Here is a 52,929-nt window from a genome sequence, read left to right as displayed (position 1 = left end):
ACGTCTGCCGCAGCGCCGACGGGAATTCGAGCATGGAAGCCCGGCTGATCGCGGAGTCGCTGGAGATGACGCTGCGCTCGGGCGAGCCTTTCGTATGCGAGTATCCCTGCGACAGTCCTACCGTGAAACGCTGGTTCGAGCTGACCGCGACGCGGGTTGTGTTCGAAGGCCAGCCCTTTCTGACCATCCAGCACCGCAACGTGACGCAACGCCACCAGGAACGCGACGCGCTGAAGCGTACGGCGGTGGACAGCAACGCGCTGGCCGCACTGGTGGCGGGGACGTCGGACGCGATCCTGACCTATGATCTGGAGGGCAAGATCACGTCATGGAACCCGGCGGCCGAGCGGCTGTATGGATATTCCGGCGACGAGATCATCGGGCAATCGCTGGAAACGCTCTATCCCTCGGACGAGACGAAACGGGTTGCATGGTTTCGTGACGAGATCATCGCCGGCCGGCTGGAGCGGTTCGAGGCCGTGCGCGTGGGTCGCGACGGCACGCCGCGGGAGGTCTGGATCAGTTGTGCGCCGATCCGGGGCTCGGATGGCGAGGTGGTGGCGATTTCCAACATCCACCGCGACATCACCGAGTTGCGCAAGTCGGAAAAAGCGCGCGAGCTGATGTCGCGCGAGGTCATCCACCGGGCCAAGAACATGCTCACCATCGTGTCGGCGGTACAGCGCCAGACCGCGCGCAGCGCCGCGACGGTCGAGGATTTCCACGCGAGGTTCGGCGACCGGATTTCGGCCCTGTCGAAATCGACCGATCTGCTGGTCGGCGGGCACTGGCAAGATGCGGACCTGCGCGACTTGGTGATGGGTCATCTGCGTCCGTTCACCGTGGAAAACGATGCGCGTGTCCGCCTGTCCGGGCCGGAGGTGCGGCTGATGCCGCAGGCGGTGCAGACGCTGGGGATCGCGCTGCACGAACTGGCCACGAACGCGATGAAATACGGTGCATTGGCGCATGACGACGGCGAGGTGCAACTGGGCTGGAAGCTGGACCATGGTCCCGAGGGGCGCGTGCTGGACCTGAGTTGGCAGGAACGCAACCTGGCGCATCCCCCCGAGGAAAAGGCGCCGGGATTTGGCAGCACCGTGCTGACCTCGCTGGCGCCGTCGATGCTGGGCACGCAGGCGCGGTATCTCGTCGCGCCGGAAGGCGTTCACTGGACGATCTCCATCGACCCCACGCATTTTTCCCCGGTAGGATAGGCCCGCGGGCGCGGCATTGATCTTGCACCCGCCGCCTTGCATGGCCTACAACGCGAGCAATCAGGTAGGGAGGCAACATGCGTCGCGTCGTCGTCACCGGGCTGGGGATAGTCTCCAGTATCGGCAACAATGCCGAGGAGGTGCTGACCTCCTTGAAAGAGGGGCGTTCGGGTATCTCGGCGAACGAGGAAATGGCCGAGCACGGATTCCGCAGCCAGATCGCCGGGGACGTCAAGCTGGACGTGACCGAGCACGTGGACAAGCGCACCCTGCGATTCATGGGGCCGGGCGCGGCCTATGCGCATATCGCCATGCAACAGGCCATTGCCGATGCCGGTCTGGAGGAGGGCGAGATCGTCAATCCGCGCACCGGGCTGGTGGCGGGGTCGGGCGGGCCGTCCACCTCGGCCATGCTGGCGGCGCATCAGACGGTGCTGGAAAAGGGCAGCCCCAAGCGGATCGGGCCCTTTGCCGTTCCGAAATGCATGTCCTCGACGATCAGCGCCAACCTGTCGACCGCCTTCAAGATCAAGGGCATCAACTATTCCATCACCTCGGCCTGCTCCACCAGCCTGCATTGCATCGGCAACGCCGCGGAGCAGATCATGATGGGCAAGCAGGACGTAATGTTCGCGGGGGGCGGCGAAGAGCTGGACTGGACGTTGTCGTGCCTGTTCGATGCGATGGGCGCGATGTCGTCGAAGTATAACGACACCCCCGAGAAGGCGAGCCGGGCCTTTGACGCGGACCGCGACGGATTCGTGATTTCCGGTGGCGGCGGGATCGTCGTGCTGGAGGATCTGGAACACGCCCGCGCACGGGGGGCGAAGATCTATGCCGAGGTGACAGGCTATGCCGCCACCAGCGACGGGCATGACATGGTGGCCCCCAGCGGCGAAGGCGGCGAGCGGGCGATGCGCCTGGCGTTGCAGACGCTGCCCGAGGATCGCAAGGTCGGCTATATCAACGCGCATGGCACCAGTACGCCGGTCGGTGACGCGGGCGAGGTGGAGGCCGTGCGGCGGATTTTCGGCGAGGGCAACGTGCCGCCCATAAGTTCCACAAAGTCGATGACCGGCCATAGCCAGGGGGCGACAGGGGCGCAGGAGGCGATTTACTGCCTCTTGGCGCTGCATCACGATTTCATCATCCCGTCCATCAATGTAGAGACGCTGGACCCCGCGATCCACGAGGGCGAGATCGCCACGGCGCGCGTGGACGATGCCGGGCTGGATACGGTGATGACCAACTCTTTCGGTTTCGGTGGCACGAACGGCTCGATGCTGCTGAGCCGGTTCGACGGATAGGACGGCCGATGACGAATTCGATGCAAGGACTGCGCGGCCTGATCATGGGCGTGGCGAACGACCGCTCGATCGCGTGGGGGATCGCAAAGGCGATGCACGCGGCCGGGGCGGAGCTGGCGTTCTCCTATCAGGGCGAGGCCTTTGCCAGGCGGGTGGAACCGCTGGCCAATTCGCTGGGATCGAACCTGTTGATGGACGTGGACGTCACCAAGGACGAGTCGCTGGACGCCGCCTTTGCAACGCTGGCCGAGACATGGCCGACGATCGACTTCGTGGTGCATGCCATCGCCTATTCCGACAAGTCCGAGCTGTCGGGCCGGTTCCTCAACACCAGCCGGACGAATTTCAAGCATTCGATGGATATCTCGGTCTATTCCTTCATCGAGGTGGCCCGCCGGGCCTATCCGATGATGAAGGAGAAGGGCGGCACGATGCTGACCCTGACCTACCAGGGATCGAACCGTGTGGTGCCGAACTATAACGTGATGGGCGTGGCCAAGGCGGCGCTGGAGGCCACGACGCGGTATCTGGCCAATGACCTTGGCCCCGACAAGATCCGCGTGAACGCGATCAGCCCCGGGCCGATGAAGACGCTGGCCGGCGCGGCCATCGGCGGGGCGCGGCGGACGTTCCGGCACACGGAAGAGAACGCGCCGATGCGGGCCAATGCCACGCTGGAGGCGATCGGCGGCACGGCGGTGTATCTGGCGAGCCCGGCCGGGGCCTGCACCACCGGCGAGGTGATCAAGGTCGATGGCGGCTATCACGTGCTGGGGATGCCGCAGCCCGAAAACCTCTGACCCGCGGCCAGCGGCCCCTGCCGGAGCAGGGGGGCGCCTAGCCACGCGGTGGATCAGAGTATGAAGTCGTCCGAATCCAGTTGTGAGACGGAGATGCCGACAAGGGTCAGCTGATGTGCCCCGAAGTCGAGCCGGATATCGTCGCCGACGGTTTGGGCCGCGGCGAGGACGTCCTGAAAGCGATGCACGCCGTCGATGGCCGTGAGGTCGATCTGGTCGTCGCCCGGCTCGAAGTCAGTGATGACATCATGGGCGTGGGTGAAGACGAAAGTGTCCGCGCCGACCCCGCCTGTCATCACGTCCTTGCCGGTGCCACCATTCAGCAGGTCGTTGCCTTCGCCACCGCGCAGAATGTCATGCCCCCCGCCGCCAAGCATGATGTCATCCCCTTCGCCGCCGATGAGCGTGTCGTGCCCGCCGCCGGCCTTGATCGTGTCGTTGCCCTCGTCGGCGTGGATATAGTCGTTTCCATGCCCGGCCTTGATGTCGTCGTTGCCCGATCCGGCATACATCCGGTCATTACCGCTTCCGCCACGCATTGTGTCGTTGCCTTCGCCGGCGCGCATCAGGTCATTCCCCGAGCCACCGTTCAGGCGGTCATTGCCTTCGCCTGCGTCGAGGGTGTCATCGCCATCGCCACCGTTCAACGTATCGTCGCCGCTTTCATCCCGGAGGATATCGTCGCCGTCGTTTCCGAAGAGCACGTCTTCGCCCTTGCCGCCCTCCACGGTGTCGTTGCCGCGGTTCCCGACGAGCCGGTCGCTGTCGTCACCACCGAAGATCGCATCGTCGCCGTCGCGCCCGATGAGGGTGTCGTCGCCGTCGAATCCCTTGATGATGTCGTCGAAAAGCGTGCCTGACAGCCAGTCAGCGCTGCCCGTTCCGTTGATCTGCGCCATGTCGTTCTCTCCTGTCGGTTCTGGGGGGGCGGGTGCCGCCCGTCGGGTGAGTGCCCCGGGTCTGACCCGGGAACAGGAGGACAACGGTCATGAGGTCGGATTTATTCCGATATCCCGGTTTCGACCGGTTATCGCCACATTATCGCCATGGGAGGCGGCGACGGTTCACCCATGACCTTCATGCGCTCTCCCCACGAGCTACGCCTCGAAAAACGCCAGGCCAGGAGCCGGGCCGCCCGCAAATGGGCGCGGGGGGTTCAGCTTGGCCTGATGGGCCTGTGCCTGACGGCGGTATGGCAGGAACGGGCGATCCATCCGGGGATGCATGACCGGATGCAGGACGCCTATGCCTATGGCGTCGACTGGCTGGAAAGCACGGAGACCGGCAGCAGCTATCTGACCGCGATGGGCGGGCTGAGCGGCGGCGGCGACAGCGGCGAGCATGACGCGATCACGCGGGCGTTGCTGAACCTGCGGCAGTAACCGCGAACGGGCCGGCGGTGCCTTTTCGGCCACATCTTCCACAATCCGGGAGGGGCAGCTTGAAAGCAGCGCCGTGAAGCAGCACCTGATGCGGCAGAGGACGACCTCCCCAATCGGGCAGTTTGCATCCGGGACGGCCCGGCTCAAGTGGGAGGGTTCCATGAGATCCCCGTTCGACCGTCTGCGCCACGCGCTGAGCTTCGAAATCATCGCCCTGATCCTGATCGTGCCGCTGGGGGCTGTGGCCTTCGGGGTGCCGATGCACGATATCGGGGTGGTCGGCCTGGTCAGCGCGACCATCGCCACGCTGTGGAACATGATTTTCAATTTCGGTTTCGACCTGGTGCTGCGGCGACAGACCGGCTCGACACGCAAGACCGCCTTTATGCGGATCGGCCATGCGGGCCTGTTCGAGGCGGGACTGCTGGTGGTGCTCATGCCGTTCATCGCGTGGTATCTGCAGGTGTCGCTGTGGCAGGCGCTGGTGATGGACCTGTCATTCGCGTTGTTCTACATGGTCTACGCTTTGGGCTTTAACTGGCTTTATGACATGGTGTTTCCGCTGCCGGAATGGACCGGGCAGGAGGCTCGGAACTGAGCTGCAGTACAGCGCCATCGGCCGCGATTGCGCCAAACCCTGCCGATCGGGACGAAATCGCGCGGTCACGGTGGCGTGAGGGCGGTTTGCCTGCGCCGGATCGGCGTTATCTTCAGGGATGAATGACGGCGCAGGTCATGCCGATGCTGGCGGCCTGCGCCCCCGACCCGACAGGAGACACCGATATGACTAGCCGACTGATCAACCGACGCAGCCTGATCGCCACCGGCGGCGCGGCCGCCGCCGTGACACTGGGATCGGGCCTGATCGTGCCCGCCCGTGCCGCAGGCGTGCAGCCGACGCCGACGATGCCGGGCGGCGCCAACAACTATCGCCCCGGCGCGCAGATCGTGCAGCGAATCGGCAACGGCGGATTCACCATGACCGGCACCGTGCGCCGTGCGGGCGATGGCGCCCCGCTGGAAGGCCGCCGCATACAGATCTGGGCGCACACGACCGAAGGGCACGAACGTGACCCGCAAAGCCACGGTGCGACGCTGACCGACCGAAACGGGCAGTTCGTGATGGACATGCCGCAGATCGTGCCCGCCTTCGGTCAGCCGCACGGGCACCTGGCCTATGATGCAGAGTATGACGATGGCGGGTTCGAGACCGTGTTCCTGCGCCCGGTGATGTCGAGCGCGTCGGAGACCTCGCTTGACGTGGAGTTCGTGCTGGTTCCGGCGTAGCGTCCTGATGTTGCGAAAGGTTTTGATATGGGCGGCGGTTTGCGCCGCCCTTCTTGTGCCCGTAGTGGCGGCGGGGTTCAGCCCGCTGCTGCAATGGCGCCAACCCATCTATATCGTGGCCGGGTTTGCCGGGATCGTGGGCTTTTCCCTGATGCTTTTGCAGCCGCTTCTGGCCGGGGGCTACCTGCCCGGCTTGCCGGCGCTGAAAGGGCGGCGGGTGCATCGTTGGGTCGGCGCGGGGATCGTGGCGCTGGTGGTGCTGCACGTGGGCGGGTTGTGGCTGACCAGCCCGCCGGACGTGGTGGATGCGCTGCTGCTGCGCTCGCCGACGCCGTTCTCGGTATGGGGTGTTCTGGTCATGTGGCTGATCTTTGCCACCGCCGCGCTGGCGCTTACGCGCAAGCGGCTGGGGGTGCGGCCCATGACATGGCGGCGGGTGCATACCGCGTTGGCGGTGCTGATCGTGGCGGGCACGGGCCTGCACGCGATCCTTATTCAGGGCACGATGGAAACGGTGAGCAAGTTCGCCCTGTGCGCGCTGGCGCTGGGCGCGACGATAAAGGTGATATGGGACCTGCGGATCTGGGCCGGCAAGACAAGGTGAAGCGGGCGGCATCCCGGACTTGATCCGGGATCTCATTGTCTCGGAGGTCCCGGGTCAGGCCCGGGACGGCGGTCTCAGAACCACTGGCCGGGTTCCATCAGGCCCAAGTCCAGCAATTGACGCGAATGCCATTCGAACGGCGCGGAATTGTGCCACTTGAAGGTGTGGATGTCGAAGGTCGAGCCCGGGTTGCGTTTCAGCGCCTTGGCCGTGCGGAACGAGGCCACCGCCGCCGTCAGGTTGTGGTGCCAGGGGCAGGCATAGGTGTTGTATTCCTCGTCGTTGAAGGTGTGATCGGGACGCAATTCCAGCCCCGGCCTGGCGCGGAACAGCGAGATACGGTCGATCTTGCGCCGCTCGGCGGGGATGTGTTCCTCGTATCGCCAACGCAGGCCGCCGAAGAAATCGAGCTGCCGTTCGCGCGGGTGGTTGTGGTTGTCGGGATCGTTGCGCGCCAGCGCGTAATAGCCGGAACGGTCGAGATGCGCATCCTCCAGCGAGACGGCGTCGCGGTGCAGGTCGAGGTCGCCGGCGTAGAGATCGACCACGTAGGTCAGCATGGCGTCGCGCCGTTCCTCGGCGTGGAAGGCCAGCATCTCGCCCACGGTGCGGGTCTCGCAGAAGGGGAAGAACAGGTACTCGGCGTTGAAGCAGTAATAGAGCCACAGACCCGGCGCGGCCTCGATCACGCGGTTCACCGCCTCGACGAAACTGTCGCCGGCCGCGATGTCATAGCCGATCCGCTCGACCCGGTCGGCCACGTCGGGCGCGAGGGAGAACGCGGGGGGCATGAGCACCAGCACCGAGGCGAACCCGGTGTCGAGATGGTGCCGGATGGCGCTGTCGACCTCGACCTGATCCTCGACGAAGATCATGGCGACGGGGCCCTTGGCCAGCGCCGCGGCGGAACTGTCGAGAAAGGCGGAGAGGCTGTGATATTGCATCGTCATCCTTCGGGGCTGCGCCGGTAAAATTCCGCAATTCGCGGCGCATTGCAAGTCGGGCCGCAGGTGGTGTAGGCAGGCGCCTTGAAACCGCTTGAGACGCAGGGTGTGGCCATGTCCGAGACGAAAAAGCTATACATCAAGACCTACGGGTGCCAGATGAACGTCTATGACAGCGAGCGCATGGCCGAGGCCATGGGCGGCGCGGGCTATGTCGAGACGGACACACCCGACGACGCGGACATGATTCTGCTCAATACCTGTCACATACGCGAAAAGGCCGCGGAAAAGGTTTATTCCGAGCTGGGCCGGTTCAAGGGGCTGAAGGACGCCAAGCCGGACCTGAAGATCGGCGTCGCGGGCTGTGTCGCGCAGGCCGAGGGCGAGGAGATCATGCGCCGCCAGCCGATGGTGGACCTCGTGGTGGGGCCGCAAAGCTATCACAACCTGCCGGCGCTGGAGGCCAAGGCGCGGGACGGGGCCAAGGCGCTGGACACGGATTTTCCGGTCGACGACAAGTTCGACACGCTGCGCAAGCGCGGTGGCAAGGCCAGGCGCGGCCCGACCGCGTTCCTGACCGTGCAGGAAGGCTGCGACAAGTTCTGTGCCTTCTGCGTGGTGCCCTATACCCGTGGCGCGGAGGTAAGCCGCCCGGTGGCGCGCATCGTGGACGAGGCGAAAGAACTGGTGGAGCGCGGCGTGCGCGAGATCACCCTGCTGGGCCAGAACGTGAATGCCTATCACGGGCAGGGGCCGGACGGGAACGACTGGTCGCTGGCGCGGCTGATCTGGGAGTTGGACAAGGTCGACGGGCTGGAGCGCATCCGTTTTACCACCAGCCATCCCAATGACATGAGCGACGACCTGATCGCGGCGCATGGGGAATGTGCCAAGCTGATGCCCTACCTGCACTTGCCGGTGCAATCGGGCAGCGACCGCATCCTGAAGCGGATGAACCGCAGTCATACCGCCGAAAGCTATCTCCGGCTGATCGAGCGCATCCGCGCGGCGCGGCCCGATATCCTGCTGTCGGGGGATTTCATCGTGGGCTTCCCGGAGGAGACCGAGGCGGATTTCGCCGACACGATGGCGCTGATCGAGGAGGTCCGCTATGGCTATGCCTATTCGTTCAAGTATTCCACACGGCCCGGCACGCCCGCGGCGGAGCGTGCGCAGTTGGGCGAGGACGTGAAAACCGAGCGGCTGCACCGCCTTCAGGCGCTGATCACCGAACAGCAGCGCGCCATCCAGGATGCCATGGTCGGCCGCGAGGTGGGTGTGCTGTTCGAGAAGGCCGGACGCCGCGAGGGGCAGATGGTGGGCAAGTCGGATTACCTGCACGCGGTGCATGTGAGCGATCCCGACGTGCGGCCCGGCGACCTGCGCCGGGTGGAAATCATCGAAAGCGGCGCCAATTCGCTGGGCGGTCGGGTGCTGCCCGCCTGAAATTCCGGCAGGCTGGCGGTCACGCTCTGGGATGGCGGCATAATTCGCTATTTCGGGTATGTACAGCCCAGGGGTGGGGATTGTTTCCCGGGGCGCCACAATATCTGGCCATTTATGCTTCACAACCCGCCTGAACTTGCTATTCTCAAAGAATAATTCGTGTTTTACCTCGGAATCGCTGCCTGGTACCGGGGTAAATGGGGGAAATAATAAAAAGGACAGTGGCTGTGACGAATCCGATTTCGAAAACAGTGCGCACCCTTCTGAGCGGATTGGCTGCCGTCGCTCTGGGTGTGGTGGCGATGACTGAGGCCGGTCAGGCGCAAAGTGGCCAGCGGGTCGTGAAGGGCGAGCGTTACGTGCCCACGATCTGGGTCGATCCGGACGGGTGCGAGCACTGGGTGATGGATGACGGCTGGGAAGGCTACATGACCCCCCACGTGAACCGCCAGGGCATCCCGGTCTGCCGCCGGGGCAACGTGTGCGGCGTGGTCAACACCGACCAGCTGTTCGCCACCGACAGCGCCAATATCAGCGCCGCGGGCCGGGCACGCCTGCAGGAATTCTTTCGCAGCACCGGGGCGATCTCCTACATCATCACCGGGCACACCGACAGCCGCGCCTCGGACCAGTATAACATCGACCTGTCCTATCGCCGGGCGAACTCGGTGGCGCGAATCGCCGCGGCCACGGGCGCCCGGATCGCGGATGTGCGCGGCTACGGCGAACGTCTGCCCAAGGCATCCAACAACACGGCCGCGGGCATGCAGCAGAACCGCCGCGTCGAAATCATCTGCATCCGCTAAGGGGACCCGAACCAATGCAAGCATATAAACTTCTGGCCGTGATCCCCCTTGTCGGTGCGCTGGCGGCCTGTGACGACAAGCGCAACAAGACCGTCGACCGCGGCTTTGACTCCAAGCACCTGAGCCAGCTTCAGGCAGGCATCTGGGTCGATCCCAACGGCTGTGATCACTGGATCATCGATGACGGAACCGAAGGTTACCTGTCGCAGCGCCTGGACAAATACGGCAAGCCGGTGTGTTCCGGCACCGCGCCGCCGACCGTGGCGACGGGCAACTACAAGGGCGGTACGCCCGTGGCCGACTCGATTTGACGCGCGTCAAATGCCCGTTTCCGTGCCGTGGGCCCAAGGGTCCGCGGCATTTTTCGTTTCAAACGCGTGACAATTGCGAACCGGGCCTTGCCCTTGGGGCCGCATCTTGGCAGCATCGTAACAGGCCTTTGACAGGGAGATTTGATTGGTCACGAACGTGCTGACGTCGCAATCCGAAAGCAGCGACATTCTGGAAACGGTTGTCGAGTTCCCCGACAATTTCCTGTTGATCGACCTGTGCGGCGAGTATGACCGCAACCTTGCCGAAATCGAGAAGAAGCTGGGCGTGCAGATCCTGCGCCGGGGCAACCAGCTTGCCGTGATCGGCGAGCCGGAACAGGCCAAGGAGGCGCGCGACGTGCTGCTGTCACTGTACCAGCGGCTGGAAGAGGGCCGCACGGTGGAGCATGGCGACGTCGACCGAGAGCTGCGCATGGGCGCGGGCGGCAGCGCACACCGCGATGAGGGCGAGGACGCGGATGGCGGCGATCAGCTCGAGATGTTCAAGGGCGGGCGCGTCGAGATCAAGACCCGCAAGAAGCCGGTAGAGCCACGCACCGACGCGCAGAAAGCCTATGTCCAGGCGCTGTTCGCCAACGAGCTGGCCTTCGGCATTGGCCCCGCAGGCACCGGCAAGACCTATCTGGCCGTCGCTGTGGGCGTCAGCATGTTCATCGAGGGGCATGTGGACCGCATCATCCTCAGCCGTCCGGCGGTCGAGGCGGGCGAGAAGCTGGGCTATCTGCCGGGCGACATGAAGGACAAGGTCGACCCCTACATGCAGCCGCTTTATGACGCGCTGAACGACTTTTTCCCGGCCAAGCAGGTGGCCAAGCTGATCGAGGAAAAGCGGATCGAGATAGCACCCCTGGCCTTCATGCGGGGGCGCACGCTGGCCAATGCGTTCGTCGTGCTGGACGAGGCGCAGAACGCCACCTCGATGCAGATGAAGATGTTCCTGACGCGACTGGGCGAGGGCAGCCGGATGGTGATCACCGGCGACCGCAGCCAGATCGACCTGCCGCGCGGGGTGACCAGCGGGCTGCACGACGCCGAGCGGCTGCTGAAGGATATTCCCAAGATCGCCTTCAACTACTTCACCTCGAAGGACGTGGTGCGCCACCCGCTGGTGGCGGCGATCATCGAGGCCTATGACGCGGATGTCTGAGTCCGGGGGCAATTTTCTTTGGAAGAAAATTGCCCGGAAAATTGCAATTTTCCGATCCGGAATTTTGCAAAATTCCGGCCCGCGCCCGGTGTGAGCGTTTCGGTCGATACGGTGATCGAGGACCACCGCTGGCAGGAGGCGGGGCTGGAGCGGCTGGCCGCGCGGGCGGCTGAGGCCACGTTGGCGCATCTGGGGCTGGACCCCGCGGCGTGGGAGATCGCGGTGCTGGGCTGCGACGATGCGCGGATTGCCGCCTTGAACGAAGATTTCCGGGACAAGGCGGCGCCGACCAATGTATTAAGCTGGCCGAGCGCGGAACGCGGCGCAGAGACCGACGGCGCGGTGCCGGACCTGCCAGAGGCGGGTCCCGACACCGAGCTGGGCGATATCGCGATTGCGTTCGAGACCTGCGCGAAAGAGGCCGAGGCGGCGGGCAAGCCGATGCAGGACCACGTGACGCACCTGATCGTTCACGGAATCTTGCATTTGCTGGGCTACGATCACGTTCGTGACAAGGATGCCACCCTGATGGAAAGAACCGAGGTGGAGATACTTGGCAAACTGGGTCTGCCTGACCCATATTGACACCCGGCCCCCGTGGATGCGGGCGCGATTTGGAAAGGTACGATGAACGGCAGCAACGACGCCTCTTCTATGGCAGCGCATGGCGCGCGGCCCGAGGCAAGCAAGGGCGACGATCCGGCAGAGGATCAGAACGACACGCAGGGCGGGTTCTTCCGCAACTTCTTTCGTGCGCTTGGCGCGGACGAGACACTGGACGGCTCGGAGGGGGACCCCGACGGAGGCAGTCCCGCCGCGACCGGCGGGGGCTTTGCGCCCAACCTGGGGCTGGGCAATTTGCGGCGACTGTCGGTCGAGGACGTGATGATCCCCAAGGCGGACATCGTTTCGGTTCCCGCCTCAATCACCATGGATGAACTTGTTCACACGTTCCGCGACAGCGGGCTGACGCGCCTGCCGGTTTACGAGGGGACGCTGGACACGCCCGTGGGGTTTGCCCACCTGAAGGATTTCGCGCTGAAGCACGGGTTCAACGGGCATGGCTCGGAGTATTCGCTGGAAGAGCTGTTGCGCCCGCTGATGTACGTGCCTCCGTCGATGACCATCGGCGTGCTGTTGCAGAAGATGCAGGCCGAACGGCGTCACATGGCGCTGGTGATCGACGAATATGGCGGGGTCGACGGGCTCGTGACGATCGAGGACCTGATCGAACAGGTCGTGGGCGAGATCGCCGACGAGCACGACCAGGACGAGGGCGCGTACTGGGCCGAGGAAAAGCCCGGCTCCTACGTGGTGCAGGCCAAGGCGCCGCTGGAAGAGTTCGAGGCCGAGATCGGCCTGTCGCTGACCGAATCGGAGGAGATCGACGAGGAGGAGATCGACACGCTGGGCGGGCTGGTCTTCATGCTGCTGGGCCGGGTGCCCGCACGGGGCGAGCTGGTCGAGCATCCCACGGGTATCGAGATTCAGGTGCTGGATTCCGATCCGCGGCGGATCAAGCGGCTGCGGGGTGCGGCTGCCCGAGGCGATCGAGGGGTAGGGCATGGTCCGTCTTGACGCGCTGGCGCGGCAGATCGGTGAGGGCCGCGTGTGGACGCGCTATGCGCTTGCCGGCGGTCTTGGGGCCGTGGCGGCGCTGGGGCAGGCGCCGTGGGGGCTGTGGCCGCTGACGATCATGGCGCTTGCGTTGGTCTATGGACTGTGGCGTGAGACGCGCGGGTGGCTGTCTGCCACGATCCTGGGCCTGGTGGCGGGCACGGGGCATTTCGTCGTGGCGCTCAGCTGGATATTCGAGCCGTTCCTGGTGGACGCCGCGCGGCATGGCTGGATGGCGCCCTTCGCGGTGCTGGGGCTGTCGGTCTTCATGGCGTCCTACTGGGCCGTGGCCTTTGGCGCGGCCCGCGCGCTGGCCCCGCGCAGCGGCGTGGCGCTGGTGGGGGCGTTCGTCATCGGCGAGGCGCTGCGCGGATGGCTTTTCACCGGGTTTGCCTGGGCGCAGGTCGGCCATGTGTTGATCGACACGCCGCTGCTGCACTGGGCGTCCATCGGCGGGGGCCTGGGCCTCTGTGCGCTGATCATGGGGGCCGCGGTGGCGTTGTGGCATCTGGGTGCGGGGCGGCGCATGGCCGGGGCCACGGGGCTGGCGGGCCTTGCGTTGCTGTATGGCGTGGGCCTGGCCCTGACGCCGACCGAAGCCGCCGCCCCGGGGCCGGAGGCGCAGACCGTGAGGCTGGTACAGCCCAACGCGGCGCAGCGGGCGAAATGGCTGCCCGAGAACCTTCAGATGTTCTATGACCGGCAGCGCCAGTTCACCGCCGCCCCGGGCGAGACCGGCCGGCCCGACCTGGTGGTCTGGCCCGAAACGGCGATCCCGACCTTCCTGCACCAGTCGGGCGACCTTTTGGGCGGTATCGCGGCCTCGGCGCAGGGCGCGCCGGTGGTGCTGGGCCTGCGGCGGCTGGACGGGCAGCGGTTCTACAACTCGCTGCTCTACATGGACGGGGACGGAACCGTCGCGCAGGTCTATGACAAGCATCACCTTGTGCCGTTCGGGGAATTCATGCCGCTGGGCGACCTGATGGCGCGGTTCGGCATCCACGGCCTTGCCGCCGAGGAGGGCGGGGGTATTCCGCCGGGCCGGGGGCCGAGATCGTGGACATGGGCCCTCTTGGCACGGCGGTTCCGCTGATCTGCTACGAAGGCGTGTTCGCGCGCAACATCACCTCGGCGCCGGCGCGGCCCGACATGATCCTGATGATCACCAACGACGCGTGGTTCGGCAAGGTCTCGGGGCCATACCAGCATTTGGCGCAGGGACGGCTGCGCAGCGCCGAGCAGGGCCTGCCGATGGTGCGCGTGGCCAATACCGGCGTGTCGGCCATGGTCGACGGCACGGGCCGGGTTCTGGCGCATATCCCGCTGGGAGAGGCGGGCTGGATCGACACGCCCCTGCCGCCGCCGTTGCCGGCGACGCTCTACAGCCGGACGGGGAACGCGCCGATGCTGGTTCTGGCCGCGCTGCTGATGCTGGCGGGGGCGCTGATCCACAGGCGCGCCACGGGTCGCAGACTTAGCGATTGACCTTCCCGTGAGGCCCGCATAAGCAAGCTGGAAACCCGTCACAACGGCTTCCTGGCGTGGCGGGACTTACCCCAATGGAGCATTTCATGTCCCGAGACAACTACGTTTTCACCTCCGAGTCCGTTTCGGAGGGGCACCCCGACAAGGTGTGCGACCGCATTTCCGACGCCGTGCTTGATGCCTTTCTCGCCGAGGAACCCGACGCCCGCGTGGCCTGCGAAACCTTCGCCACCTCCGGCATGGTGGTGATCGGCGGCGAGGTGGGCCTGTCGGACCAGGAACGCCTGAAGAACTACATGGGCCGGATCGGCCAGATCGCCCGCGACTGTATCCGCGACATCGGCTACGAGCAGGAAAAGTTCCACTGGAACACCTGCCATGTGCTGAACTTTCTGCACGAGCAGTCCGCGCATATCGCGCAAGGTGTCGACAAGGACGGGGCAGGCGACCAGGGCATCATGTTCGGCCACGCCACGAACGAGACCGACGCGCTGATGCCCGCGCCGATCCAGTTCAGCCACGCGATCCTGCGGCGGCTGGCCGAGGCGCGCAAATCCGGGCAGGAGCCGACGCTGCGCCCGGACGCCAAGAGCCAGATTTCGCTGCGTTACGAGAACGGCAAGCCGGTCGAGGTGACCTCGATCGTGCTGTCGACGCAGCATGAGAGCGAGCACCAGAAAAGCGACGACATCCGCGCCATCGTGGAGCCTTACATCCGCGAGGTGCTGCCCGCCGAGTGGATCAGCGACAAGACCGAATGGTGGGTGAACCCCACCGGGACTTTCGTGATCGGCGGACCTGACGGGGACGCGGGCCTGACGGGCCGAAAGATCATCGTGGACACTTACGGCGGCGCGGCCCCGCATGGCGGCGGCGCGTTTTCCGGCAAGGACCCGACCAAGGTGGACCGCTCGGCCGCCTATGCCGCGCGGTACCTGGCCAAGAACGTGGTCGCCGCGGGCATGGCCGAGAAATGCACCATCCAGCTCAGCTATGCGATCGGGGTGGCCAAGCCGCTGTCGATCTACGCCGAGACCTATGGCACGGGCGAGGTCGAGGCGGCAGCGATCGAGAACGCGGTGCGCAAGGTCATGGACCTGACGCCGCGCGGCATCCGCGAGACGCTGGACCTCAACAAGCCGATCTACGAACGCACGGCGGCCTATGGCCATTTCGGACGCGAGCCCGAGGCCGATGGCGGCTTCAGCTGGGAACGCACGGACCTGGTGGATGCTTTGAAGAAAGCGGTCTGAGCCAGGCGGCACGGCATCGAAACGCGGGGGATTTCCTCCGCGTTTTTCATGCGCGACAGGGCCCGCTGCGGCCCGTAGACTGCGCCAAAAGGGAGGGACCGGGATGATCCTTGATATCGGCCTGCCGCTGGCGCTGGCCTTCATCATGTTTTCCTTGGGGCTGGGCCTGCATTTCGCCGATTTCGGCCGGGTGCTGCGCCTGCCGAAACCCGCGCTGACGGGGATCGTGGCGCAGCTCGTGCTGTTGCCGCTGGTGGCCTATGCGCTGATCGCGGCCTGGGGCTTTGCGGGCGGCATGGCGTTCGGGATCATGCTGCTGGCGTTCAGCCCCGGTGGCGTCACCTCGAACATGCTGACCAAGCTGGCGGGGGGCACGGTGGCGCTGTCGATCACGCTGACGGCGGTGGTGAGCCTGCTGTCGGTGCTGACCCTGCCGCTGCTGGTGGCCTGGGCGGCGGTGCATTTCATGGGAGAGGCCGCGCCCGAGATCAGCGTGGTGAAGGTCGGGGTGGCGATGTTCCTGATCACGGCGCTGCCGGTATTCATCGGGCTGCTGATCCGCCGATATGCCGAGCGTTTCGCGCAAGCGATCGAACGCGGCTGCGAAATCGTGGCGCTGATCCTGTTCATTCTGATCGTGGCAGCGGCGATTGCCAGCAACTGGGCGCTCTTGACCGAAAGCTTTGCGCGGCTGGGGCCGTTCCTGATCGTGCTGAACCTGGTGCTGCTGGCGGTGGGGATCGGCCTTGCCCGGCTGATGGGGATCGCCGGGCGCGACGGGCTTGCCATCGCGGTGGAGATGGGGGTGCAGAACGCCACGGTGGGCATCACCATCGCCAATATCGTCGCGGCCAGCACGGGGCTGTCGGAATTCGCGGTGCCTTCGGCGGTCTACGGCATCTGCATGTATCTGGTGAACATTCCCGCGCTGCTGGTGCTGCGCCGGGTCTTTGTCGCGGGGTCCTGAGATGGGACAGGCCAAGCATCCCTCTGGCGCGCCGTGGCGCAACTTCTATGGCCGGTTCAAGGGCAAGCACCTGAAGAAATCGCAGGAAGCCTACCTGGACGAGGACCTGGCCGCGTGGTCGCCGGGGGCCGTGGACTGGGAGGGGAACCCGCAGAGAAAGCCGATAGATCTCGGCACGTTATTCGGGGACCGTGATGTATGGCTTGAAGTCGGTTTTGGCGGCGGCGAGCACATGATCCACCAGGCGGCGGAGAACCCCGGTGTGGGGATCGTCGGCTGCGAGCCTTACATCAACGGGGTGGCCAAGCTGCTGGGCCAGTTGCGCGACAGCGACGTGAAGAACGTGGCGATCCATCCCGGCGACGTGCGCGACATGTTCGACGTGCTGCCCGAGGCCAGCATCGCGCGGGCCTTCCTGCTATACCCCGATCCATGGCCCAAGAAGCGCCACCACCGGCGGCGCTTCGTGACGCCCGAGCACCTGGAACCGCTGGCGCGGGTGATGAAGCCCGGCGCGATCTTCCGCGTCGCCACGGATATCCCTGACTACGTGCGCCAGACGATGATCGAGGTGCCGCGCCACGGCTTTACCTGGCTGGCCGAGGGGCCGCGCGACTGGCGGGAGCCGTGGAAGGACTGGATCTCGACCCGCTACGAGCAGAAGGCGCTGCGCGAGGGCCGGGTGCCGCATTACATGACCTTCCGGCGCGACTGATCGCCACCGGCGAGAAGCGAGTATCTTCGGCAAGAAAAAGCCGGGGCGCGGCGGGCGGACATTCCGCCGTGCGCCTTGTTTACATGTCGAAGTTGACCGGGCAGGCCACCTCGAAGGAATAGGCCGTGCCGTCGACATCGCCTTCGATCACGAGCGGAAAGCCTGCGGCATCGGTCGAGGTGCCGAACTGGCGGATCTCCTCCCCGGTGCGGATCTCGATGCTGGTGACGCCATTGGACACGAATGCCGCCTCGAAAGCCGGGGCGCCTTCGCCATCATGGGTGCGGGCGACAACGAAGGGATCGCGCTCGCACAGCAGCGGATGGTCGAACTCGGTGTCGCCAAAATACCCGGTCACGGAGCCGTTGGGGGCCTCGACGGGGGCGGCATGGGTGGCCTGCGCCAAGGCGAACATCAGGGCGATGCAGGGGAATTTGGTGCGCATGTGAACCTTCTTTGCCTTTGAAGCAAGCTGGTGGAAAGGGCCGGGGGCGGCCCCTTCCATTACGCAACCAGCTTGTCCTGCAATCGTTCCAGCATGTCGAGGCATTGCGAAAGCTGGTCGAGCGCCACGAATTCGTCGGCCTTGTGGGCCTGTTCGATCGAGCCGGGGCCACAGATCACCGCCGACATGCCCAGGGACTGAAAAATGCCCGCCTCGGTGCCGAAGGCGACGCATTCGGCGTGGTTGGCGCCGGTGAGTTCCGACACGATGGTGCGGGCCTCGTTGTCGGTGGTGGGGATGAGCCCCTCGACCTCGCCTATGATCTCGGTGACGATGTCGGCGTCGGGGTCGACGCTGCGCATGGCGGGCAGGAGCTCGCGCTCGATATAGGTTTTGAGCGCGTCCTTGACGAAATCCGCGTCGGAGGTTTGCACCGGGCGCATCTCCCAGTCCACCACCGCTTCGCTGGGGATGACGTTGTGCGCCACGCCGCCCGCGAGGCGGCCGGTGTTGATGGTGGTCCAGGGCGGCTCGAACAGGCTGTCTGCGGGGGCGCGGTCGCGCAGCGCCTCCTTGAGGTCGAGCAGGCGGGCGATGTAGCGCACGGCGTATTCCACCGCGTTCACGCCGCGATCGGGGGCCGAGCCGTGGCCCGCCAGCCCGGAAAAGCGGGTAGTGTATTCGTAACAGCCCTTGTGCCCCTCGATCACGCGCATCATCGTCGGCTCGCCCACGATGGCCACGCCGGGGCTGAGCCCTTTGGCGCGCAGGGTATGGGCCAGCGCGCGGGCGCCGAAACAGCCCGTCTCCTCGTCATGGGTGAAGGCGAAATGCAACGGGCGATCCGGGTTCAGCGCGGCGTAATGCGGCGCCATGGCGAGGCTGGCGGCGATGAACCCCTTCATGTCGCAGGTGCCGCGGCCGTAGAGCAATCCGTCATGTTCCAGCATGTCGAACGGGTTCGAGGCCCAGTCCTGATCTGCCACGGGCACCACGTCGCTGTGGCCCGACAGGACGATGCCGCCGTCGCGCTCGGGGCCGATCGTGGCAAAGAGATTGGCCTTCTGCCCCGAGGGATCGGGGAAGATCTCGACCCGGGCGCCGACCATATCGAGCCGGTTGGCGATCGAGTTGATCATGTCGATATTGGGATCGGTCGAGATGGTGGGAAAGCCGATCAGGTCGCCCAGAATGCGCGATGTGCTGTCCAGCAGTTCCTGTCGTTCCGGCACGATTATCCCTTCCTTTCAAGCCTGAGAGACGTTGGAGCCCTAGGCGGAAAGGGTCAAGGGGCGACATGCCGATGGGGTCTGAAATCGGGCGGAAAATGCCGGGGGCGGCCTGTGCGAGACCAACAAACTGCTGCCCGCGCCGGTATACGAGCCCCGGGGGCGGGCCGCATACCGGCGGGTGGGCGCGAGCACGTGCCGCGCCTCAGGCCGCGTTGTCGAGCGGGTGCTCGCTGCGGAACGTCACCGCAAGCCGGTTCCAGATGTTGATCGTGCCGATGGCGACGACGATCTCGACCATCTCGGCGTCGGGGAACCAGTGGCGTGCGGCGTCGTAGACGTCATCCGGCACGCCGTGGTCCTGCATCCGGGTGACCGAGTCGACCAGCGCCAGCAGCGCCCGTTCGCGGGGCGTGAAGACCCGTGCCTCGCGCCAGGTGGCGACGAGTGCGATCCACTGTTCGGAGAGCCCGTGGGCGCGGGCCTGCTTGACGTGCATGTCGACGCAGAAGGCGCAACCGTTGATCTGCGAGGCGCGCAGCTTGATCAGGTGCCGCAGGGCCGGGTCCAGCCCGGACTTGCCGGAGACGTGGTTTTCCAGCGCCAGCACGGGTTTGACGGCATCGGGGGCGATGCTGAAATAATCGACACGTTGCGTCATCTTCGAGATCCTTTCAGGAGCGGGGAGGGGAATGGCGCATGCGCGCCTGGAGAAAAGCACAGCCGCGGGCGGCGATGTCACCCGTGCGGTCCTCCGCGGTCAGCCCGTCGAGCAAGGCCTGAACGGTCACCTTGCGCAGTTCGTCGCGGTAGGCACGTTCTGCGCGCAGCATGGCGGCATTGATTCCGCAGGGCGCGGTGAACATGGACTGGGGCAGGGGTTCGGGCCGCGTTGACGGATCTCGCGGCAACGAAAGGCGGGCTCGGGCCCTTCTACGGCAAGGACGATGTCCAGCAGCGTGATCTCGGCGGGGGAGCGGGCAAGGCGGTAGCCGCCACGTGGGCCGGGCAGCGTCTGCAGGAGGCCGGCGCGCGACAGGGACTGAAGATGCTTCAGCAGGTAGCTGGAAGAAACACCGTGAAACTCGGCCAGGTCCGCGGCAGGCATGACCCCATCGTCTGGTAGCGCGGCCATCATGGTAACCGCGTGTATCGCCTGTTCGACTCCGTCGCCGAGTTTCATGACACGCCTCCTGATTCGTGGACAATTTTTATCCGTGATTGATGCCGGAGTCGAGAGGTTGTTCTCCCAGGCCAACCCGCGTTGCCACGCAAGGCCGTGAAGCTGTGCGCGGAGGGCCTGTAAGCCGGATTCTGTCGTGGGACGACCATTCATCTGGTCCTGCGGTTGCCCGCAGGCTTTAGCTGCCAACCCGGATCGCGGGGCCAAGGCGGCCCGAATGCGATCCCTATTCGGCATTGCTCCCGGTGGGGCTTGCCATGCCGGTCCGGTTGCCCGTCCCGCGGTGGGCTCTTACCCCACCGTTTCACCCTTATCCCGGAACACGTCCGAGACGGTCTGTTTTCTGTGGCGCTTTCCCTCAGGGTTGCCCCGGCCGGGCGTTACCCGGCACCGTTGCCTTGTGGAGTCCGGACTTTCCTCCGTGCAACTCGCCGATGGCGAATTGCAGGCGGCCGTCCGGCCCTCCGCGCAAAACGCGATGTAAGGGGTTACGCGGCTCAGGTCCAGAGCGCGGTGTGGCCCAGCGGCGTGTAATCCTCTGGCGAAAGCGGACCGGTCGCAAACGGACGGTAGCGCAGCCTGACGGCGGCGAGAAGGGCGTCGTCGTCCACATCGGCCGTGTATCCCGCCCGTCGCGCCACGGCTCTGAAAGTGTCCGGGTTCGGGTTGCCGGGACCGATGTCATGGCCCCTTTTGCCCGCCAATCCGGCCTGTTCCAGCCTTTCCCAATCGAAATGCGGGCCGGGATCGTGTTTGCGCCCGGGTGCCATGTCGGAATGGCCGATCACGCGGTCCCGCGGAATGGCCCACCGGCCCAGAATGGCGCGCAGAAGAGATTCCAGCGCGTTCATGAGTGGTTCCGGGAACGGGCGATCGCCAGGATTATCGAGTTCTATGCCGATGGAGCGGGAATTCACATCGATCACATCTTGCCACGAGCCGGCCCCGGCGTGCCAGGCCCGCGCGATTTCGGCGACCATTTGCCATACGTGTCCATCGGCCCCGATGAGGTAGTGCGCCGACACTTCGGCCTGCGGGTCGCAGAGACGCTCCAGCGCGGCCTCGGCGCTGGACATGGCGGTGTAGTGGATCACCACCATGTCGGGTTTCGCGCCAAGGCGGCGCGCTCCGAAATTGGGCGAGGGGTGCCAGAGCGGCGCTGTCACGCGGCCTGCCCGAGGATCAGTTCTGCACCGCCGCGCGGAACGGGCGCGGATCCCACGCGCAGGCATAGCCGTCGCCATCAGGGTCGAGCCCCAGCTTGTCGCGTCGCGGGCCGCCCTGGGCGAGGAAATCGGTCTGCGCCTGGTCGGCCGAGTTGTATTTGGCGCAGTTGCGCTGAAACTTGGCCTGCTTGTTGAGACCGACGCGGGTATAGATCTGCTGGCCCTTGGGGTGGCTGGTCTCGAGCGCGTATTGCACGATGTTGGGGCCGATATTGCCCGTACGTTCGGGCAGGGCGCCGGGCTGGACCACCTGGTATTGGGCGCGGTTCTGGGCGATCAGTTCGGCGTCGTCCTGGATCGTGCGGGCGTTGCCCACGGCGTCGAAATTGTTCTCGTTCGAGATGCCGCCCGCGCTGGTCACGGTCTGGGGCGTGGGGTTCGAGGGGCTGGCATGCACGATCTGCTGGCCCGAGTTCTGCGAGGTTTCGGCCAGGCGCGCCGCGGTTTCGCGGGCGATCTCGTCGCTGGTGGAGGCCGAGGAGAGTCCGCCGGTGGGCGTGTAGGCGCCCGAGGCGGGTTGCCGCGTGGGGTTGGTGGAGGAGGTTACGGTGCCGCCGGTCGCGCCTTGCGTCGCGCTGAGCGGTGCGCCCGGCGTGGCCTGGCTGCGGCTTTCGGGTGAAATCGCGCCGGCGGGCGGCACGGCAGAGGTGCCTTCGAGCTGCGCATCGCGGGCGCGTTGCTGGGCGAGGTATTCGTCCGACGTGCCGAAACCGACGCCGGTGCCGCTGTCGGGGAGGCCCGCGCCGCTGTCAGGGACGCTGGGCGCACAGGCGGTCAGCCCGACAAGGGCCGTTACACAAAGATAAAATCGCATCTGATTGGATCCTGCCGATCTGTTTTGCAACAATCTACCACCATTTGCCGGGTTTGGCCACAAAGCCCGCCGCCGCCTCGAGCGCGTAGGCGGTGTTGAGCAGATCGCCCTCTTCCCAGGGCCGACCGATCAACTGCAGACCAAGGGGCAGCCCGTTGCGGTTGAGCCCGGTGGGCACGGCGATGCCGGGCAGGCCGGCGAGGTTGACGGTGACGGTGAAGACGTCGTTGAGGTACATCTCCACCGGGTCATCGGACTGCCGGCCCAGTTCGAATGCCGCCGAGGGGGTGGCGGGGGTCAGGATCGCGTCGATGCCTTGATCGAACACGTCCTCGAAATCCTTCTTGATCAGGGCGCGCACCTTGCGGGCGCGGTTGTAATAGGCGTCGTAGAAGCCAGCCGACAGCACGTAGGTGCCGACCATGACGCGGCGCTTGACCTCATCGCCGAAGCCTTCGGCGCGGGTCTTTTCGTACATCTCGGTGATGCCGTCGCCCTGCGCCAGTTTCGCGCGGTGGCCGTAGCGCACGCCGTCATAGCGCGCCAGGTTCGAGGACGCCTCGGCGGGCGCGATGACGTAATAGGCGGGCAGGGCGTACTTGGTGTGCGGCAGCGAGATATCGACGATCTCGGCCCCTGCATCGGCCAGCATTTCCTTGCCTTGGGTCCATTGCGTCTCGATCTCCTCGGGCATCCCGTCCATGTGGTATTCCTTCGGGATGCCGATCTTCTTGCCGCGGATGTCGCCGGTCAGCATGGCCTCGAAATCCGGCACGGGGATATCGGCGCTGGTGCTGTCCTTGGGGTCGTGGCTGCACATGGCTTCCAGCATGATGGCGGCGTCGCGCACCGATTTGGCCATCGGGCCGGCCTGGTCGAGCGACGAGGCGAAGGCCACGATTCCCCAGCGCGAGCAGCGCCCGTAGGTCGGCTTGATGCCCGTGATGCCGGTGAAGGCCGCCGGTTGCCGGATCGAGCCGCCGGTGTCGGTGCCGGTGGCGCCAAGGCAGAGGTCGGCGGAGACGGCGGCGGCAGAGCCACCCGAGGAGCCGCCGGGCGTCAGAGCCATCTCGTCATTGCCGCGGCGCCACGGGTTGACGGCGTTGCCATAGACGGATGTCTCGTTGGACGAGCCCATGGCGAACTCGTCCATGTTGAGCTTGCCCAGCATGACGGCGCCGGCGTCAAAGAGGTTCTGGCTGACGGTGGATTCGTATTCCGGCTTGAAGCCCTTGAGGATGCCGCTGGCGGCCTGCGAGGGCACGCCCTTGGTGCAGAAAAGATCCTTGATGCCCAGCGGAATGCCGCACATCGACGGCGCGTCGCCCGCTTGCAGGCGCGTGTCGGCGGCCTTGGCCTGTTCGCGCGCGATCTCGGGCGTGTGGTGCACGAAGGCGCCAAGCGCACCCGCGCCTTCGATGGCAGCCAGGCAGGCCTCGGTCAGTTCCTCGGAGGTGATCTCGCCCGCGCGCAGGTTGTTGCGGGCGTCGGCGATGGTCATTGCATTGAGATCGGTCATCATTCCACCACTTTCGGCACGGCGAAAAAGCCCTCGCGGGCGTCGGGGGCGTTGGACAGCACCTTGTCCTGCTGGCCGCCGTCGGTCACCACGTCCTCGCGGCGCTTGAGACGCATGGGCGTGACCGAGACCATCGGCTCGACGCCCTCGACATCGACCTCGTTCAGCTGCTCGATGAAGCCGAGGATGGTGTTGAACTCGTTGGCCAGCGCGGGGAGGTCGTCTTCCTCGACCCGGATGCGGGCCAGCTTGGCCACCTTGGCGGCGGTCGCGGTGTCGATGGACATGGGGCTGTCTCCGTGTGCGTTATCGCATCCGCGTTTAGCGCCCGCGCCGGGACGGTGCAAGGGCGTGGCGGCGGTAGAGCTCGATCATCCAGCCCAGCATGAGCGCGTTGAGGATGTGCCAGCCGAAATGGGTGCCGAGGGCGAGGCTGTCGCACAAGGGCGCGTCGAGGCTGCGGAAGGTGAGCGACAGAAGCAGCAGGCCCGCGCCGAGGGCAAGGCCGCGCGACAGGGCGGCGTCGGCGCGGGTGAGCCAGGCGTAGAGCAGGATGACCAGTGGCAGGGTGAGGTAGGAGGCCGACGGGCCATAGAGCGGAAGCTGCGACAGGAGTGGCATGGCGAGGGCGGTCACGACCAGGAAGGCGGGAACGGTGGCGACGGCGGCTCGACGCGACAGGCCGAGAAAATGGCGGCTGGCGGCATAGAGATAGGTCAGCGCAAAGACCATGATCGGCAGGACGTCGAGCATCGCCGCCCAGGGCTGGGCGTAAGTGTGAAAGAGAAACGAACCGACGCCGATCAGCGCCAGGAGCAGGACGAGGGGGCGGGCCAGCGCAAGCTGCGTGCCGCGCAGGCGCCACGCCATGACCAGCGCCGCGACGAGGAAGGCGGCATTGGTGAGCGCGTTGACCGGCTCGGCCCAGAAGCCGGGATCGGTGCGTTCGCAATAGGCGTCGATGGCGCGGGTCCAGTCCATGTGGAAATCGGTGGCCTCTCTGCTAACTTTCCCGTGGAAATGACATAAGGAGAGCGTCATGAAAATCACCTGGCTTGGACATGCAAGTTTCCGCATCGAGATCGCCGATCAGGTTCTGCTGATCGACCCGTGGCTGACGGGCAACCCGATGCTGGACGAGGCACATCATGATGCGGCCACCAAGGGGGCGACGCATATCCTGCTGACCCACGCGCATTTCGACCACGCCGCCGACCTGCCGGATCTGGCGAAGAAACTGTCGGCGCCGGTGGTGGGGCAGTTCGACCTGATGGGCTGGTGGGAAGAGAGCGCAGGTCTGGATGCCGTCGGCTTCAACAAGGGCGGCACGGTGGCCCTGGGGGATGTGAAGGTGACGATGGTGCATGCGACGCATTCCTCGAGCTTCGGCGGCGAGAACGGTCCGCATGTGCCCGGCACCGAATGCGGGTTCATGATCGCGGGCGAGGGGCACGTGATCTATGTGTCCGGCGACACGGACGTGATGGCCGATATGGGCGTGTTCAACGACCTGCATCATCCCGATATCGGCATCCTGTGTGCCGGCGGGCATTTCACCATGGACATGAAGCGGGCGGCCTACGCGGCGAAGACGTTTTTCGATTTCAAGACGGTGATTCCTTGCCACTACAAGACCTTCCCGCTGCTGGAGCAATCGGCGGAGGCCTTGAAAGAAGGCCTGCCCGGGGTCGACGTGATCGAGCCGGAGGTGATGACGGCGATCGAGATCTGAGCGGGGCAAAACTTTTCTCAAAAGTTTTGCCGAAAGCTTTGAGAAAGCTTTTGGTGCCCGGAGGGATTCGGGCGTCGGCGTTGTGCTGTGATTATTTTCGGCAAGAAAAAGAGCGTCTTACGATCTATTCCTCACGCAGGGATTTGAAGAAGTCCTGCAACAGCGTCTCCGCCTCGGTGGCGTTGATCCCGTCGTAGACGTCCGGCGCGTGGTGCGTCTGGGCATGAGTGAAGGTCCGGGCGCCATGCGCCACACCGCCGGACTTGGGGTCGGCGGCGCCGTAGTAGAGCCGCGCGATGCGGGCATTGGCGATGGCGGTGGCGCACATTGCGCAAGGCTCCAGCGTGACGGTCAGGCTGTAACCGGGCAGGCGTTCGCTGCCTGCCGCGGCACAGGCGGCGCGGATCGCCAGGATTTCCGCGTGGGCGGTGGGGTCGCTCAGTTCCCGCGTGCGGTTGCCGGCCTGCGCCACGATCCGCCCCGCCGGGTCGGCCACAACCGCGCCTACGGGCACCTCGCCACGGTCGCGGGCGGCGCGGGCCTCGGCCAGGGCCGTGTCCATATGGCTTTTGAACGTCATGCCCCTGAGTGCCGTGCGAGCGGTGCTTTCGCAAGGGGCAAGGATGGGGTAGAGCGATGCCATGACTCGTAAACCCACCTCCCAGACGCCGCCAGGCGACCGGATCGCCAAGGTGATCGCGCGCGCCGGTGTCGCCAGCCGTCGCGAGGCCGAGCGCATGATCGAGGCGGGGCGGGTGCGCGTGAACGGCGATGTGATCGACCGCGCGGCGCTGAACGTGACCGGCGCGGACCGGATCGAGGTGGATGGTCGCGCGCTGGACGCGCCCGAACCGCCGCGCCTGTGGCTGTATCACAAGCCCGCGGGGCTGGTGACGACCACCCGCGACGAGCAGGGGCGCGAGACGATTTTCGACAGGCTTCCCGAGGACTTGCCGCGCGTTCTTAGCGTGGGGCGGCTCGACCTGAACTCGGAAGGGTTGCTGCTCTTGACCAATGACGGCGGCGTCAAGCGCAAGCTGGAATTGCCCTCGACCGGGTGGGTGCGCAAATACCGCGTGCGCATGAAAGGCCGGCCCGAGGATGCCACGTTCGAGCCGTTGCGCAAGGGACTGACGCTGGATGGCGAGGTATTTCAGCCGATGTCCGTCGTGCTGGACCGGCAGAAGGGGGCCAATGCCTGGGCCACCGTGGGCATCCGCGAGGGCAAGAACCGCGAGATTCGCCGCGCCATGGAGGCGGTGGGCTGCCAGGTGAACCGGCTGATCCGGGTCTCTTATGGCCCGTTCCAACTGGGGCAGCTGAAGGCGGGCGAGGTCGAGGAAATCCGGCCCCGGGTGCTGCGTGACCAGTTGGGCATGGACGAGACGCCGGGCAGGGAAAAGCCCGCGAAGGGCCGGCCGAAGGTTCAGAGGAAACGGCGATAGATCGCGTTTCGCAAACATAATCAATTACCTGACAGGTTATCTTGATGTCGCGCCGCGGCGGTAGGCCCTGGGTGTCGTGCCGTAGCGCTTGCGGAAACGGTCGGCCAGTTGCGAGGCGCTGGCGAACCCGCTCGCGGCGGCGATCTGACCGATGCTGAGGCGCGTTTCGTTCAACAGGGCATGGGCGCGGGCGATACGCAGGTCGAGATAATACTGCGCCGGGGTCGCGGCCAGGTAGCGGGTGAAGTGCCGCTCGAGCTGGCGGCGCGAGAGGCCGATCGTCTCGGCGACCTGGGAAATGTCCAGCGGATCCTCGATATGGGCCGACATCAGGTCGGTGGCGGCGATCAGTTGCGGATTGTGGCTGCCCAATGCCGCGGCGTAGGCGGGGCGCTGGGGCGCGCTGCGGTTGCCTGCCCGGCGGTGCAGGCACATGTCGGCGACGATGGCGGCCAGCGCCGGGCCATGGTCGCGCTCGATGATCTCGAGCATCATGTCGGTGCCCGCCGAACCGCCGCCGCAGGTATAAAGCCCTGAATCCTCTTCATAAAGCTGGCCGGTGGGTTCCAGCCCCGGAAAGGTTTCCCGAAAGGCGGGCTGGTTTTCCCAGTGCAGGGTGAAGCGGCGGTTCTTGAGCCGGCCGGCCCGCGCCAGCGCGAAGGCGCCGGTGCAGATGCCGCCCACCTGGACGCCGTGCGCCCATTGCCGGTTCACCCATGTGACCGCCCGCGGCAGGGCCGTCTCCAGCGGCGCGATGCCGGCACAGACAAAGGCCTTGTCGCTGCGCGAGAGGTCATGCGCCTGGCTGTCAGGCGTGATGGTCACGCCGCAGGAACAGGATACAGCTTCGCCGTCTATCGTGCTGATGAACCAGCGATAAAGCTCTTTGCCCGCGACCTGGTTGGCAACGCGCAGCGGCTCGATCGCCGAGGTGAAGGCCAGGAGTGTCAGCCGCGGCAGCAGCAAGAAGTGGTAGTCCTGCGGCGGGCCGTCAAAGTCGACCCGCAAACTGGCCGCGCCGCGCGGGACGAAGGATTTGCGTTCCATGGCGAATTGGTAGCATGTGGCCCGCAACTGGCAAGGGAGGACGAAGGCGTGCGGGCGTTGATACAACGGGTGAGCGAGGCCGAGGTGCGCGTGGGGGGCGCGGTGGTCGGGGCGACCGGGCCGGGATTGCTGGTGCTGGTCTGCGCGATGGTGGGCGATGGCGATGCCCAGGCCGATGCACTTGCGGCAAAGGTGGCCAAGCTGCGGATCTTCAAGGACGAGGCGGGCAAGATGAACCGCTCGGTGCGCAATGTGGGCGGCGGCGCGCTGGTTGTCAGCCAGTTCACGCTGGCCGCCGACACGTCGCGCGGCACGCGGCCCGGATTCTCGGGTGCCGCGGCGCCCGAGGAGGGGCGGCGCCTATATGAACGCTTTGCCGAGGCATTGGCGAGCGAGGGCGTGCCGGTCGAGACGGGGCAGTTCGGCGCGGATATGCAGGTGAGCCTGGTCAATGACGGTCCGGTGACGATCTGGCTGGAGGTCTGAGCCCCAACGCGCAGAAATGTCGCGCTTCCCTCGCGCGCGGTGTGCGCTAAGATCGCAGCATGCCCTATCAGTGGAGTCACATGCGGAACGGAGAGGACGAGGCGTGCGAGCTGCGGCTCTGGCCGCACCGGTCGCTGCCGCGGCGGGGGTTTGCTCTGTTCATCGTGATCACCTGCGGAATGCTGACGCTGCCGCTCTACCCCTGATCGGAACGATGACCCTGTGGGGGCTGCTGCCCTTCCTGCTGCTGGCGATCTGGGGCGTCTGGGCGGCGCTGGAGCGGTCCTACAAGGACGCGCAGATGAACGAGGAGCTGACCATAGACCGCGAGGCGGTGCATCTGAAACGCACGAATGCACGCGGGCCGGTACAGGAATGGGACTGCGAAAGCTATTGGGCCAAGGTCGAAATGCATCCCACGGGTGGGCCGGTGCCGCATTACGTGACGCTCAAGGGCAAGGGGCGGCAGGTCGAGATCGGCGCGTTCCTGAGCGAGGACGAGCGCAAGGCGCTATATGGCGAGATCTCCGACGCCCTGCGGCGGATCGGAACGCCCGATCCGCTGGCGGCGGGATAGTGCGGTTCGACAACGGTCTAGCGGTCGATGGCCCGGTCTGTCCCGGATGCGGAGTGGCCGAGGCTCCAGTGGGTGCGAAAGCCAAACTGCCGTTCTGCCGCGCCGCGCAACTCGGGGGAACTGCGCAGAAGGTCTGCCACGCCAACGGCGATGGCACGGCGCGTCGGGCTGGACCCCGTCTTGTGCTGGATCGCCAGACCTTCAAGAATTTTTTCCCGGGTTTCAATCGGTAAGCTGTTGTTCTTGAGGTATCGCACGAGAAGCATATCGACCGCCGATGCGCCTTGGAGTTCAATAAGCGCGGTCGCATAGGCCCCCATGTAGGGCGTGCCGGCACGGATGGCGGCATCAAGATCGGCTGATAGTCCTGGCGCAAAGCCGCGATCCCCGGACAGCCCGGCCAGAAGAACGCGAATCGGTGCAAGATCCCGCTCGCCCGTCGCAAGGTCGCGCGCGAGGTTTTGCACCTTCGGCAGGCGTGCTTTCTGCAGGGCTCCGTAGGGCGCGCGGTCAAGTTCGCGCAGGGCGAGGTCGCGGATGTCGGGGTTGGGGTCGTTCACCAGCCCGGCGAAATGGTCAAGCCTGTCCTCGTCTCTGCCAAAGGCCCAGTCGGACTGATGTTTCAGAACCCCGGTCACGAGCGCGCGATAGCGGGTGTCGAGGACGGCAAGTTCGAGCCACGGACCGTAGGCGCCGTCACGGGCGAGCAGAACCGTCGCGTCGGGACGGCCCGAGAGGTGTTTGCGGGCCTCGCGGCCGACCTCGAGCGGGATGTCGGCGACATCCGGACCGGCCAGCGTTTCAAGCGCGGCGTAGCGCGTTGGGTCCGCCGAATCGGGGCGGGCGACCACCACCTGTTCCGTCGCCAGAAGGATGTCCACAAGCGTCGGATTGGGCGTGTAGCCGTGAAACGCGCAGGCCGCCACGGGGGGCGCGGACCCGAGGCCCAGAAGGCCGCAAACTGCGAGTACATGAAGTCTGTGTCCGATGCGGTGGCGGTGCGATGTCATCCGGCTCTCTCTCGCGCATGGCGCTGTGCGTGGTCCATCCTCGTTCCGTCAAAGTATGCTGAATTTTGGTCGCGTAAGTAAGGCGGTCGTGATGACGAATTCGTCATCGGGGCGTGCCGTGAAGGATGCGCGCCGCGCGAGACAGGGCTCGCATGGATGCATGCGGCGGATGATCCGGCGCCACGACACGTTGCAGCGGATGGCGGGGCAAGGCGCGGTCAAGTACGGCGCGCCGAACGCACCGGAGCGGAGCCTGGTAATCGTCTGTACCGATGGCGATGACGCGGTCGAGCCGATCTGGCGCGAGGCCGGGCCCGGCCACGTGGCGCGAACCGCCGCGGGCACCGGGTTCGGATCGAAGCTGGTGAAGCTGTGCATCGAAGCGCAGTTGCGCGGCGAGATGTGCGCGGCGACCGACAGCGATGGCCTGACCTGTAGGTTCCGCATCCCGCGCGTGGCGCTCATGGGGCTGCCGAAAGAGTGACCCCGGTGCCGTCCGGCCCGCGCCTCAGGCGCAGAGCCGGTCCTTGACCCGCGGGCCCACCGCGCCGAAATCCATCTGGCCGGTGTAGTTTTCCTTGAGGTGGCCCATCACCTTGCCCATGTCGCGGATCGAGCTGGCGCCGGTCCTGTCGATGGCGGTGTCGATCGCCTTGGTGACTTCCTCGTCGTCGAGCTGCCGGGGCAGGAATTCCTCGATCACCTCGATCTCGCGCTGTTCCTCCTCGGCAAGGTCCAGCCGGCCGCCTTCCTCGTAGGCGCGGACACTCTCGTGGCGCTGCTTGGTCATCTTGCCCAGGATGGCAAGGATGTCGCCATCGGAACAGCCGGTCTCGTTGTCGGTGCCACGGCGGGCGATGTCCTGATCCTTGATCGCGGCATTGATCAGCCGCAGCGTGCCCAGCCGCGTCGTGTCCTTGTCTTTCATGGCCTGTTTCAGGGCGTCGTTCACGCGCTCGCGCAATCCCATGTCAGGGTATCCTCTTGTCATCCCGTAAACGTGGGACAGTACCGGAAAGCATATAGGGGCGCAACTGCGGCGATCAATGCGGGGCCCCTTGTTTTGCGGGCCATGGCGAGTGACGTCGCGGCGCGAAACGTGGCCTTGACCGCGCGGGCGCGCGACCATAGGTTCCGCGCAATTTGCCCGATGGAGAATCCCCCATGACGCACGCGCCCGATGCCCGTCCGACTGCCTGCCTGGCTTTGGCCGATGGATCGCTGTTCTACGGGCGCGGGTTCGGGGCCGAGGGCGAGGTCGCGGCGGAACTTTGCTTCAACACCGCGATGACCGGCTACCAGGAGATCATGACCGACCCCAGCTATGCCGGGCAGGTGGTGACCTTCACCTTTCCGCATATCGGCAACGTGGGCGTGAACCCCGACGATGACGAGACCGCCGATCCGGTGGCCGAGGGCATGGTCGTGAAGTGGGACCCGACCGAGCCGAGCAACTGGCGCTCGACCGAGCGGCTGGGCGAGTGGCTGGCGCGGCGGGGCCGGGTGGCCATCGGTGGCATCGACACCCGCCGACTGACGCGGGCCATCCGCCAGCAGGGCGCGCCCCACGTGGCGCTGGCACACCGCGCGGACGGCAATTTCGACACCGATGCGCTGGTCGCCAAGGCCCGCGCCTTTGCCGGGCTGGAGGGCATGGACCTTGCCCGGCAGGTGACCTGCGCGCAAAGTTACCGCTGGGATGAGATGCGCTGGGCCTGGCCCGACGGGTTTCCGCGCCAGACGCAAGCCCGGCACAAGGTGGTGGCGATCGATTATGGCGCCAAGCGCAACATCCTGCGCTGCCTCGCCAGCGCGGGCTGCGAGGTGACGGTGATGCCCGCGACGGCCACCGCCGAGGACGTGCTGGCGCAAAGCCCCGATGGCGTTTTCCTGTCGAACGGCCCCGGCGACCCGGCGGCGACGGGCGAATACGCCGTGCCGATGATCCGCGGCGTTCTGGAAAAGAATCTGCCCATGTTCGGGATCTGCCTGGGTCACCAGATGCTGGGCCTCGCGCTGGGCGCGCGGACGATCAAGATGAACCACGGCCATCACGGCGCGAACCATCCGGTGAAGGACCTGACCACCGGCAAGGTCGAGATCACCTCGATGAACCACGGGTTCGCCGTGGACAGCCAGACCCTGCCCGAGGGCGTGGTGCAATCGCACGTGTCGCTGTTCGACGGGTCGAACTGCGGTATCCGCATGGCCGACCGCCCGGTCTTTTCGGTGCAGCATCACCCCGAGGCGAGCCCCGGCCCGCAGGACAGCTTTTACCTGTTCGAGCGCTTCGCAGCCTCGATGGACCGCTGAGCCCGCTGCATTAACCGTTTCTTTACGGGCCATTAACCATCTGCTGGTAAACCACGTCTGTCACGCAAAAGGGCAGACGGATATGGGGATATCGGAACTGCGACAGGCGGGTCCGTTCGGAGACGCCGCCAGACTCGAGACGGGAACGATAGAGGCCGACCTGGTGCAGCGCGGCACGCTGGGTGCCCGCGACGCCATGCTGGCGCGGCAGGTGCAGCGTCATTGCGACGCCGATGTCGGCCGCATCCTGCTGGCAGAGGGGCTGGTCACGCGGGGCGACCTGCTGGATGCCCATGCCCGCCGGTTCCGCTCGCGCCGGGTCGAGGCCGAAGAGATCGCCGCGCTGCCACCCCTGGCGGTCGAGTCGGCGCCGCACATCTTTTTGCGGTATGCCTTTTTTCCAGTCACCGACCATGACGGCAAACCCGCCATCGTCAGCGGCGACCCCGAGACACTGGCTTTCGCCCGGGCGCATCTGCCAGAAGAGCTGGGCCGGGCACGCATCCTGTTGGCCCCGCGCGAGGTGGTTCAGGCCCATGTGGCAGAGCGTTTCGCCGCGTGTCTGACCGCGGCCGCGCAGGCCCGCGTGCCACTGATCGAAAGCTGCCGCACCTGGGCGCAAGGCTATGGCCGGCGTCTTGCGCTGGTGATGGTGGCGCTGATGGCGCTGGTCGTGTTGACGGTGGCCTTGCCGCGCCTGGTCATGGCGCTGCTGGTCGGGTGGGCGGCGTTCACGCTGATCGTGTCGGCGATGTTCAAGCTGGCGGCCTTCGCGGCGCGGCTGGTCGAGGGGCCGGTGGCCCCTGCGCTGGCGGAGCCGGTGGAACAGATGCCGTTGCCCCGGGTTTCCGTGCTTGTCCCGCTCTTTCGCGAAACCGAAGTGGCCCACGCGCTGGTGGCGCGGTTGACGCAGCTGACATATCCCAAGTGCCTGCTGGACGTGGTGCTGGTGCTGGAGGAGGAGGACGACCTGACGCGCGCCACCCTGGCGCAGATCGACCTGCCCAGCTGGATCCGCGTGGTGGTCGTGCCCGACGGTCATCCCCGGACCAAGCCGCGGGCGATGAACTATGCGCTGGATTTCTGCGAGGGCGACATCATCGGCATCTTCGACGCCGAGGACGCGCCCGAGCCCGACCAGATCACCCGCGTGGCGCGGCAGTTCCAGCAGGCCGCGCCCGAGGTCGCCTGCCTCCAGGGCATCCTCGATTACTACAATCCGCGCCAGAACTGGCTGGCGCGCTGTTTCACCATCGAATATGCCGCGTGGTTCCGCACCATTCTGCCGGGCATGGCGCGGCTGGGCTTTGCCATTCCGCTGGGCGGCACGACGCTCTATTTCCGCCGCGATGCGCTGGAGGCGCTGGGCGGGTGGGACGCGCATAACGTGACCGAGGATGCCGATCTTGGTTTCCGGCTGGCCCGGCACGGCTTTCGCACCGAAATGGTGGCCACGGTCACCGAGGAGGAGGCGAATTGCCAGCCCTGGGCCTGGGTCAAGCAACGCTCGCGTTGGCTCAAGGGCTACATGACGACCTACCTGGTGCATATGCGCCAGCCGCGCCTGCTATACCGGCAGTTGGGCGCGTGGAAATTCTGGGGCTTCCAGGCGCATTTCGTCACCGCGCTGAGCCAGGTGATGCTGGCGCCGTTCCTGTGGTCGTTCTGGCTGGTCTTTTTCGGGATGCCGCACCCGTTGGACCCGGTGTTGCCGCGGGTGGTGCTGGGGGCGTTCGGGGCGCTGTTTCTGGCGATCGAGGTGCTGAACCTGACGATCTACGCCGCCTCGGTCACGGGGCCGAAGCACCGCCACCTCATGCTCTGGGTGCCGACGATGCACCTGTACTGGCCGCTGGGCGCGATCGCCGTCTACAAGGCGCTTTACGAACTGGTTCTGAATCCTTTCTTCTGGGACAAGACGAAGCATGGTCTGTCGTTGCGCGTGGCGCCCCCGCCGGTTGCCAAGACCGCGTCAGATCAGCGTACCCAGTTCCCCTGAATCGAGCTTGAGCCGGGTCACGAAAGCCTTGGATATATGGGCGCGCAGGGCCTCGCCCGCAGCTTCGGCATCGCCGTTCTCGATGGCGGTGACGATGGCGTCGTGCTCGGCCAGCGCATCCTCGGGCCGGCCCATCGCGGCCAGAGAGGTGGTCGCCATCAAGGCCATGGAGCGATGCACGAGGTCCAGCTGCTGCACCAAGAAGCGGTTGTGCGAGGCCAGATGGATCTGCTTGTGAAAGCGCCGGTTGGCGCGGGCCATCGCCTTGGGATCGTCAATCAGGGCGCGGTCGTCCGTGACCATGTCGCGCAGCACGCGGACCTCTTCGGGTGCGGCGTGACGGGCGGCGAGGTTGGCGGCCAGCCCCTCGAGCTCGGCGCGCACCACGTAAAGCTCGGCCAGCTGGTTGTGATCGAGCGACGAAACGATCAGGCTGCGGCCGTCGCGCGTAAGCAGGCTCTGGGTTTCCAGCCGTTGCAGCGCCTCGCGGATCGGTGTGCGAGACACCCCGAACCGCTCTGCCAGGTCGCTTTCCACCAGGCGGTCGCCGGGCTTGTAATCGCCGGTGTCGATCGCCTCGAGGATCAGGTGATAGGCATCTTTCTGCGGCGCGGCTATGGTCATCGCACTCTCTTTTGGTATGAGGTTTCAGACGACGAGGATATGCGGGGCAGGGCGCCGGGTGCAAGCGTTGCCGGGCCCTGCGACAATTAAGAGCGGATGGAAGCGATGGCGAAAGAATTCTTCGCGCATGTGGACACGTGGGTCTTTGACCTCGACAACACGCTTTACCCGCCCGAGATGCGCCTGTTCGACCAGATCGAGGTCCGGATGACGCAGTTCGTGATGGATGCGCTGGGCGTGGGCCGGGCCGAGGCCGACCGGCTGCGGCTGGAGTACTGGCGCCGGCATGGGACGACGCTGGCCGGGCTGATGCGCGAGCATGACGTCGATCCGGGGCCTTACCTGACGGACGTGCACGACATTTGCTTCGACGTGCTGGTGGCGGATGCGGAGCTGGCCGCGCATATCCGGGCGCTGCCGGGCCGCAAGATCGTCTATACCAACGGCTCGGCCCCCTATGCACAGCGGGTGGTCGAGGCGCGGGGGCTCGACGGGCTTTTCGACGCGATCTATGGCGTGGAGCATGCGGATTTCCACCCCAAGCCGGACCGGGCGGCGTTCGACCGGGTGTTCGCCATCGATGGCATGGTCACCGCGCGCGCCGCGATGTTCGAGGACGATCTGCGCAACCTTGCCGCCCCCCACGCGATGGGAATGCGCACCGTGCTGGTCGGCCCCGAGGCGGTCGAGGCCGATCACGTTCACCATCACACCGACGACTTGCCGGGGTTCCTGTCCAGCCTTGTCTGACATCCCGCTGCGGCGATTTGCACCTTTTTCGCGGCGCGGGCGCATCCTACGTCCGACAGCGAGACACCACGCGGGACGCATGCCATGACACAGACCCAAGGCGCCGGAAACGAAACCGGGATTCCTCCGACGGAACGTTTGAGTGAAACGTTAATTGCAGTACGTATCTTGCTGTCTCTGCTTGTTCTTCTGGCGGCGTGGGGCGGCGCCATCGTGCTTTGGGGCGTGCCGGGGCTCTACCTGCCCGCGCTGGCTCTCGTGCCGGTCATATGGGTGTTTCTGTTGATCATCTCGCGCGCCTGAGCCGGTCTGGCGATCGGTGCGCACGCGGTCTATGGTGCCGCTGAAAGGGAGGCCTGCGCATGAGCCGCTTTGATCATGACATCGTTGTTTCCGGCGGCGGCGTGGCCGGTCTGTCGGCGGCGGCGCTGTTGGGAGATGCGGGGTTCCGCGTGCTGTGCGTCGATCCGGCGCCGCCGGTGACCGAGCGTGACGCCGAAGGCTCGGACCTGCGCACCACCGCGATCCTTCAACCGGCGCAGGCGCTCTTGGCGGAGGCGGGGATATGGGACCGGCTGGACGCCGAGGCGACGCCCTTGCAAGTGATGCGCATCGTCGACGCGGGCGGCGAAGTGCCGGAGCCGCGCATCGTCAAGGATTTCGACGCGGGCGACATCTCGGAAAAGCCCTTTGGCTGGAACCTGCCCAACTGGCTTTTGCGGCGCGAGATGGTGGCGCAGCTGGACAGCCTCGGCACCGTGGAGTTTCGCCCCGGCGTGGCGGCGGAGAGCCTCTTTACCCGCGAGGCCGAGGCGCGGGTGGGCCTGAGCGATGGCAGCAAGGTCCGCACCCGGCTGGTTCTGGCCGCGGACGGGCGCGGCTCGCCAATGCGGGAAGCTGCAGGTATCCCGGTGAAAACAACGCGCTACGGGCAAAAGGCGCTGGCCTTTGCCGTGACGCACCCGATCCCGCATGGCAATGTCTCGACCGAGATCCACCGCACGGGCGGGCCCTTCACGCTGGTCCCACTGCCGGATTACGAGGGGCGGCCCTCGTCGGCCGTGGTGTGGATGGAGGAAGGCCCCGAGGCGCAGCGGCTGGCCGCGCTGGACGTGGCCGCGTTCGAGGCCGAGATGAGCACGCGGTCCTGCCACCTTTTCGGCCCGCTGACGTTGGCCTCGCGCCGGACGGTCTGGCCGATCATCAGCCAAGTGGCCGAGCGGATGGCGGGCGAGCGCGTGGCATTGGTGGCCGAGGCCGCGCATGTGGTGCCGCCTATCGGGGCGCAGGGGCTGAACATGAGCCTTGGCGATCTGCATGTGCTGCTGGACCTCGCGCAGGCCAATCCCGAACGCCTGGGCGACCGCGAGATGCTGGAGACCTATCACAAGCGCCGCCACTGGGAGGTGATGGCCCGGGTCACCGGCATCGACGTGCTGAACCGCGCCTCGATGGTCAGTGCGCCTGTGCTGCGCGACGCGCGGATGCAGGCGCTGAATGCGCTTTACGGGCTGGCCCCGGTGCGCAAGACGCTGATGCAGCTGGGGCTGGGCGCAAGGGGTTGAGAATGCGGGCATTTCTGCGTGGGCATTGGCAATTGCTGTTGCTGGTGGCCGCGATTGCGATGCTGTGGCGGACCCCGGTGGTGATCCCGTTGAAACTCTTGGTGGTGTTCCTGCACGAGTTGGGCCACGTGCTGGCCGTGCTGCTGACCGGCGGCGAGGTTCTGAACCTGACGCTCGACCCGATGCAAGGCGGGGCGGTGACCTCGCGCGGGGGCAATCGCTTCATCAGCCTGAGCGCCGGATACCTCGGCTCGCTCTTGATCGGCGTGGCACTGTTCATGGCGGCAGTGCGGACGCGGGCGGACCGCGCGGTGCTGGGCCTATTGGGGGTCACGCTGCTGGCGGTGACGGTACTGTACGTGCGGGCGCCCTTTGCGCTGGTGTTCGGGGCCGGGACGGGCGCGGCGATGCTGTTGGCCGCGAAATACATGGCCCGGGAAGTCAGCGACCTGATGCTGCGGGTGATCGGGCTGGCCTGCATGATCTATGTGCCGCTGGACATCTACAGCGACACGATAGCGCGCGGCTGGCTGCATTCCGACGCGCGGATGCTGGCCGAGGAGTTCGGCGGCACCACCTGGATGTGGGGCGGGCTGTGGCTGGCGGCCAGCGCCTGGGTGATCTGGAAGTGCCTGCGCCGGGGCCTGGGGGCGAACAGCAATATACGGTTGCGATAGGGGGCGCGCGATCGTCAGACCGCGGGATGGCGAACCTAACGTGTCTTCAGGTCATTTTATATCTGCCACATCCGCAAAGCCTGAAATCGAAGCTCAAACGGTAAGCAATCGCCAGCCCGGGGAGCGGTCTGCCGAGCGCGCGGCGGCGCAGCTAGCTGCGCCTCGATTCCGCGCGTGGTCTATAGCACCCTGTCGAACACCTCTTTCAGCCGAGCCTTCGCGGCCTCGACGTCATAGAGCTTGTCCAGACCGAAAAGGCCAAGCCGGAAGGTCATGAACCCGTCGGGTTCGCCCACCTGAAGCGGCACGCCGGCGGCAATCTGCATGCCTTGCTCGCTGAATTTCTTGCCGTTCTGCACCTCCGGGTCGGTGGTATAGCTGACCACCACGCCTGGCGCACCGAATCCCTCGGCCGCCACGGATGTCACGCCCCTGTCGGCCAGCATGGCGCGCACCGAATTGCCAAGGTCCCATTGCGCCTGCCGCAGTTTCTCGAAACCAAACTTCTTCGTCTCCTGCATGGTCTCGCGGAAGCCGCGCAGGGCGTCGGTGGGCATGGTGGCGTGATAGGCATGGCCGCCGTTCTCATAGGCCTGCATGATCGCGTGCCATTTCTTGAGGTCGATGGCGAAGCTGTCAGAGGTGGTCGCCTCCAGCCGCTCCAGCGCACGCTCCGACATCATCACCAGACCCGCCGAGGGCGAGGCCGACCAGCCCTTTTGCGGGGCGGAGATCAGCACGTCGATGCCTGTCTGTTCCATGTCGACCCAGGCGCAGCCCGACGCGATGCAATCGAGCACCATCAGGGCGCCCACCTCGTGCGCCGCCTCGGCCAACGCGGTGATATAGTCATCGGGAAGGATGATGCCGGCGCTGGTTTCCACGTGCGGCGCGAAGACGGCGTCGGGCTTGGCTTCGCGGATCTTCGCCGTGACCTCCTCGATCGGGGCGGGGGCGAAGGGGGCCTGCGCCCCGTTGCCGGTCTGGCGGGCCATGCAGACGGTGGTGTCCGAGGTGAAGGCGCCTGCGTCGAAGATCTGGCTCCAGCGATACGAGAACCAGCCGTTGCGCACGATCAGCGCATGGGCGTCATGGCCGAACTGGCGGGCGACGGCCTCCATCGCGACGGTGCCGCCGCCGGGCACGATGGCCACGGCAGAGGCGTTGTAGACCTCTTTCAGCATGCCCGAGATGTCGGTCATGACTTCCTGGAAAATCTTGCTCATGTGATTGAGCGAACGGTCCGTGAAGACCACGGAATATTCCAGCAGGCCGTCGGGGTCGATATCGGGGCGAAGAGCGGTCATGAGCGTCCTGTCCTGGTTTGGCAAACTGGCGGCAGTATGCCCCGGCGCGCGGCAGGATGACAGGGCGTCATGCCGTCACGCCGAAGGGCATTCCCGGCCTATTGCATGCAAACGCCGCGACGCACGGGGCGCCGCGGCGGGGCATGACCGATGGCCGGCCTTACTTGCTGGCGTAATCGACGCTGACCCGGGCCGACCGGACCGAGACCGTTTCGCCGTCGCGAGCGAAGGTGAACAGGCGGTCTTTCACGCCGGGCAGACCGAACGTGACCTTGTCGCCATCCGCCAGGTGCATCCGCAGGCGGGCGGGATCGGCGGGCGCCTCGCCGGTCACATAGAAGGCGGTCAGCGCGTAGGCGTCGCCGTCCTCGACCCAGTAGACGCTCATGTCGGCATCGGTTTCGTGTAGCGTCGCGCCGGCGATTGCCCGTGTCACCGTGACGGTATCGGCAAAGGCCGTGGTGGCTGTCAGGGCAAGGGCGGCGGCGGTCAGGATGGCTTTCATGGGGTACCTCTTTTGGTTGCGGGTGGGTGCCGTCCTTGGGGGATGTCGAGCCGGCACGATGATTCTGCGATGCAGCATAGACCTGCCGCGAGGGCCGCGGCTAGTCGTCCGTTCCGCATACCCGCCATGCGGTGCGGGAATAAATCACTGTAAATAAAGAATACTTTTGCATACACGCATACGGCGGCATACCGCGGCGGCCCTGTTAACCGATCGGGCCGGGGCGCCGTTCCTCGCTGAGAAGTACGTTCGCCTCGACGCCGCCGACCCCCGGTAGGGTCATGATGCGGCGGCGCAGCACGCGCTCGAAATCCGAGATGTCGCGGGCCACCACACGCAGGCGATAGTCGTAGAGGCCCAGGATATGCTCGACCGTCTGCACCTCGGGGATGGCAGATACGGCGCGCTCGAAATCGGCCAGGCTGACGCGGCCCTTGGTGGCCAGTTTCAGGCCCAGAAAGACGGTGACGCCGAACCCCAACGCCTCCTTGTCCAGATCGAGACGTTGGGTTTTCAGGATGCCCGCGTCGCGCAGCCGCTTGATCCGCCGCCACGCCGCGGGCTGGCTGAGACCTAGGGCGCGGCCGATGGCGCCTGCCGATTGCGTGGCGTCCTGCACCAGCGCGCGCAGGATCTGGCGGTCGGTAGTGTCCAACTCGATCATAGGGGCAACACCTCGTCGGTCTTGATCCGGGCCACGTGCATCAAGGCCTCGATATCGGTGATGTGGGGCAGGGTCAGGATCGCGGTGCGATAGATCTCCTGGTAATGCGCCATATCGCGGGCGATGACCGACAGGCGCGTGTCGACCCGTCCCAGGAAGGACTGGATTTCCAGCACTTCGGGAATGGCGCGCGCGGCGTCGGTAAACTCGTCGAACGCGGTGGGCACGGTCTTGTCGAGCGTGATGCGCAAGGAGACCTCGACCGTATAGCCAAGCGCTGCCCAGTCGATCACCGCGTGATTGCCGCGCAAAAGCCCGGCCTGCGCCATCCGGTCCAGCCGCCGGGCACAGGTGGCGGGTGTGACGCCAGCCAACCCCGCCAGGTCGGCGGGGCCGAGCGTCGGGTCGTGCTGGTACTGGCGCAGGATGCGGCGGTCGGTGTCGTCGAGTTGCATGGAATTTTCAAGTATTTGTAGAACAGTGAATGATTATCGCATCAAATCCGAAATTCCTACCGGAAAAGCCGGGATCGCTTGCGAAATATTCGTCATCTTCCACGTCATCTGACGACAAAGGAGAGAACCATGCGCGTCTATTACGATCGCGATTGCGATATCAACCTGATCAAGGACAAGAAAGTCGCCATCCTGGGCTATGGCAGCCAGGGCCACGCCCATGCGCTGAACCTGCGCGACAGTGGTGCCAAGAACCTCGTGGTGGCGCTGCGCGAGGGCAGCCCCTCGGCCAAGAAGGCCGAAGGCGAGGGCCTGAAGGTCATGGGCATCGCCGAGGCGGCGGCCTGGTGCGACCTGATGATGTTCACCATGCCCGACGAATTGCAGGCCGAGACCTACAAAGCCCACGTGCATGACAACCTCCGCGAAGGCGCGGCGATTGCGTTTGCCCACGGTCTGAACGTGCATTTCGGCCTGATCGAGCCCAAGGAGGGCGTCGACGTCATCATGATGGCGCCCAAGGGCCCCGGCCACACCGTGCGCGGCGAATACACCAAGGGCGGCGGCGTGCCCTGCCTCGTGGCCGTGCATAACGACGCATCCGGCAAGGCGCTGGAACTGGGCCTTTCCTATTGCTCGGCCATCGGTGGCGGGCGTTCGGGGATCATCGAGACCAACTTCCGCGAAGAGTGCGAAACCGACCTCTTCGGCGAGCAAGCGGTTCTCTGCGGTGGTCTTGTCGAGCTGATCCGCATGGGCTTCGAGACGCTGGTCGAGGCGGGCTACGCGCCAGAGATGGCCTATTTCGAGTGCCTGCACGAGGTGAAGCTGATCGTCGACCTGATCTATGAAGGCGGCATCGCCAACATGAACTACTCGATCTCGAACACGGCCGAGTATGGCGAATACGTCAGCGGCCCGCGGGTTCTGCCCTACGAGCGGACCAAGAAGGAAATGAAGGCGATCCTGCACGACATCCAAACAGGTGCCTTCGTGCGCGACTTCATGACCGAGAACAAGGTCGGCCAGCCGTTCTTCAAGGGCACGCGCCGCATGAACGACGCGCACCAGATCGAGGAAGTGGGCGAGAAGCTGCGCGCCATGATGCCGTGGATTTCCGCCGGCAAGATGGTCGACAAGGAAAAGAACTGACGCCATCGGGACCAAAAAGGAAAGAGCCGGTAACGTGCACCGGCTCTTTTCGTTCTTTTCAGTCGACCGACTTGTGAGAATCGCCGTCCTTGGCGAGCCAACTTGGCGGGACATCGGATCTTTCCTGCGTTGTTCGGTCTTTTGCTTGTTGCGCGCGGCCAGAATGAGAACGATCACCAGGGTGATGATCGACAGGGCCGCGGCGCCGATGGCTATTTCCATGTTGGGCCTCCTTTCGTCCACATGACCTGACTGCGCCGTCGTAAAAGACAATACGCGAGGGACGTTTTGACACGCACCGGCATCCCAGAGAGTTAATCTGAATGGAAAAAACGATTGTTGTCGGGCCACTGAACTGGCTCAGACTTGGTGCGCTGGGCATGATCTGGGGCGCGTCCTTCATGGCGGTGAGCGTGGCCCTTCAGGGCGTCGGGCCGCTGACCGTGGTGGCGGTGCGGCTCTGCCTCGGGGCGGTGTTCCTGCTGGTGCTCTGCCGTGCGACGGGCCGCGGATTGCCGCGCCGCCGCGGGCCGGGGGCCGGGCGGCTCTGGGCGTTCATCGTGGCGATGGGGCTCTTTTCCAACGCCTTGCCGTTCTTCCTGCTCAGCTGGGGGCAGCAGGTGGTTGCCTCTGGATTTGCGGGCGTCTGCATGGCCGCTGTGCCACTTTTCGTTCTGCCGCTGGCGCATGTCCTGGTGCCGGGAGAGCGGATGCACCTGCGCCGCGCGGTCGGGTTCGTCATGGGGACCGCCGGTGTGATCGTGATCATAGGGCCGGAAGCGTTCCGCTCGACCGGGGCGGAGTTCGAGACACTGGCGCGGCTGGCCTGCGTGGGCGCGGCGGGCTGCTACGCGGTGGGGTCGATCTTTACCCGGCTGGCGCCGGAGGTGGACCGCATGTCGCTGGCCGCGGCGGTGCTGACCGTGGGGGCGGTCGTGTTCACGCCCTACGCGCTCTACATCGAAGGCGTGCCGCAAATTCCCCAGGGCCGGGCGTTCTGGGCGCTGATCTATCTTGGTCTCCTGCCCACGGGCGTGGCCCAGATCATCCTGGTGACCGTGATCCGTGATGCCGGCCCGGTGTTCCTGAGTCTGGTGAACTACCAGGTGCCGATCTGGTCGATCATCTTCGGCGCGGTGGTGCTGTTCGAGGCGTTGCCGCCCAGCCTCTTTCTGGGACTCGCGCTGATCCTGGGCGGTGTGGCGCTCAGCCAGCTGGGCGCGCTGCGGCGGTTGTTCGGCACCCGATAAAATTCGTACGAATTTAATCGGGCCGGAAAATTTCTAATTTTCCGCGGCAACGGTGGCGGCCATCCACAGCCTGAGCGCCTCCGCCGTTTCGGCCACGTCATGCACGCGGTGGATCTGGACGCCCTGCGCCACCCCGGCCAGCGTCACGGCGATCGAGCCGGGCGCGCGGTGTCGCGCCTCTTCGGTGCCGCCGATCGTGCCAATGAAGCGTTTGCGCGACGCGCCCAGCAGCACGGTGCAACCCAGCCCGTGAAAGAGCGCGAGGTTGTGCAGAAGCGTCACGTTGTGCTCCAGCGTCTTGCCGAAACCGATGCCGGGGTCGGCGATGATGCGGTCGCGGGGGATACCGGCGGACTCGAGCGCCGTAATCCGCTCATCGAGCCAGTCGTAGATGTCGAGCGCGACGTTCTCGTAGCGCGGGTTCTTCTGCATCACGTCCGGCGTGCCCTGGGCGTGCATGACGCAGACCGGCAGCCCGACTTCGGCGCAGAAAGGCGCGAGCGCGGGGTCGAAGGTGAAGCCGGCCACATCGTTGACAAGGTTCGCGCCGGCCTCATGCGCGGCCCGGGCCACGGGGGCCTTGCGGGTGTCGATGGAGACGGGCACGTCCGAGCCCGTGCGCAGGGCGGCGATCACGGGCGCGGTGCGGGCGATTTCTTCGTCCAGCGGCACCACTGCCGCACCGGGGCGTGTGGATTCCCCGCCGATATCGACGATCCCGGCGCCCGCGTCGACCATCGCCTCGGCCCGCGCCAGGGCCGCATCGGGCGCGTTGTGTTCGCCGCCATCGGAGAAACTGTCGGGTGTGACGTTCAGGATGCCCATCAGGGTGGGGCGCGACACGTCGAGCCCGACGACGGGCGCGCGGGGTGCGGTCAGCCGGGTGAGTATCTTGGCCGGAACATCCTGCGCCGGGATCAGCCGGGCGGGTGCGTCGCGGTCAAGAACCTCGACAGTGTCGAACCAGCACCAGCCGCCGGCCAGGGGCAGGGCGGTGGCCGAACGGGCGTGATCGGTGCGGGGAATCGGGCGGTAGTAGGGCATGTCGTCTGGGCGATACGAGGTCCCGGGTCAAGCCCGGTACGGGTTTGCCTTGGAGCCGGGGCGTGGCGCAAGGCGGTCGGGAGGTCCCGGATCAAGTCCGGGACAGCTTGTGAGACGCGATTTCACAAGCCGCTCTGGGCGATGTCCTGCACCAGTACCGGCACGGGCGGATCCTTGGGCGGCATCTCGCCGATCAACAGCAGGTCCGAGGCATCCATGTGCCCGGCGAACCATGCCGCCAAGCCCACCGGATCGTCCGGGCCGGTGCGCGGGCCGTCCACGGCGTCCAGCACGATCTTCGAGGGCGCCCAGACGCAGATCTGGCCATTCTTCATCGCCCAGTCCAGCTCCGTCCGTGTGCCCACCACCACGCAGCGGTCGTCGCGCCCCGCCAGCACCCAGGCGTTCTGTTCCAGCGCCAGCAGATCGACGCGGCGCTGCGACATGCGGTGCCCGGTCTTGGGGCTGTCGACACGGTTGTGGCCGACGCACAGGATCACGGGCTCGGCCCGCGCCTGAAGCTGGTCCAGCCAGCGCGACAGGTTGGGCGAGCCGATGGCGGTGTTCGACAGGTAGACGACATGCGGATGCGGCGTGATGTCGGCGTGATGGCCCACGGGCTTGGTCTTGAGGTCCTCGACCGAGCGGACGATTTCCACCCCGAGCGCACCGGGGCCACGGTCCAGTTTCTCGACCCGCACGAAGGTTCGTACCGCCTGCGGTTCCAGCAGGATGCGTTCGGCGATGCGGTCGGCCAGTGTTTCCAGCAGGTTCAGGCGTTCTTCGGCCAGTTCGGCGGCGATCGCCTCGGTGACCTTGTCATAACTAAGGATGCGGTCGACGTCGTCATCGATCGCGGCGGTCATCGGGCGCACCTCGACCACCACGTTGAAGGCGACGCGCTGGGTGGTGCCACGCTCGGCCTGGAAGGCGCCGATCTCGACCTCGACCACGTGGTCGCGCACCGAGATCCGGTCGAGCGGCCCGTCGGGGGCGGTCGCATCGGCGCGTTCGGACGGGTGCGCGAACGCGAGCCGGATTTCCTTGGACATGTGGGCCTCCCCCCAGCTTTCATCCTGCCGGGCATACCATGCAGCGGGGGACAGGTGGAACCCGTAAATTCGTCGGCCCACCGGGGACGGAACGCAAGCGGGCCGAGACACGTTTCCCACGAGAATAACAGGAGAGCGCTCATGACAGCGAACGACGCGCAGAAACGGAGTTTCATTCATCCAAACGTCGCGGAAGTCGATCAGAGCGACCGGATCGTGCCGGTCAACCTGCGTCAGTCCGGCGCGACCCCGGTCGAGATGCTGGTCTCGACCCGCGTCCGCAAGTCGCCCTTCTGGCACCTGTCGGTCGAGGCGGGCGCATGGCGGGCCACGGTTTACAACCGCATGTACCACCCCCGCGGCTATGTCCGCGAGGAGGACGGCGGCACGATGGCCGAGTACCGCAGCCTGGTGCATCGCGTCACGCTGTGGGATGTCGCGGTGGAGCGGCAGATCCGCGTGCGCGGGCCTGACGCCGAGGCGTTTGTCAATTTCGTCATCACCCGCGATGCCACGAAGATAGAACCGATGCACGGCAAGTACTGCATCCTGTGCGACCCCCGGGGCGGCATTCTAAACGACCCGGTGCTGCTGCGGTTGACCGAGGATGAATTCTGGTTCTCGATCTCGGATTCCGACCTGTTGCTTTGGCTGCGCGGCGTCAACGTGCACGGCAACTGGGACGTGGAGATTGACGAGATCGACGTCGCTCCGCTGCAGGTGCAGGGGCCGCTCTCCGAAGACCTGATGGTCGACCTGGTGGGGGAAGCGCTGAGTGACGTTCCCTACTACGGCATGATGGAAGCGCAGATCGGTGGCGCGCCCGTGGTGATTAGCCAGACCGGCTTTTCCGGCGAGAAAGGCTATGAGGTCTACGTGCGCGACGCCTCGGAGAATGCCGAGAAAGTGTGGTACGCCATACGCGGCACCGGCGCGCGCTACGGTCTGCGGGTGATCGCGCCCGGGCATCACCGCCGCATCGCGGCCGGTATCCTGTCCTGGGGTCAGGACATGGATCACGAGACCTCGCCCTTTCAGGTGAACCTGGCCTACCAGGTGCCAAGGGAAAAGACGGCGGATTACATCGGCAAGGCGGCGCTCGAGCGTCAGCGGGAGGACATCGAGGCAGGGGATTACCCGTTCCGCCTCAAGATGGTGGGGATCAAGCTGGGTGGGCTCCCGGTGACGGATTATCCCTCCGATTTCTGGCTGGTGCAGGACGCGGACGGCAACCGGGTGGGTTATGTCACCTCCGCATGGTGGTCGCCCGAACTGGAAGTGAACATCGCGCTGGCCTTCGTGCCGTGGAGCCTGTCCGGGACCGGATCGCAGTTGAAGGTGGAACTGCCCGAGGCCTATGCCGAGAATTCCGGTCATGCGGCCGCGGCGGAGGTCTGCGACGTGCCGTTCCGGCCCTCGGAACATCCCAACGTGCGCGAAGCCCGCGGCTGAGCGGCAAAATTGCGGAAAACGGGGCGGGGCGCCCCTGTTCGACATCGCGGTCCCGGCCCCGTTCCCCGAATAAAAGTGCTGTGGCCCGTCCAGGCAGACCCGGCGCGGGGTCAGCCAAGGCCGCAATCGGCTGTAAACCCGACAACTCCCGATCCGTCATGCCGATTTTTGCAGACCGGACAGCGTGTCCCTCGCCTCGGTCGGGGTTCGCGCTATCCTTCTGTCCGAACGCGGTCCGGTCCTCGCCGGACCACCCCATGCAACAGACCGGGAGGTAACCCAATGACCACCAGACGCAAATTCCTGATCGGCAGCGCCGCGGTCGGGACCGTGACCGTGCTGCCCTCGCTTGCCCTTGCCGCCGAGGAAGGCGCCAGCATGAGCTTTCTCGACGGGGCCGTCAGCATTCATCCGATCTCGCACGCCTCCTTCGTGATGGAAACGCCGGCAGGCGTGGTCTATGTCGATCCGGTGGGCGAGGCGTCGGAGTATGAAGGTCTGCCCGAGCCCGAACTGATCCTGATCACGCACCGCCATGGCGACCATTACAGCGCCGACCTCCTGAGCGCGCTGCCAGAGGTGCCGATCCTGACCAATGCCGACGTGATGGGCATGATGCCCGAGGACATGCAGGGCCGCGCGCAGGCCATTGCCGCGGGCGAGACGACCGAGATGATGGGCCTCGGCATAAAGGCCGTGCCAGCCTACAACATCACCGAAGGCCGGTTGGATTTTCACCCGCAGGACCGCGGAGATATCGGTTTCGTCGTAACGGTGGACGGCAACCGCATCTATATCTCGGGCGATACCGAAGGCACCGACGAGATGCGCGCGCTGGAAAACATCGACGTGGCGTTCGTGTGCATGAACCTGCCCTTCACCATGACCGCCGAACAGGCTGCCGACGCGGTGGCCGAATTCGCCCCTGCGGTCGTGGTGCCCTACCACTACCGCGGCCGCGACGGCGGCACGCAGGACCCCCAGGCCTTTGCCCAGATGCTCGAGGAGGCCGGGGCCGAAACCGAGGTGTCGCTGCACGACTGGTACAACGGCAGCCTGAGCTGACGCCCGGGCACCAAGTCGCCGCGTCCGAGGCAGGGCGCGGTGGCATGACACCGCCACCGCTTACACGCCTGCTAGATATAGAGAGCCCCATGAAATTCACATTCCTGATCGCCGCCATGACGTGTCTTCCCGGCATGGCCCTGGCCCAGTCCGGCCCAAGCCTGTCCTTCTCGGCGGGCATCGGCGGCAATTACCAGCCCGAGTATTTCGGTTCGGACGATTACGAGGCGGGCGTGACCGGCGGGTTCAGGTTCGGTCACCTCAAGATCGGCCGGCTGGAGTTCGGCGACCCCGATCCCAACGCGGTGGACCTCGGCTGGCGGCCGCGCGGCGCGTTCCGCCTGATCGGGGAACGTGACAGTTCGGATCATGCAGAGCTGGCGGGGTTGAACGATGTCGATTTCAGCGTCGAGATCGGCGGCGGCGTCGGCTACACCGCCGAGAATTTCCAGGCCTTCGCGGACGTGCGGTATGGCGTCGTCGGCCACGAAAGCTGGGTGGGCGAGCTGGGCGCCGACGCGATCTTCCGCCCCTCGGACGACTGGACCGTCACCGTGGGGCCGCGGGTGCTTTGGGGCTCGGACGACTACAGCGCGACCTATTTCGGGGTCACCCCGGCCGAGGCGGCCGTGTCGGCCTTTCCCGCCTACGCGCCCGGCTCGGGCATCGCCAGCGCGGGGATCGAGGTGGGCGCGCAATACGAGCTGTCGCAGAACTGGTATCTCGACGGGACGCTGGCCTGGAACCGGTATGTCGGCGACGCAGCGGACTCGCCGATCGTGCAGGACGACGACAGCTTTCAACTGTCCCTTATTGCAATGCGGCGGTTCAACTTCGGGCGCTGATTGCGGCTTTGCGGTTTTGTCTGGCAGCAGGCCCCAGTTTTGCTGGGGTCTTTGCGTTTTTGCAGGTGCGCGCCGTCCATCAGCCAAGCCACCACCGGTGCGATCCCAAGCGATATGATCGGCACCAGCACGCCCGTCAGCACCAAGGTTCGCACGGCCAGCGGCCAGTCCGGCGCGACGGCCCGCAACAGGGCCAGCCCTGCCATGACCAGCGGCCAGACCATTAGCCACACCAGGAATATCTGCAAGACGCGTCTCAAGGTGCCGTGCCGTCCATTTCGTCCGCGATGATGCGGAAATATCCGGGCAGGATGGCCGTCAGCCTGCCCCGCCCCTCGGGCGTCAGGGCGATATGGCGGATGCGGCTGTCGTCCTCGTCCGTGGCCTTGGTCACCAGCCCATCGTCCAGCAACGTCTTAAGCGTACGCGCCACAACCGGGCCGGACACGTCCAGCCGTTCGGTGATCTCGCCAACGGTCAGACTGTCGCGGTCTGTCTCGCGGTCGATCACGATCAGGAACAGAAAACGCAGCTGCGAAAACCCGTGCCGCGCGAAATAGGCGTCCAGACGTCGGATCAGCAGGCTGGCCCGCCGCAGCAGGGTTAGCCCGCCGCGGATCGTCTCCGGGTCGGTGTCGTAGTGGTCGGAATAGCTTTCGATCATGCGCCGCGTGGGCAAGTCCTTGAGGAAAAACATGTGCCGGTCCTTCAGGCAAGAGGGTGCATGAAGGTCAATTCCACCGGCGCGGCGAGCAGCCGTTCATACCGCTCGAATACGTGTTTCGTATAAGGCTGAGCGTGATGCGCGTCGAAGGCGGACCTGTCGTCCCAGATCTCAGTCAGGTGCAGGGCGCCGCTGTCGGCGTTGCGGCGCAGCGTGAAATGTTGGCATCCCGCCTCGGCGCGAGTGTCGTCCAGAATGCCGAGGATGGCATCGCGTGCCTCAATCTGGCATTCGGGCTTGGGGTGGATGGTGGCGAAAATGCTAAGGGACATGGGGTGGATCCTTTGGTTCGATATTTTGCATATCATGATAACTATCATGGTAGTTATAATGATGCAATTCAGATTTGACTCAGCGGCGCGTGCGAAAGGTCAGAGCCAAGGACCAAAGCGTCAACGCGGCGAGAGCCGCTAGGGCAACCAACCCGACCAGGTGGGCCATCCGTCCCAGCCCCAGCACGGCGCGCGGATCGGCAACATGCGCCCCGCCATTGACCAGCGCCAGCGTCACCATGCCGGGAACCAGCACCATCCCCGCCACGATCGGCCAGAACAGCCAGCGTGTCACCGACGGATAAAGCATCGCGCCGATACGTTGCTGCCACCACATGAGCGCGCAGATCAGCGCCGGGGCCACCAGGGCCAGAAGAACCGCGACCACTGGTGCGACGAACACCTCGAAGGTGGCCGCGTCGTCACTGCCCCACCCGGTGGCACCCCGCCGCGGCTGAACGGAAAACCCCAGATCAGCTGGGGGGCGAAGCGCGAGACAACAACGCTGGACACGCCAAGCAGCAAGTAGATCTCGGTCCCCAGCGCATAAAGCCGCCACGGCGCCGCGCCGCGCCGGTGCAGGGCGATGCCGCCGATCAGGGTCGCGACGATACAGGCAAGATAGATCATCCCGCGAAGCCTCTCTTGAACGAAACAGGCCCCGGATTTCTCCGGGGCCTGCGTGTTGGCTCAGGCTGGACAGCCGCCGTTCAGTGATGTGCGGGCTGCTTGTCCCAGTCTTCCCGCTTGGGGAGCTGCTCGAACGTGTGTTCGGGCGGCGGGCAGGGCAGGGTCCATTCCAGCGTGTCCGCGTATTCGTTCCACGGGTTGTTCTGTGTCACCTTCGCGCCCCGGAACAGTGCGTAGAACACCACGCCGAAGAAGAAAATGAACGAGGCGAAGGACAGGAACGCGCCGATCGAAGACCACCAGTTCCAGATGGCGAACGCCTCGGGGTAGTCGATGTAGCGGCGCGGCATGCCCTGACGTCCCAGGAAGTGTTGCGGGAAGAAGGTCAGGTTCGCACCGATGAACATCGCCCAGAAGTGCAACTGGCCCATCCATTCGGGGATCATGCGCCCGGTCATCTTGGGGAAGTAGAAATAGACCCCCGCGAAGATCGCGAACACCGCGCCGAGCGACATCACGTAGTGGAAGTGTGCCACCACGTAGTAGGTGTCGTGATAGGCCCGGTCGATGCCCGCCTGGCTGAGGACGATCCCGGTGACGCCGCCCACGGTGAACAGGAACAGGAACCCGAACGCCCAGAGCATCGGCGTCTTGAACTCGATCGCGCCGCCCCACATCGTGGCGATCCAGCTGAACACCTTCACGCCCGTCGGCACCGCGATGACCATCGTGGCCAGCATGAAGTAGGATTGCTGGGTCAGAGACATGCCCACGGTGTACATGTGGTGCGCCCACACGACGAAGCCGAGGAAGCCGATGGCGATCAGCGCCCAGACCATCGGCAGGTAGCCGAAGATCGGCTTGCGAGCGAAGGTCGCGATCACGTGGCTGATGATGCCAAAGCCGGGCAGGATGATGATGTACACTTCCGGGTGGCCGAAGAACCACAGGATGTGCTGGTAGAGCACCGGGTCACCGCCGCCGGCCGGATCGAAGAAGGTCGTGCCGAAGTTGCGGTCGGTCAGCAGCATGGTGATCGCGCCCGCCAGGACCGGCAGGGCCAGCAGGATCAGCCACGCGGTGACGAAGATCGACCAGCTGAACAGCGGCACCTTGAACAGTGTCATGCCCGGCGCGCGCATGTTCAGGAAGGTGGTGATCATGTTGATCGCGCCCAGGATCGAGCTTGCGCCCGACACGTGCACGGCAAAGATCGCCAGGTCCATCGACATGCCCGCCTCGGTCGTCGAGAGCGGCGGGTAAAGCACCCAGCCCACGCCGGAACCCAACTGCCCGTTGCCGCCCGGCGCCAGAAGCGAGGCGACACCCAGCGAGGTGCCCGCGACATAGAGCCAGAAGCTGAGGTTGTTGAGGCGCGGGAACGCCATGTCCGGCGCGCCGATCTGCAGCGGCATGAAGTAGTTGCCGAAGCCGCCGAAGAGGGCGGGGATCACCACGAAGAACATCATCAACACACCGTGATAGGTGATCATGACGTTCCAGAGGTGCCCGTTGGGGGTACATTCGCCGGCGGCCGCCGCGGTGAACCGCGCGCCTTCCATGCACATGTACTGCACACCCGGCTCCATCAGTTCGAGCCGCATGTAGACGGTGAACGCCACCGAGATCAGCCCGACGAATGCGGACGTCACCAGGTAGAGAATCCCGATATCCTTGTGATTGGTGGACATGAACCAGCGGGTGAAGAACCCGCGATTGTCTTCGTGTCCGTGGCCGTGAATGGCTGCGTCTGCCATCTGGGTGCCTCCTGCTGGTCAATTATACGGGGACACCAGCTGGCGAAAGGGTCAGGCAGACTCCCCCGCGACGTGTCCCGCAACACGAGAGAGGTTCTAGAATGCCCCGCGACGATGAGCAATGCGCCAGATTGACATATGCGGATATTTTTTGTCGCAGTGTGCCGAGAGGCGAACTTCGTTGAAGTCCCCGCAAAACTTAACGATTTCTTCACCGTGAAGGTGTCTGACGGGCGCGGGGCCGGAGGCCCGATTGCAGCAATCGAAAATGACCGGGCGCTCTTGAAGCCCCTTCGGCCCACGCATAAGGTTCACCCCGACGCGGGCCGATCCACGGCCCGACCATGCGCATCAAGAGGCAGGCAACATGACAGACCCGATGGAAACCTACATGAACACGCTCGTCCCCATGGTGGTCGAGCAGACCAGCCGCGGCGAACGGGCCTACGACATCTTCTCGCGCCTGCTGAAGGAGCGGATCATCTTCGTGAACGGCCCGGTGCATGACGGCATGTCCAGCCTGATCGTGGCCCAGTTGCTGCACCTCGAGGCGGAAAACCCTTCGAAGGAAATCTCGATGTACATCAACAGCCCCGGCGGCGTGGTGACCTCCGGCCTGTCGATCTATGACACGATGCAGTACATCAAGCCCAAGGTCAGCACGTTGGTCATCGGCCAGGCCGCCAGCATGGGCAGCCTCCTGCTGACCGCCGGGGCCGCGGGCATGCGCTATTCGCTGCCCAACAGCCGAATCATGGTGCACCAGCCCTCGGGCGGCTATCAGGGTCAGGCGACCGACATCATG

At 65.7% G+C, this 52,929-nt stretch carries 62 protein-coding genes, 1 other RNA gene, 1 pseudogene and 1 riboswitch (2 of these 65 cut by a window edge); of the genes and pseudogenes, 35 read left to right on the top strand and 29 right to left on the bottom strand.

The window, feature by feature from the left end:
• The 3 genes from ACSQ76_RS14540 to ACSQ76_RS14530 all read left to right on the top strand — a co-directional run.
• On the top strand, positions 1-1,217 hold the 3' portion of the coding sequence (locus tag ACSQ76_RS14540; RefSeq protein ID WP_437157144.1) for a PAS domain S-box protein. 190 nt of this gene lie to the left of the window's left edge; only the last 1,217 of its 1,407 coding nucleotides appear in the window; its start codon lies off the left edge, out of view; its stop codon occupies positions 1,215-1,217.
• A gap of 77 nt (positions 1,218-1,294) precedes the next feature.
• A complete protein-coding gene (gene fabB, locus ACSQ76_RS14535; protein WP_437157143.1) occupies positions 1,295-2,524 on the top strand; it encodes a beta-ketoacyl-ACP synthase I in 1,230 nt (409 codons plus the stop codon).
• A gap of 8 nt (positions 2,525-2,532) precedes the next feature.
• Positions 2,533-3,324 (top strand): enoyl-ACP reductase FabI, encoded by a 792-nt coding sequence (locus ACSQ76_RS14530; protein WP_437157142.1) that lies wholly within the window; start codon positions 2,533-2,535, stop codon positions 3,322-3,324.
• A gap of 53 nt (positions 3,325-3,377) precedes the next feature.
• On the opposite strand, the gene ACSQ76_RS14525 is transcribed toward ACSQ76_RS14530, so the two are convergent.
• Positions 3,378-4,223, bottom strand: a complete 846-nt coding sequence (locus ACSQ76_RS14525; protein WP_437157141.1) for a calcium-binding protein — start codon at positions 4,221-4,223, stop codon at positions 3,378-3,380.
• 171 nt (positions 4,224-4,394) lie between these two features.
• Between ACSQ76_RS14525 and ACSQ76_RS14520 the strand changes: the two genes are divergently transcribed.
• From ACSQ76_RS14520 to ACSQ76_RS14505, 4 genes are all read left to right on the top strand, one after another.
• The gene (locus tag ACSQ76_RS14520) at positions 4,395-4,706 is read left to right on the top strand and encodes a hypothetical protein (protein WP_437157140.1); all 312 of its coding nucleotides are present in this window, start codon (positions 4,395-4,397) and stop codon (positions 4,704-4,706) included.
• A 160-nt stretch (positions 4,707-4,866) separates the two neighbouring features.
• Positions 4,867-5,304, top strand: coding sequence for a PACE efflux transporter (locus tag ACSQ76_RS14515; RefSeq protein WP_437157139.1), 438 nt, complete (start codon positions 4,867-4,869; stop codon positions 5,302-5,304).
• Positions 5,305-5,489: 185 nt separating this feature from the next.
• Positions 5,490-5,993, top strand: a complete 504-nt coding sequence (locus ACSQ76_RS14510) for a twin-arginine translocation pathway signal (RefSeq protein WP_437158213.1) — start codon at positions 5,490-5,492, stop codon at positions 5,991-5,993.
• Positions 5,994-6,000: 7 nt separating this feature from the next.
• A complete protein-coding gene (locus ACSQ76_RS14505; RefSeq protein ID WP_437157138.1) occupies positions 6,001-6,597 on the top strand; it encodes a ferric reductase-like transmembrane domain-containing protein in 597 nt (198 codons plus the stop codon).
• Between the two features lie 74 nt (positions 6,598-6,671).
• Here the strand turns inward: ACSQ76_RS14505 and ACSQ76_RS14500 are convergent, their stop codons facing one another.
• Positions 6,672-7,541: a hypothetical protein gene (locus ACSQ76_RS14500; RefSeq protein ID WP_437157137.1), complete on the bottom strand. Its 870-nt coding sequence runs from the start codon at positions 7,539-7,541 to the stop codon at positions 6,672-6,674.
• A gap of 114 nt (positions 7,542-7,655) precedes the next feature.
• Here ACSQ76_RS14500 and miaB point away from each other — a divergent pair, with 114 nt between their 5' ends.
• From miaB to trmB, 11 genes are all read left to right on the top strand, one after another.
• Entirely contained in the window at positions 7,656-8,987 is a 1,332-nt protein-coding gene (gene miaB, locus ACSQ76_RS14495) for a tRNA (N6-isopentenyl adenosine(37)-C2)-methylthiotransferase MiaB (protein WP_437158212.1), read from the top strand.
• Positions 8,988-9,289: 302 nt separating this feature from the next.
• Entirely contained in the window at positions 9,290-9,793 is a 504-nt protein-coding gene (locus tag ACSQ76_RS14490; RefSeq protein ID WP_306129156.1) for an OmpA family protein, read from the top strand.
• 14 nt (positions 9,794-9,807) lie between these two features.
• Positions 9,808-10,104, top strand: coding sequence for a hypothetical protein (locus ACSQ76_RS14485; protein ID WP_306129073.1), 297 nt, complete (start codon positions 9,808-9,810; stop codon positions 10,102-10,104).
• A 145-nt stretch (positions 10,105-10,249) separates the two neighbouring features.
• On the top strand, positions 10,250-11,272 hold the full coding sequence (locus ACSQ76_RS14480) for a PhoH family protein (protein WP_437157136.1): 1,023 nt from the start codon (positions 10,250-10,252) through the stop codon (positions 11,270-11,272).
• Positions 11,273-11,362: 90 nt separating this feature from the next.
• On the top strand, positions 11,363-11,857 hold the full coding sequence (gene ybeY / locus ACSQ76_RS14475) for an rRNA maturation RNase YbeY (protein WP_437157135.1): 495 nt from the start codon (positions 11,363-11,365) through the stop codon (positions 11,855-11,857).
• 42 nt (positions 11,858-11,899) lie between these two features.
• Positions 11,900-12,850, top strand: a complete 951-nt coding sequence (locus ACSQ76_RS14470; protein ID WP_437157134.1) for a hemolysin family protein — start codon at positions 11,900-11,902, stop codon at positions 12,848-12,850.
• Positions 12,837-13,982 carry an apolipoprotein N-acyltransferase gene (gene lnt, locus ACSQ76_RS14465; RefSeq protein WP_437157133.1) on the top strand — a complete coding sequence of 382 codons (1,146 nt, stop codon included), beginning with the start codon at positions 12,837-12,839 and terminating at the stop codon, positions 13,980-13,982. The genes ACSQ76_RS14470 and lnt overlap by 14 nt, the downstream gene beginning before the upstream one ends.
• Positions 13,952-14,374, top strand: a complete 423-nt coding sequence (locus ACSQ76_RS14460; protein WP_437157132.1) for a nitrilase-related carbon-nitrogen hydrolase — start codon at positions 13,952-13,954, stop codon at positions 14,372-14,374. Before lnt ends, ACSQ76_RS14460 begins: the two co-directional genes overlap by 31 nt.
• A gap of 32 nt (positions 14,375-14,406) precedes the next feature.
• A riboswitch (SAM-SAH riboswitch) is annotated at positions 14,407-14,456 on the top strand.
• 4 nt (positions 14,457-14,460) lie between these two features.
• Positions 14,461-15,627, top strand: a complete 1,167-nt coding sequence (gene metK / locus ACSQ76_RS14455; protein WP_437157131.1) for a methionine adenosyltransferase — start codon at positions 14,461-14,463, stop codon at positions 15,625-15,627.
• Between the two features lie 103 nt (positions 15,628-15,730).
• Positions 15,731-16,594: a bile acid:sodium symporter family protein gene (locus ACSQ76_RS14450; RefSeq protein WP_437157130.1), complete on the top strand. Its 864-nt coding sequence runs from the start codon at positions 15,731-15,733 to the stop codon at positions 16,592-16,594.
• Position 16,595: 1 nt separating this feature from the next.
• The gene (trmB, locus tag ACSQ76_RS14445) at positions 16,596-17,309 is read left to right on the top strand and encodes a tRNA (guanine(46)-N(7))-methyltransferase TrmB (RefSeq protein ID WP_437157129.1); all 714 of its coding nucleotides are present in this window, start codon (positions 16,596-16,598) and stop codon (positions 17,307-17,309) included.
• Positions 17,310-17,388: 79 nt separating this feature from the next.
• Here the strand turns inward: trmB and ACSQ76_RS14440 are convergent, their stop codons facing one another.
• The 10 genes from ACSQ76_RS14440 to ACSQ76_RS14395 form a co-directional block, all read right to left on the bottom strand.
• Positions 17,389-17,754: a hypothetical protein gene (locus tag ACSQ76_RS14440; RefSeq protein WP_437157128.1), complete on the bottom strand. Its 366-nt coding sequence runs from the start codon at positions 17,752-17,754 to the stop codon at positions 17,389-17,391.
• Between the two features lie 59 nt (positions 17,755-17,813).
• Positions 17,814-18,986, bottom strand: a complete 1,173-nt coding sequence (gene argE, locus ACSQ76_RS14435) for an acetylornithine deacetylase (RefSeq protein ID WP_437157127.1) — start codon at positions 18,984-18,986, stop codon at positions 17,814-17,816.
• A 202-nt stretch (positions 18,987-19,188) separates the two neighbouring features.
• Positions 19,189-19,644, bottom strand: a complete 456-nt coding sequence (locus ACSQ76_RS14430; RefSeq protein WP_306129063.1) for a carboxymuconolactone decarboxylase family protein — start codon at positions 19,642-19,644, stop codon at positions 19,189-19,191.
• A 126-nt stretch (positions 19,645-19,770) separates the two neighbouring features.
• Positions 19,771-20,166: an RrF2 family transcriptional regulator gene (locus ACSQ76_RS14425; RefSeq protein WP_437157126.1), complete on the bottom strand. Its 396-nt coding sequence runs from the start codon at positions 20,164-20,166 to the stop codon at positions 19,771-19,773.
• A gap of 104 nt (positions 20,167-20,270) precedes the next feature.
• Positions 20,271-20,634: RNase P RNA component class A (rnpB, locus tag ACSQ76_RS14420), an RNA gene on the bottom strand.
• Positions 20,635-20,663: 29 nt separating this feature from the next.
• A complete protein-coding gene (locus ACSQ76_RS14415; RefSeq protein ID WP_437157125.1) occupies positions 20,664-21,332 on the bottom strand; it encodes an N-acetylmuramoyl-L-alanine amidase in 669 nt (222 codons plus the stop codon).
• A gap of 16 nt (positions 21,333-21,348) precedes the next feature.
• Complete coding sequence (locus ACSQ76_RS14410) at positions 21,349-22,206, bottom strand: hypothetical protein (protein WP_437157124.1); 858 nt, start codon at positions 22,204-22,206, stop codon at positions 21,349-21,351.
• A 34-nt stretch (positions 22,207-22,240) separates the two neighbouring features.
• The gene (gene gatA, locus ACSQ76_RS14405; protein WP_437158211.1) at positions 22,241-23,725 is read right to left on the bottom strand and encodes an Asp-tRNA(Asn)/Glu-tRNA(Gln) amidotransferase subunit GatA; all 1,485 of its coding nucleotides are present in this window, start codon (positions 23,723-23,725) and stop codon (positions 22,241-22,243) included.
• Complete coding sequence (gene gatC / locus ACSQ76_RS14400) at positions 23,725-24,012, bottom strand: Asp-tRNA(Asn)/Glu-tRNA(Gln) amidotransferase subunit GatC (protein WP_222450767.1); 288 nt, start codon at positions 24,010-24,012, stop codon at positions 23,725-23,727. The genes gatA and gatC overlap by 1 nt, the downstream gene beginning before the upstream one ends.
• Positions 24,013-24,046: 34 nt before the next feature.
• Positions 24,047-24,706, bottom strand: coding sequence for a ceramidase domain-containing protein (locus ACSQ76_RS14395; protein WP_437157123.1), 660 nt, complete (start codon positions 24,704-24,706; stop codon positions 24,047-24,049).
• A 58-nt stretch (positions 24,707-24,764) separates the two neighbouring features.
• On the opposite strand from ACSQ76_RS14395, the gene ACSQ76_RS14390 reads away from it, so the two are divergent.
• Complete coding sequence (locus ACSQ76_RS14390; protein WP_437157122.1) at positions 24,765-25,457, top strand: metal-dependent hydrolase; 693 nt, start codon at positions 24,765-24,767, stop codon at positions 25,455-25,457.
• Positions 25,458-25,581: 124 nt separating this feature from the next.
• Here the strand turns inward: ACSQ76_RS14390 and ACSQ76_RS14385 are convergent, their stop codons facing one another.
• Complete coding sequence (locus ACSQ76_RS14385) at positions 25,582-26,037, bottom strand: nucleoside deaminase (RefSeq protein ID WP_437157121.1); 456 nt, start codon at positions 26,035-26,037, stop codon at positions 25,582-25,584.
• A 61-nt stretch (positions 26,038-26,098) separates the two neighbouring features.
• Here ACSQ76_RS14385 and ACSQ76_RS14380 point away from each other — a divergent pair, with 61 nt between their 5' ends.
• Positions 26,099-26,902 (top strand): pseudouridine synthase, encoded by an 804-nt coding sequence (locus tag ACSQ76_RS14380; RefSeq protein ID WP_437157120.1) that lies wholly within the window; start codon positions 26,099-26,101, stop codon positions 26,900-26,902.
• A 36-nt stretch (positions 26,903-26,938) separates the two neighbouring features.
• Here the strand turns inward: ACSQ76_RS14380 and ACSQ76_RS14375 are convergent, their stop codons facing one another.
• Positions 26,939-27,949 (bottom strand): GlxA family transcriptional regulator, encoded by a 1,011-nt coding sequence (locus tag ACSQ76_RS14375; protein ID WP_437157119.1) that lies wholly within the window; start codon positions 27,947-27,949, stop codon positions 26,939-26,941.
• Positions 27,950-27,997: 48 nt separating this feature from the next.
• Between ACSQ76_RS14375 and dtd the strand changes: the two genes are divergently transcribed.
• Both dtd and ACSQ76_RS14365 read left to right on the top strand, forming a co-directional pair.
• Positions 27,998-28,435 (top strand): D-aminoacyl-tRNA deacylase, encoded by a 438-nt coding sequence (gene dtd / locus ACSQ76_RS14370; RefSeq protein ID WP_437157118.1) that lies wholly within the window; start codon positions 27,998-28,000, stop codon positions 28,433-28,435.
• A 59-nt stretch (positions 28,436-28,494) separates the two neighbouring features.
• Positions 28,495-29,012: pseudogene (locus ACSQ76_RS14365) on the top strand (DUF2244 domain-containing protein).
• A 17-nt stretch (positions 29,013-29,029) separates the two neighbouring features.
• Here ACSQ76_RS14365 and ACSQ76_RS14360 read toward each other — a convergent pair.
• Complete coding sequence (locus ACSQ76_RS14360; protein WP_437157117.1) at positions 29,030-30,022, bottom strand: hypothetical protein; 993 nt, start codon at positions 30,020-30,022, stop codon at positions 29,030-29,032.
• Positions 30,023-30,113: 91 nt separating this feature from the next.
• Between ACSQ76_RS14360 and ACSQ76_RS14355 the strand changes: the two genes are divergently transcribed.
• The gene (locus ACSQ76_RS14355) at positions 30,114-30,506 is read left to right on the top strand and encodes a hypothetical protein (protein ID WP_437157116.1); all 393 of its coding nucleotides are present in this window, start codon (positions 30,114-30,116) and stop codon (positions 30,504-30,506) included.
• Between the two features lie 24 nt (positions 30,507-30,530).
• Here the strand turns inward: ACSQ76_RS14355 and ACSQ76_RS14350 are convergent, their stop codons facing one another.
• Positions 30,531-30,992, bottom strand: a complete 462-nt coding sequence (locus ACSQ76_RS14350) for a GatB/YqeY domain-containing protein (protein WP_306129050.1) — start codon at positions 30,990-30,992, stop codon at positions 30,531-30,533.
• 194 nt (positions 30,993-31,186) lie between these two features.
• On the opposite strand from ACSQ76_RS14350, the gene carA reads away from it, so the two are divergent.
• Together carA and ACSQ76_RS14340 are read left to right on the top strand one after the other, a co-directional pair.
• Positions 31,187-32,335: a glutamine-hydrolyzing carbamoyl-phosphate synthase small subunit gene (gene carA / locus ACSQ76_RS14345; RefSeq protein ID WP_437157115.1), complete on the top strand. Its 1,149-nt coding sequence runs from the start codon at positions 31,187-31,189 to the stop codon at positions 32,333-32,335.
• An 82-nt stretch (positions 32,336-32,417) separates the two neighbouring features.
• A complete protein-coding gene (locus ACSQ76_RS14340; protein ID WP_437157114.1) occupies positions 32,418-34,334 on the top strand; it encodes a glycosyltransferase in 1,917 nt (638 codons plus the stop codon).
• On the opposite strand, the gene ACSQ76_RS14335 is transcribed toward ACSQ76_RS14340, so the two are convergent.
• Positions 34,308-34,958 (bottom strand): GntR family transcriptional regulator, encoded by a 651-nt coding sequence (locus ACSQ76_RS14335; protein WP_437157113.1) that lies wholly within the window; start codon positions 34,956-34,958, stop codon positions 34,308-34,310. The genes ACSQ76_RS14340 and ACSQ76_RS14335 overlap by 27 nt on opposite strands.
• 105 nt (positions 34,959-35,063) lie before the next feature.
• Between ACSQ76_RS14335 and ACSQ76_RS14330 the strand changes: the two genes are divergently transcribed.
• The 4 genes from ACSQ76_RS14330 to ACSQ76_RS14315 all read left to right on the top strand — a co-directional run bounded on the left by ACSQ76_RS14330 (position 35,064) and on the right by ACSQ76_RS14315 (position 37,950).
• Positions 35,064-35,708: a pyrimidine 5'-nucleotidase gene (locus ACSQ76_RS14330; RefSeq protein ID WP_437157112.1), complete on the top strand. Its 645-nt coding sequence runs from the start codon at positions 35,064-35,066 to the stop codon at positions 35,706-35,708.
• Positions 35,709-35,792: 84 nt separating this feature from the next.
• The gene (locus tag ACSQ76_RS14325) at positions 35,793-36,011 is read left to right on the top strand and encodes a hypothetical protein (RefSeq protein WP_437157111.1); all 219 of its coding nucleotides are present in this window, start codon (positions 35,793-35,795) and stop codon (positions 36,009-36,011) included.
• A 59-nt stretch (positions 36,012-36,070) separates the two neighbouring features.
• The gene (locus ACSQ76_RS14320) at positions 36,071-37,273 is read left to right on the top strand and encodes a UbiH/UbiF family hydroxylase (RefSeq protein WP_437157110.1); all 1,203 of its coding nucleotides are present in this window, start codon (positions 36,071-36,073) and stop codon (positions 37,271-37,273) included.
• A 2-nt stretch (positions 37,274-37,275) separates the two neighbouring features.
• A complete protein-coding gene (locus tag ACSQ76_RS14315) occupies positions 37,276-37,950 on the top strand; it encodes a M50 family metallopeptidase (protein ID WP_437157109.1) in 675 nt (224 codons plus the stop codon).
• Positions 37,951-38,129: 179 nt separating this feature from the next.
• Here ACSQ76_RS14315 and ACSQ76_RS14310 read toward each other — a convergent pair whose 3' ends face one another.
• The 4 genes from ACSQ76_RS14310 to ACSQ76_RS14295 form a co-directional block, all read right to left on the bottom strand.
• Entirely contained in the window at positions 38,130-39,257 is a 1,128-nt protein-coding gene (locus ACSQ76_RS14310) for an aminotransferase class V-fold PLP-dependent enzyme (RefSeq protein WP_437157108.1), read from the bottom strand.
• A gap of 160 nt (positions 39,258-39,417) precedes the next feature.
• On the bottom strand, positions 39,418-39,762 hold the full coding sequence (locus ACSQ76_RS14305) for a hypothetical protein (protein WP_437157107.1): 345 nt from the start codon (positions 39,760-39,762) through the stop codon (positions 39,418-39,420).
• A gap of 205 nt (positions 39,763-39,967) precedes the next feature.
• Positions 39,968-40,426: an Lrp/AsnC family transcriptional regulator gene (locus ACSQ76_RS14300; protein WP_306129040.1), complete on the bottom strand. Its 459-nt coding sequence runs from the start codon at positions 40,424-40,426 to the stop codon at positions 39,968-39,970.
• Positions 40,423-40,881, bottom strand: coding sequence for an Lrp/AsnC family transcriptional regulator (locus ACSQ76_RS14295; protein WP_437157106.1), 459 nt, complete (start codon positions 40,879-40,881; stop codon positions 40,423-40,425). The genes ACSQ76_RS14300 and ACSQ76_RS14295 overlap by 4 nt, the downstream gene beginning before the upstream one ends.
• Positions 40,882-41,010: 129 nt before the next feature.
• Between ACSQ76_RS14295 and ilvC the strand changes: the two genes are divergently transcribed.
• Together ilvC and ACSQ76_RS14285 are read left to right on the top strand one after the other, a co-directional pair.
• A complete protein-coding gene (gene ilvC / locus ACSQ76_RS14290; protein ID WP_306129038.1) occupies positions 41,011-42,033 on the top strand; it encodes a ketol-acid reductoisomerase in 1,023 nt (340 codons plus the stop codon).
• Between the two features lie 323 nt (positions 42,034-42,356).
• Positions 42,357-43,283, top strand: coding sequence for a DMT family transporter (locus ACSQ76_RS14285; RefSeq protein WP_437157105.1), 927 nt, complete (start codon positions 42,357-42,359; stop codon positions 43,281-43,283).
• Between the two features lie 33 nt (positions 43,284-43,316).
• Here ACSQ76_RS14285 and folP read toward each other — a convergent pair whose 3' ends face one another.
• Complete coding sequence (gene folP / locus ACSQ76_RS14280) at positions 43,317-44,327, bottom strand: dihydropteroate synthase (RefSeq protein WP_437157104.1); 1,011 nt, start codon at positions 44,325-44,327, stop codon at positions 43,317-43,319.
• 122 nt (positions 44,328-44,449) lie between these two features.
• The gene (locus ACSQ76_RS14275; protein ID WP_306129034.1) at positions 44,450-45,379 is read right to left on the bottom strand and encodes a dihydroneopterin aldolase; all 930 of its coding nucleotides are present in this window, start codon (positions 45,377-45,379) and stop codon (positions 44,450-44,452) included.
• A 141-nt stretch (positions 45,380-45,520) separates the two neighbouring features.
• Here ACSQ76_RS14275 and ACSQ76_RS14270 point away from each other — a divergent pair, with 141 nt between their 5' ends.
• From ACSQ76_RS14270 to ACSQ76_RS14260, 3 genes are all read left to right on the top strand, one after another.
• On the top strand, positions 45,521-46,831 hold the full coding sequence (locus ACSQ76_RS14270) for a glycine cleavage T C-terminal barrel domain-containing protein (RefSeq protein WP_437157103.1): 1,311 nt from the start codon (positions 45,521-45,523) through the stop codon (positions 46,829-46,831).
• Between the two features lie 282 nt (positions 46,832-47,113).
• Positions 47,114-47,896, top strand: a complete 783-nt coding sequence (locus ACSQ76_RS14265) for an MBL fold metallo-hydrolase (protein WP_437157102.1) — start codon at positions 47,114-47,116, stop codon at positions 47,894-47,896.
• 89 nt (positions 47,897-47,985) lie between these two features.
• Positions 47,986-48,741 (top strand): MipA/OmpV family protein, encoded by a 756-nt coding sequence (locus tag ACSQ76_RS14260; RefSeq protein ID WP_437157101.1) that lies wholly within the window; start codon positions 47,986-47,988, stop codon positions 48,739-48,741.
• Here ACSQ76_RS14260 and ACSQ76_RS14255 read toward each other — a convergent pair.
• The 6 genes from ACSQ76_RS14255 to ctaD form a co-directional block, all read right to left on the bottom strand.
• On the bottom strand, positions 48,696-48,947 hold the full coding sequence (locus ACSQ76_RS14255) for a hypothetical protein (RefSeq protein ID WP_437157100.1): 252 nt from the start codon (positions 48,945-48,947) through the stop codon (positions 48,696-48,698). The genes ACSQ76_RS14260 and ACSQ76_RS14255 overlap by 46 nt on opposite strands.
• Before the next feature lie 50 nt (positions 48,948-48,997).
• On the bottom strand, positions 48,998-49,438 hold the full coding sequence (locus ACSQ76_RS14250) for a MarR family winged helix-turn-helix transcriptional regulator (RefSeq protein ID WP_437157099.1): 441 nt from the start codon (positions 49,436-49,438) through the stop codon (positions 48,998-49,000).
• A gap of 11 nt (positions 49,439-49,449) precedes the next feature.
• On the bottom strand, positions 49,450-49,737 hold the full coding sequence (locus ACSQ76_RS14245; protein ID WP_437157098.1) for a putative quinol monooxygenase: 288 nt from the start codon (positions 49,735-49,737) through the stop codon (positions 49,450-49,452).
• Between the two features lie 79 nt (positions 49,738-49,816).
• A complete protein-coding gene (locus ACSQ76_RS14240; RefSeq protein WP_437157097.1) occupies positions 49,817-50,125 on the bottom strand; it encodes a hypothetical protein in 309 nt (102 codons plus the stop codon).
• On the bottom strand, positions 50,086-50,367 hold the full coding sequence (locus ACSQ76_RS14235; RefSeq protein ID WP_437157096.1) for a hypothetical protein: 282 nt from the start codon (positions 50,365-50,367) through the stop codon (positions 50,086-50,088). Before ACSQ76_RS14235 ends, ACSQ76_RS14240 begins: the two co-directional genes overlap by 40 nt.
• An 80-nt stretch (positions 50,368-50,447) precedes the next feature.
• Positions 50,448-52,124 (bottom strand): cytochrome c oxidase subunit I, encoded by a 1,677-nt coding sequence (gene ctaD / locus ACSQ76_RS14230; RefSeq protein WP_306129029.1) that lies wholly within the window; start codon positions 52,122-52,124, stop codon positions 50,448-50,450.
• A 367-nt stretch (positions 52,125-52,491) separates the two neighbouring features.
• On the opposite strand from ctaD, the gene ACSQ76_RS14225 reads away from it, so the two are divergent.
• A protein-coding gene (locus ACSQ76_RS14225; protein ID WP_306129028.1) for an ATP-dependent Clp protease proteolytic subunit crosses the window boundary here: on the top strand, positions 52,492-52,929 show its 5' portion. It continues 195 nt past the right edge of the window; the window shows 438 of its 633 coding nt (coding positions 1-438); it begins with the start codon at positions 52,492-52,494; the stop codon falls past the right edge of the window.

Origin of the sequence: Roseovarius sp. B08, from assembly GCF_051417955.1 — a bacterium.
Lineage (GTDB): Bacteria > Pseudomonadota > Alphaproteobacteria > Rhodobacterales > Rhodobacteraceae > Roseovarius.
Note: the sequence above shows the minus strand (reverse complement) of the source record. Positions and strands in the feature narration are given on the sequence as shown.

Coding starts and splice junctions, on each gene's coding strand:
- fabB (WP_437157143.1), top strand. CDS start 1,295: ATGCGTCGCGTCGTCGTCACCGGGCTGGGGATAGTCTCCAGTATCGGC.
- ACSQ76_RS14530 (WP_437157142.1), top strand. CDS start 2,533: ATGACGAATTCGATGCAAGGACTGCGCGGCCTGATCATGGGCGTGGCG.
- ACSQ76_RS14525 (WP_437157141.1), bottom strand. CDS start 4,223: ATGGCGCAGATCAACGGAACGGGCAGCGCTGACTGGCTGTCAGGCACG.
- ACSQ76_RS14520 (WP_437157140.1), top strand. CDS start 4,395: ATGACCTTCATGCGCTCTCCCCACGAGCTACGCCTCGAAAAACGCCAG.
- ACSQ76_RS14515 (WP_437157139.1), top strand. CDS start 4,867: ATGAGATCCCCGTTCGACCGTCTGCGCCACGCGCTGAGCTTCGAAATC.
- ACSQ76_RS14510 (WP_437158213.1), top strand. CDS start 5,490: ATGACTAGCCGACTGATCAACCGACGCAGCCTGATCGCCACCGGCGGC.
- ACSQ76_RS14505 (WP_437157138.1), top strand. CDS start 6,001: ATGTTGCGAAAGGTTTTGATATGGGCGGCGGTTTGCGCCGCCCTTCTT.
- ACSQ76_RS14500 (WP_437157137.1), bottom strand. CDS start 7,541: ATGCAATATCACAGCCTCTCCGCCTTTCTCGACAGTTCCGCCGCGGCG.
- miaB (WP_437158212.1), top strand. CDS start 7,656: ATGTCCGAGACGAAAAAGCTATACATCAAGACCTACGGGTGCCAGATG.
- ACSQ76_RS14490 (WP_306129156.1), top strand. CDS start 9,290: ATGACTGAGGCCGGTCAGGCGCAAAGTGGCCAGCGGGTCGTGAAGGGC.
- ACSQ76_RS14485 (WP_306129073.1), top strand. CDS start 9,808: ATGCAAGCATATAAACTTCTGGCCGTGATCCCCCTTGTCGGTGCGCTG.
- ACSQ76_RS14470 (WP_437157134.1), top strand. CDS start 11,900: ATGAACGGCAGCAACGACGCCTCTTCTATGGCAGCGCATGGCGCGCGG.
- lnt (WP_437157133.1), top strand. CDS start 12,837: ATGGTCCGTCTTGACGCGCTGGCGCGGCAGATCGGTGAGGGCCGCGTG.
- ACSQ76_RS14460 (WP_437157132.1), top strand. CDS start 13,952: ATGGGCCCTCTTGGCACGGCGGTTCCGCTGATCTGCTACGAAGGCGTG.
- metK (WP_437157131.1), top strand. CDS start 14,461: ATGTCCCGAGACAACTACGTTTTCACCTCCGAGTCCGTTTCGGAGGGG.
- ACSQ76_RS14450 (WP_437157130.1), top strand. CDS start 15,731: ATGATCCTTGATATCGGCCTGCCGCTGGCGCTGGCCTTCATCATGTTT.
- trmB (WP_437157129.1), top strand. CDS start 16,596: ATGGGACAGGCCAAGCATCCCTCTGGCGCGCCGTGGCGCAACTTCTAT.
- ACSQ76_RS14440 (WP_437157128.1), bottom strand. CDS start 17,754: ATGCGCACCAAATTCCCCTGCATCGCCCTGATGTTCGCCTTGGCGCAG.
- ACSQ76_RS14430 (WP_306129063.1), bottom strand. CDS start 19,644: ATGACGCAACGTGTCGATTATTTCAGCATCGCCCCCGATGCCGTCAAA.
- ACSQ76_RS14425 (WP_437157126.1), bottom strand. CDS start 20,166: ATGAAACTCGGCGACGGAGTCGAACAGGCGATACACGCGGTTACCATG.
- ACSQ76_RS14410 (WP_437157124.1), bottom strand. CDS start 22,206: ATGCGATTTTATCTTTGTGTAACGGCCCTTGTCGGGCTGACCGCCTGT.
- gatA (WP_437158211.1), bottom strand. CDS start 23,725: ATGACCGATCTCAATGCAATGACCATCGCCGACGCCCGCAACAACCTG.
- gatC (WP_222450767.1), bottom strand. CDS start 24,012: ATGTCCATCGACACCGCGACCGCCGCCAAGGTGGCCAAGCTGGCCCGC.
- ACSQ76_RS14395 (WP_437157123.1), bottom strand. CDS start 24,706: ATGGACTGGACCCGCGCCATCGACGCCTATTGCGAACGCACCGATCCC.
- ACSQ76_RS14390 (WP_437157122.1), top strand. CDS start 24,765: ATGAAAATCACCTGGCTTGGACATGCAAGTTTCCGCATCGAGATCGCC.
- ACSQ76_RS14385 (WP_437157121.1), bottom strand. CDS start 26,037: ATGACGTTCAAAAGCCATATGGACACGGCCCTGGCCGAGGCCCGCGCC.
- ACSQ76_RS14380 (WP_437157120.1), top strand. CDS start 26,099: ATGACTCGTAAACCCACCTCCCAGACGCCGCCAGGCGACCGGATCGCC.
- ACSQ76_RS14375 (WP_437157119.1), bottom strand. CDS start 27,949: ATGGAACGCAAATCCTTCGTCCCGCGCGGCGCGGCCAGTTTGCGGGTC.
- ACSQ76_RS14360 (WP_437157117.1), bottom strand. CDS start 30,022: ATGACATCGCACCGCCACCGCATCGGACACAGACTTCATGTACTCGCA.
- ACSQ76_RS14355 (WP_437157116.1), top strand. CDS start 30,114: ATGACGAATTCGTCATCGGGGCGTGCCGTGAAGGATGCGCGCCGCGCG.
- ACSQ76_RS14350 (WP_306129050.1), bottom strand. CDS start 30,992: ATGGGATTGCGCGAGCGCGTGAACGACGCCCTGAAACAGGCCATGAAA.
- carA (WP_437157115.1), top strand. CDS start 31,187: ATGACGCACGCGCCCGATGCCCGTCCGACTGCCTGCCTGGCTTTGGCC.
- ACSQ76_RS14340 (WP_437157114.1), top strand. CDS start 32,418: ATGGGGATATCGGAACTGCGACAGGCGGGTCCGTTCGGAGACGCCGCC.
- ACSQ76_RS14335 (WP_437157113.1), bottom strand. CDS start 34,958: ATGACCATAGCCGCGCCGCAGAAAGATGCCTATCACCTGATCCTCGAG.
- ACSQ76_RS14330 (WP_437157112.1), top strand. CDS start 35,064: ATGGCGAAAGAATTCTTCGCGCATGTGGACACGTGGGTCTTTGACCTC.
- ACSQ76_RS14325 (WP_437157111.1), top strand. CDS start 35,793: ATGACACAGACCCAAGGCGCCGGAAACGAAACCGGGATTCCTCCGACG.
- ACSQ76_RS14320 (WP_437157110.1), top strand. CDS start 36,071: ATGAGCCGCTTTGATCATGACATCGTTGTTTCCGGCGGCGGCGTGGCC.
- ACSQ76_RS14315 (WP_437157109.1), top strand. CDS start 37,276: ATGCGGGCATTTCTGCGTGGGCATTGGCAATTGCTGTTGCTGGTGGCC.
- ACSQ76_RS14310 (WP_437157108.1), bottom strand. CDS start 39,257: ATGACCGCTCTTCGCCCCGATATCGACCCCGACGGCCTGCTGGAATAT.
- ACSQ76_RS14305 (WP_437157107.1), bottom strand. CDS start 39,762: ATGAAAGCCATCCTGACCGCCGCCGCCCTTGCCCTGACAGCCACCACG.
- ACSQ76_RS14300 (WP_306129040.1), bottom strand. CDS start 40,426: ATGATCGAGTTGGACACTACCGACCGCCAGATCCTGCGCGCGCTGGTG.
- ACSQ76_RS14295 (WP_437157106.1), bottom strand. CDS start 40,881: ATGCAACTCGACGACACCGACCGCCGCATCCTGCGCCAGTACCAGCAC.
- ilvC (WP_306129038.1), top strand. CDS start 41,011: ATGCGCGTCTATTACGATCGCGATTGCGATATCAACCTGATCAAGGAC.
- ACSQ76_RS14285 (WP_437157105.1), top strand. CDS start 42,357: ATGGAAAAAACGATTGTTGTCGGGCCACTGAACTGGCTCAGACTTGGT.
- folP (WP_437157104.1), bottom strand. CDS start 44,327: ATGCCCTACTACCGCCCGATTCCCCGCACCGATCACGCCCGTTCGGCC.
- ACSQ76_RS14275 (WP_306129034.1), bottom strand. CDS start 45,379: ATGTCCAAGGAAATCCGGCTCGCGTTCGCGCACCCGTCCGAACGCGCC.
- ACSQ76_RS14270 (WP_437157103.1), top strand. CDS start 45,521: ATGACAGCGAACGACGCGCAGAAACGGAGTTTCATTCATCCAAACGTC.
- ACSQ76_RS14265 (WP_437157102.1), top strand. CDS start 47,114: ATGACCACCAGACGCAAATTCCTGATCGGCAGCGCCGCGGTCGGGACC.
- ACSQ76_RS14260 (WP_437157101.1), top strand. CDS start 47,986: ATGAAATTCACATTCCTGATCGCCGCCATGACGTGTCTTCCCGGCATG.
- ACSQ76_RS14255 (WP_437157100.1), bottom strand. CDS start 48,947: ATGGCAGGGCTGGCCCTGTTGCGGGCCGTCGCGCCGGACTGGCCGCTG.
- ACSQ76_RS14250 (WP_437157099.1), bottom strand. CDS start 49,438: ATGTTTTTCCTCAAGGACTTGCCCACGCGGCGCATGATCGAAAGCTAT.
- ACSQ76_RS14245 (WP_437157098.1), bottom strand. CDS start 49,737: ATGTCCCTTAGCATTTTCGCCACCATCCACCCCAAGCCCGAATGCCAG.
- ACSQ76_RS14235 (WP_437157096.1), bottom strand. CDS start 50,367: ATGATCTATCTTGCCTGTATCGTCGCGACCCTGATCGGCGGCATCGCC.
- ctaD (WP_306129029.1), bottom strand. CDS start 52,124: ATGGCAGACGCAGCCATTCACGGCCACGGACACGAAGACAATCGCGGG.